The sequence below is a fragment of the Actinoplanes sp. NBC_00393 genome (genome assembly GCF_036053395.1).
In the GTDB taxonomy this organism is placed as follows: domain Bacteria; phylum Actinomycetota; class Actinomycetes; order Mycobacteriales; family Micromonosporaceae; genus Actinoplanes.
In genome coordinates this window covers 4,813,918-4,869,394 of record NZ_CP107942.1, presented here as the reverse complement: position 1 = coordinate 4,869,394, position 55,477 = coordinate 4,813,918, and the positions used below count along the sequence as shown (strand labels likewise).

Annotated in this window: 57 protein-coding genes and 1 pseudogene (2 of these 58 running past the window's edge); 34 read left to right on the top strand and 24 right to left on the bottom strand. The window is 71.2% G+C overall.

Going from position 1 to position 55,477, the window contains the following annotated elements; all coding sequences use genetic code 11:
* Positions 1–233: the 5' end (the start) of a sensor histidine kinase gene (locus tag OHA21_RS22910; protein ID WP_328476823.1), read on the bottom strand. Its footprint begins 904 nt before the window's first position; 233 of the gene's 1,137 nt are visible here — the first part of the coding sequence; its start codon is at positions 231–233; the stop codon falls past the left edge of the window.
* A 187-nt stretch (positions 234–420) separates the two neighbouring features.
* Positions 421–1,212: a GntR family transcriptional regulator gene (locus OHA21_RS22905; RefSeq protein ID WP_328476821.1), complete on the bottom strand. Its 792-nt coding sequence runs from the start codon at positions 1,210–1,212 to the stop codon at positions 421–423.
* Positions 1,213–1,523: 311 nt separating this feature from the next.
* Here OHA21_RS22905 and OHA21_RS22900 point away from each other — a divergent pair, with 311 nt between their 5' ends.
* From OHA21_RS22900 to OHA21_RS22890, 3 genes are all read left to right on the top strand, one after another.
* Complete coding sequence (locus OHA21_RS22900) at positions 1,524–1,940, top strand: DUF6232 family protein (RefSeq protein WP_328476819.1); 417 nt, start codon at positions 1,524–1,526, stop codon at positions 1,938–1,940.
* 130 nt (positions 1,941–2,070) lie between these two features.
* A complete protein-coding gene (locus tag OHA21_RS22895; protein ID WP_328476817.1) occupies positions 2,071–3,006 on the top strand; it encodes a helix-turn-helix domain-containing protein in 936 nt (311 codons plus the stop codon).
* 31 nt (positions 3,007–3,037) lie between these two features.
* Complete coding sequence (locus OHA21_RS22890) at positions 3,038–3,235, top strand: DUF397 domain-containing protein (protein WP_328476815.1); 198 nt, start codon at positions 3,038–3,040, stop codon at positions 3,233–3,235.
* 65 nt (positions 3,236–3,300) lie between these two features.
* Here the strand turns inward: OHA21_RS22890 and OHA21_RS22885 are convergent, their stop codons facing one another.
* Positions 3,301–4,170 (bottom strand): PAC2 family protein, encoded by an 870-nt coding sequence (locus tag OHA21_RS22885; protein WP_328476813.1) that lies wholly within the window; start codon positions 4,168–4,170, stop codon positions 3,301–3,303.
* A 109-nt stretch (positions 4,171–4,279) separates the two neighbouring features.
* On the opposite strand from OHA21_RS22885, the gene OHA21_RS22880 reads away from it, so the two are divergent.
* The 3 genes from OHA21_RS22880 to OHA21_RS22870 are packed head-to-tail and all read left to right on the top strand — an operon-like array spanning position 4,280 to position 5,653.
* Positions 4,280–4,834, top strand: coding sequence for a hypothetical protein (locus OHA21_RS22880; protein WP_328476811.1), 555 nt, complete (start codon positions 4,280–4,282; stop codon positions 4,832–4,834).
* A gap of 50 nt (positions 4,835–4,884) precedes the next feature.
* Entirely contained in the window at positions 4,885–5,220 is a 336-nt protein-coding gene (locus OHA21_RS22875; protein ID WP_328476809.1) for an ArsR/SmtB family transcription factor, read from the top strand.
* The gene (locus OHA21_RS22870) at positions 5,213–5,653 is read left to right on the top strand and encodes an SRPBCC family protein (protein WP_328476807.1); all 441 of its coding nucleotides are present in this window, start codon (positions 5,213–5,215) and stop codon (positions 5,651–5,653) included. Before OHA21_RS22875 ends, OHA21_RS22870 begins: the two co-directional genes overlap by 8 nt.
* A 57-nt stretch (positions 5,654–5,710) precedes the next feature.
* On the opposite strand, the gene OHA21_RS22865 is transcribed toward OHA21_RS22870, so the two are convergent.
* Both OHA21_RS22865 and OHA21_RS22860 read right to left on the bottom strand, forming a co-directional pair.
* Positions 5,711–8,245: an ABC transporter permease gene (locus OHA21_RS22865; protein WP_328476805.1), complete on the bottom strand. Its 2,535-nt coding sequence runs from the start codon at positions 8,243–8,245 to the stop codon at positions 5,711–5,713.
* On the bottom strand, positions 8,245–9,012 hold the full coding sequence (locus OHA21_RS22860) for an ABC transporter ATP-binding protein (RefSeq protein WP_328476803.1): 768 nt from the start codon (positions 9,010–9,012) through the stop codon (positions 8,245–8,247). Before OHA21_RS22860 ends, OHA21_RS22865 begins: the two co-directional genes overlap by 1 nt.
* A gap of 230 nt (positions 9,013–9,242) precedes the next feature.
* On the opposite strand from OHA21_RS22860, the gene OHA21_RS22855 reads away from it, so the two are divergent.
* From OHA21_RS22855 to OHA21_RS22845, 4 genes and pseudogenes are all read left to right on the top strand, one after another.
* The gene (locus OHA21_RS22855) at positions 9,243–9,941 is read left to right on the top strand and encodes a neutral zinc metallopeptidase (RefSeq protein ID WP_328476801.1); all 699 of its coding nucleotides are present in this window, start codon (positions 9,243–9,245) and stop codon (positions 9,939–9,941) included.
* Between the two features lie 80 nt (positions 9,942–10,021).
* Positions 10,022–10,666, top strand: coding sequence for an HAD family hydrolase (locus tag OHA21_RS22850; protein ID WP_328478502.1), 645 nt, complete (start codon positions 10,022–10,024; stop codon positions 10,664–10,666).
* Positions 10,667–10,709: 43 nt separating this feature from the next.
* A pseudogene (locus tag OHA21_RS52785) lies at positions 10,710–10,784 on the top strand (transposase); the annotation flags it as partial.
* A gap of 252 nt (positions 10,785–11,036) precedes the next feature.
* Positions 11,037–11,762, top strand: a complete 726-nt coding sequence (locus OHA21_RS22845) for a hypothetical protein (RefSeq protein ID WP_328476799.1) — start codon at positions 11,037–11,039, stop codon at positions 11,760–11,762.
* 75 nt (positions 11,763–11,837) lie between these two features.
* Here OHA21_RS22845 and OHA21_RS22840 read toward each other — a convergent pair whose 3' ends face one another.
* Both OHA21_RS22840 and OHA21_RS22835 read right to left on the bottom strand, forming a co-directional pair.
* The gene (locus OHA21_RS22840) at positions 11,838–12,557 is read right to left on the bottom strand and encodes a response regulator transcription factor (protein ID WP_328476797.1); all 720 of its coding nucleotides are present in this window, start codon (positions 12,555–12,557) and stop codon (positions 11,838–11,840) included.
* A 159-nt stretch (positions 12,558–12,716) separates the two neighbouring features.
* A complete protein-coding gene (locus OHA21_RS22835) occupies positions 12,717–13,937 on the bottom strand; it encodes a RecB family exonuclease (RefSeq protein ID WP_328476795.1) in 1,221 nt (406 codons plus the stop codon).
* Positions 13,938–14,129: 192 nt separating this feature from the next.
* Here OHA21_RS22835 and OHA21_RS22830 point away from each other — a divergent pair, with 192 nt between their 5' ends.
* The 3 genes from OHA21_RS22830 (at position 14,130) to OHA21_RS22820 (ending at position 16,806) form a co-directional block, all read left to right on the top strand.
* Positions 14,130–15,203, top strand: coding sequence for a site-2 protease family protein (locus tag OHA21_RS22830; protein ID WP_328478500.1), 1,074 nt, complete (start codon positions 14,130–14,132; stop codon positions 15,201–15,203).
* Between the two features lie 10 nt (positions 15,204–15,213).
* Complete coding sequence (locus OHA21_RS22825; protein ID WP_328476793.1) at positions 15,214–16,152, top strand: tRNA (adenine-N1)-methyltransferase; 939 nt, start codon at positions 15,214–15,216, stop codon at positions 16,150–16,152.
* Between the two features lie 63 nt (positions 16,153–16,215).
* A complete protein-coding gene (locus OHA21_RS22820) occupies positions 16,216–16,806 on the top strand; it encodes a hypothetical protein (RefSeq protein ID WP_328476791.1) in 591 nt (196 codons plus the stop codon).
* A gap of 11 nt (positions 16,807–16,817) precedes the next feature.
* Here the strand turns inward: OHA21_RS22820 and OHA21_RS22815 are convergent, their stop codons facing one another.
* The gene (locus OHA21_RS22815; RefSeq protein ID WP_328476789.1) at positions 16,818–17,060 is read right to left on the bottom strand and encodes a ferredoxin; all 243 of its coding nucleotides are present in this window, start codon (positions 17,058–17,060) and stop codon (positions 16,818–16,820) included.
* A gap of 177 nt (positions 17,061–17,237) precedes the next feature.
* Between OHA21_RS22815 and arc the strand changes: the two genes are divergently transcribed.
* The 9 genes from arc (at position 17,238) to OHA21_RS22770 (ending at position 26,559) form a co-directional block, all read left to right on the top strand.
* Positions 17,238–19,019, top strand: coding sequence for a proteasome ATPase (arc, locus tag OHA21_RS22810; protein WP_328476788.1), 1,782 nt, complete (start codon positions 17,238–17,240; stop codon positions 19,017–19,019).
* Positions 19,020–19,195: 176 nt separating this feature from the next.
* Positions 19,196–20,713, top strand: a complete 1,518-nt coding sequence (dop, locus tag OHA21_RS22805) for a depupylase/deamidase Dop (RefSeq protein WP_442875118.1) — start codon at positions 19,196–19,198, stop codon at positions 20,711–20,713.
* Between the two features lie 99 nt (positions 20,714–20,812).
* On the top strand, positions 20,813–21,028 hold the full coding sequence (locus tag OHA21_RS22800) for a ubiquitin-like protein Pup (protein ID WP_106320381.1): 216 nt from the start codon (positions 20,813–20,815) through the stop codon (positions 21,026–21,028).
* A gap of 191 nt (positions 21,029–21,219) precedes the next feature.
* Positions 21,220–21,705: an endonuclease VII domain-containing protein gene (locus OHA21_RS22795; RefSeq protein WP_328476782.1), complete on the top strand. Its 486-nt coding sequence runs from the start codon at positions 21,220–21,222 to the stop codon at positions 21,703–21,705.
* Complete coding sequence (prcB, locus tag OHA21_RS22790; RefSeq protein ID WP_328476780.1) at positions 21,624–22,463, top strand: proteasome subunit beta; 840 nt, start codon at positions 21,624–21,626, stop codon at positions 22,461–22,463. The genes OHA21_RS22795 and prcB overlap by 82 nt, the downstream gene beginning before the upstream one ends.
* A 34-nt stretch (positions 22,464–22,497) precedes the next feature.
* Positions 22,498–23,322 (top strand): proteasome subunit alpha, encoded by an 825-nt coding sequence (prcA, locus tag OHA21_RS22785; RefSeq protein WP_328476778.1) that lies wholly within the window; start codon positions 22,498–22,500, stop codon positions 23,320–23,322.
* Positions 23,323–23,844: 522 nt separating this feature from the next.
* The gene (pafA, locus tag OHA21_RS22780; protein WP_328476776.1) at positions 23,845–25,203 is read left to right on the top strand and encodes a Pup--protein ligase; all 1,359 of its coding nucleotides are present in this window, start codon (positions 23,845–23,847) and stop codon (positions 25,201–25,203) included.
* 130 nt (positions 25,204–25,333) lie between these two features.
* Positions 25,334–25,531, top strand: coding sequence for a hypothetical protein (locus tag OHA21_RS22775; protein ID WP_328476774.1), 198 nt, complete (start codon positions 25,334–25,336; stop codon positions 25,529–25,531).
* Positions 25,532–25,914: 383 nt separating this feature from the next.
* A complete protein-coding gene (locus OHA21_RS22770; protein ID WP_328476772.1) occupies positions 25,915–26,559 on the top strand; it encodes an O-methyltransferase in 645 nt (214 codons plus the stop codon).
* Here the strand turns inward: OHA21_RS22770 and OHA21_RS22765 are convergent.
* Together OHA21_RS22765 and OHA21_RS22760 are read right to left on the bottom strand one after the other, a co-directional pair.
* Complete coding sequence (locus OHA21_RS22765; RefSeq protein ID WP_328476770.1) at positions 26,546–27,634, bottom strand: DUF3866 family protein; 1,089 nt, start codon at positions 27,632–27,634, stop codon at positions 26,546–26,548. The two genes, OHA21_RS22770 and OHA21_RS22765, sit on opposite strands and share 14 nt — an antisense overlap.
* Before the next feature lie 9 nt (positions 27,635–27,643).
* Entirely contained in the window at positions 27,644–28,588 is a 945-nt protein-coding gene (locus OHA21_RS22760; protein WP_442875170.1) for a cation diffusion facilitator family transporter, read from the bottom strand.
* A 38-nt stretch (positions 28,589–28,626) separates the two neighbouring features.
* On the opposite strand from OHA21_RS22760, the gene OHA21_RS22755 reads away from it, so the two are divergent.
* The 7 genes from OHA21_RS22755 (at position 28,627) to OHA21_RS22725 (ending at position 33,721) form a co-directional block, all read left to right on the top strand.
* Positions 28,627–29,619, top strand: coding sequence for a helix-turn-helix transcriptional regulator (locus OHA21_RS22755; RefSeq protein ID WP_328476766.1), 993 nt, complete (start codon positions 28,627–28,629; stop codon positions 29,617–29,619).
* Complete coding sequence (locus tag OHA21_RS22750) at positions 29,616–30,617, top strand: helix-turn-helix transcriptional regulator (RefSeq protein ID WP_328476764.1); 1,002 nt, start codon at positions 29,616–29,618, stop codon at positions 30,615–30,617. Before OHA21_RS22755 ends, OHA21_RS22750 begins: the two co-directional genes overlap by 4 nt.
* A 15-nt stretch (positions 30,618–30,632) precedes the next feature.
* Positions 30,633–30,875 (top strand): hypothetical protein, encoded by a 243-nt coding sequence (locus OHA21_RS22745; RefSeq protein WP_328478496.1) that lies wholly within the window; start codon positions 30,633–30,635, stop codon positions 30,873–30,875.
* A gap of 134 nt (positions 30,876–31,009) precedes the next feature.
* Complete coding sequence (tatA, locus tag OHA21_RS22740) at positions 31,010–31,333, top strand: Sec-independent protein translocase subunit TatA (RefSeq protein ID WP_328476762.1); 324 nt, start codon at positions 31,010–31,012, stop codon at positions 31,331–31,333.
* A gap of 10 nt (positions 31,334–31,343) precedes the next feature.
* Positions 31,344–32,297: a twin-arginine translocase subunit TatC gene (gene tatC, locus OHA21_RS22735; RefSeq protein ID WP_328476760.1), complete on the top strand. Its 954-nt coding sequence runs from the start codon at positions 31,344–31,346 to the stop codon at positions 32,295–32,297.
* A 293-nt stretch (positions 32,298–32,590) separates the two neighbouring features.
* On the top strand, positions 32,591–33,490 hold the full coding sequence (locus OHA21_RS22730; RefSeq protein WP_328476758.1) for a diacylglycerol kinase family protein: 900 nt from the start codon (positions 32,591–32,593) through the stop codon (positions 33,488–33,490).
* Between the two features lie 42 nt (positions 33,491–33,532).
* Entirely contained in the window at positions 33,533–33,721 is a 189-nt protein-coding gene (locus OHA21_RS22725; protein WP_328476756.1) for a hypothetical protein, read from the top strand.
* A 33-nt stretch (positions 33,722–33,754) separates the two neighbouring features.
* On the opposite strand, the gene OHA21_RS22720 is transcribed toward OHA21_RS22725, so the two are convergent.
* The gene (locus OHA21_RS22720; RefSeq protein ID WP_328476754.1) at positions 33,755–34,507 is read right to left on the bottom strand and encodes an HAD family hydrolase; all 753 of its coding nucleotides are present in this window, start codon (positions 34,505–34,507) and stop codon (positions 33,755–33,757) included.
* A 75-nt stretch (positions 34,508–34,582) separates the two neighbouring features.
* Here OHA21_RS22720 and OHA21_RS22715 point away from each other — a divergent pair, with 75 nt between their 5' ends.
* Positions 34,583–37,336 carry a DEAD/DEAH box helicase gene (locus OHA21_RS22715; protein ID WP_328476752.1) on the top strand — a complete coding sequence of 918 codons (2,754 nt, stop codon included), beginning with the start codon at positions 34,583–34,585 and terminating at the stop codon, positions 37,334–37,336.
* 80 nt (positions 37,337–37,416) lie between these two features.
* Here the strand turns inward: OHA21_RS22715 and OHA21_RS22710 are convergent, their stop codons facing one another.
* On the bottom strand, positions 37,417–37,698 hold the full coding sequence (locus tag OHA21_RS22710; protein WP_328476749.1) for a hypothetical protein: 282 nt from the start codon (positions 37,696–37,698) through the stop codon (positions 37,417–37,419).
* 123 nt (positions 37,699–37,821) lie between these two features.
* Between OHA21_RS22710 and OHA21_RS22705 the strand changes: the two genes are divergently transcribed.
* Together OHA21_RS22705 and OHA21_RS22700 are read left to right on the top strand one after the other, a co-directional pair.
* Positions 37,822–38,646 carry an ATP-binding protein gene (locus tag OHA21_RS22705; protein WP_328476747.1) on the top strand — a complete coding sequence of 275 codons (825 nt, stop codon included), beginning with the start codon at positions 37,822–37,824 and terminating at the stop codon, positions 38,644–38,646.
* Complete coding sequence (locus OHA21_RS22700; RefSeq protein ID WP_328476745.1) at positions 38,643–38,996, top strand: STAS domain-containing protein; 354 nt, start codon at positions 38,643–38,645, stop codon at positions 38,994–38,996. Before OHA21_RS22705 ends, OHA21_RS22700 begins: the two co-directional genes overlap by 4 nt.
* A gap of 69 nt (positions 38,997–39,065) precedes the next feature.
* On the opposite strand, the gene OHA21_RS22695 is transcribed toward OHA21_RS22700, so the two are convergent.
* Positions 39,066–39,446 (bottom strand): VOC family protein, encoded by a 381-nt coding sequence (locus OHA21_RS22695; protein WP_328476743.1) that lies wholly within the window; start codon positions 39,444–39,446, stop codon positions 39,066–39,068.
* Between the two features lie 117 nt (positions 39,447–39,563).
* Here OHA21_RS22695 and OHA21_RS22690 point away from each other — a divergent pair, with 117 nt between their 5' ends.
* Positions 39,564–40,445 (top strand): inositol monophosphatase family protein, encoded by an 882-nt coding sequence (locus OHA21_RS22690; RefSeq protein ID WP_328476741.1) that lies wholly within the window; start codon positions 39,564–39,566, stop codon positions 40,443–40,445.
* Between the two features lie 381 nt (positions 40,446–40,826).
* On the opposite strand, the gene OHA21_RS22685 is transcribed toward OHA21_RS22690, so the two are convergent.
* From OHA21_RS22685 to OHA21_RS22675, 3 genes are all read right to left on the bottom strand, one after another.
* On the bottom strand, positions 40,827–42,068 hold the full coding sequence (locus OHA21_RS22685; protein ID WP_328476739.1) for an MFS transporter: 1,242 nt from the start codon (positions 42,066–42,068) through the stop codon (positions 40,827–40,829).
* Positions 42,069–42,266: 198 nt separating this feature from the next.
* Positions 42,267–43,100: an alpha/beta fold hydrolase gene (locus OHA21_RS22680; RefSeq protein WP_328476737.1), complete on the bottom strand. Its 834-nt coding sequence runs from the start codon at positions 43,098–43,100 to the stop codon at positions 42,267–42,269.
* Positions 43,101–43,145: 45 nt separating this feature from the next.
* On the bottom strand, positions 43,146–45,380 hold the full coding sequence (locus tag OHA21_RS22675; protein ID WP_328476735.1) for an ATP-binding protein: 2,235 nt from the start codon (positions 45,378–45,380) through the stop codon (positions 43,146–43,148).
* A 139-nt stretch (positions 45,381–45,519) separates the two neighbouring features.
* Here OHA21_RS22675 and OHA21_RS22670 point away from each other — a divergent pair, with 139 nt between their 5' ends.
* A complete protein-coding gene (locus OHA21_RS22670) occupies positions 45,520–46,050 on the top strand; it encodes a snapalysin family zinc-dependent metalloprotease (RefSeq protein ID WP_328476733.1) in 531 nt (176 codons plus the stop codon).
* On the opposite strand, the gene OHA21_RS22665 is transcribed toward OHA21_RS22670, so the two are convergent.
* The 8 genes from OHA21_RS22665 to OHA21_RS22630 all read right to left on the bottom strand — a co-directional run.
* Positions 46,032–46,682, bottom strand: coding sequence for an FHA domain-containing protein (locus OHA21_RS22665; RefSeq protein WP_328476731.1), 651 nt, complete (start codon positions 46,680–46,682; stop codon positions 46,032–46,034). The two genes, OHA21_RS22670 and OHA21_RS22665, sit on opposite strands and share 19 nt — an antisense overlap.
* On the bottom strand, positions 46,679–47,944 hold the full coding sequence (locus tag OHA21_RS22660; RefSeq protein ID WP_328476729.1) for a vWA domain-containing protein: 1,266 nt from the start codon (positions 47,942–47,944) through the stop codon (positions 46,679–46,681). Before OHA21_RS22660 ends, OHA21_RS22665 begins: the two co-directional genes overlap by 4 nt.
* 9 nt (positions 47,945–47,953) lie before the next feature.
* Positions 47,954–49,453, bottom strand: coding sequence for a PP2C family protein-serine/threonine phosphatase (locus OHA21_RS22655; RefSeq protein WP_328476727.1), 1,500 nt, complete (start codon positions 49,451–49,453; stop codon positions 47,954–47,956).
* Entirely contained in the window at positions 49,450–51,771 is a 2,322-nt protein-coding gene (locus tag OHA21_RS22650) for a serine/threonine-protein kinase (protein WP_328476725.1), read from the bottom strand. Before OHA21_RS22650 ends, OHA21_RS22655 begins: the two co-directional genes overlap by 4 nt.
* A 73-nt stretch (positions 51,772–51,844) precedes the next feature.
* Positions 51,845–53,023 (bottom strand): hypothetical protein, encoded by a 1,179-nt coding sequence (locus OHA21_RS22645; protein WP_328476723.1) that lies wholly within the window; start codon positions 53,021–53,023, stop codon positions 51,845–51,847.
* The gene (locus tag OHA21_RS22640) at positions 53,020–53,967 is read right to left on the bottom strand and encodes a glutamate ABC transporter substrate-binding protein (RefSeq protein WP_328476721.1); all 948 of its coding nucleotides are present in this window, start codon (positions 53,965–53,967) and stop codon (positions 53,020–53,022) included. Before OHA21_RS22640 ends, OHA21_RS22645 begins: the two co-directional genes overlap by 4 nt.
* Complete coding sequence (locus OHA21_RS22635) at positions 53,964–55,265, bottom strand: hypothetical protein (protein WP_328476719.1); 1,302 nt, start codon at positions 55,263–55,265, stop codon at positions 53,964–53,966. Before OHA21_RS22635 ends, OHA21_RS22640 begins: the two co-directional genes overlap by 4 nt.
* Before the next feature lie 101 nt (positions 55,266–55,366).
* Positions 55,367–55,477: the final stretch of a long-chain-fatty-acid--CoA ligase gene (locus OHA21_RS22630; RefSeq protein WP_328478494.1), read on the bottom strand. It continues 1,437 nt past the right edge of the window; 111 of the gene's 1,548 nt are visible here — the last part of the coding sequence; the start codon falls outside the window, past its right edge — the gene reads right to left on this strand; the stop codon is at positions 55,367–55,369.

The window sequence follows — 55,477 nt, the reverse complement described above, 5'->3', positions numbered from 1 at the left end:
ACGGCCACGCCCAGCGGGTGCCGCCGGCGCAGCAGCAACGCGGCCGCGCACGCCAGCCCGACCGCGAGGTCGGCCTGCCAGGGCAGCAACGCGCCGGGCGTGGTCGCGTCACCGAGCACCAGCATGATCGATCCGTAGGTGATGGCGAGCACGATCGCGATGCCATCGGCCAGGCGGTCGCGTGCCGCGGCCCGCGCGCTGCCGGGGTCGGGCACCAACAGGGCGAAGAGCATGACAGGAGCCTATGGGGTACGCGTGAAGCCCGGCACCTACCAAAGTAGGGGCGGCCCCGATTCCGGTGGCAGGTGCGCGGCGCTGCCGTCCGCGGCGATCGTCGTCGTCATGTCAACGGGCCGGCGACGGGATCTTCCATGCCGACATCCTGTCCTGGCCCGGCCGCGACGACGTGGCCCTGCGCGGTCAGGCGAGGGCGAATCCCGGCTCCGGGCCGGGTTCCGGGGCCGGCGCCGGGATCCGGTACTCCTCGGTGAGCGTGGTCATCGGCCCCGGCCAGGTCGCCTGGGCCACCTCGATCGGCTTGCGGGTCTCGTCGAACGCGACATGCAGCAGGTGCAGCACCGGCGTGTCCGGGCGGATCTGCAGGATCTCCGCCTCCTCGCGGCTGGGCTGCCGGGCGCTGATCGTGTCGGTCGCCGAGGCGTACCGGCGGCCGAGCACCTCCTCGGCCTCCTGGTAGAGCGGCCGTCCGAACGCCTCCATCCGCTCCAGCGAGGTGCCGGTCGCGTCGGTCACCCGGAACCACGACGCGCCCACCTCGACGGTCGCCTCGTCGGTGCGCACCACATGCCTGCGGACCAGCAGTTCCGTGCCGTCGCGGACCCCGAAGGCGTCGGCCACCTCGGGCGGCGCGGGCTCCCGGCCGACGCCGACGAGCTGCTGCCGGTAGCGGGCGGCCAGATCCGCGTGGTAGCCGCGGTGTGCGCCGTAGCGGCCGCGGGCCAGGCGGTTCAGGCGGCGCCGGGTGCCGCGGACGTACGTACCGGATCCGGGTTTGGTGATCAGGATGCCTTCGACCCGCAGCTGGTCCACTGTGCGCTGCACGGTCTGTTTGGCGACGCCGAACATCTCGGCCATGGCGGGGATGGACGGGAGGCGCTCGCCGGGCTGCCAGTCGCCGCGGCGGATGCGTTCGCGCAGCTGGGTCGCGATCTGCCGGTGCGGGAACTCGGCGTTGCCAGGGTTGATCGTCATGCTCGCCCTCCAGCATCAACTAGGTTCCTAGGATGACTCACGCCGCGTGTCCGGGCGTGCAATGACACGCGTGAGTTCGTGAGTGAATTGGGACCTATCAGCTACAAGGCTGTCAGGAGTCTGGCGGATAGATGACAGCGCCCGCCATACTGAGAACACGTTAAGGGCGCGTTCAGGTCACGAAAAGGGGGCGGTGACCAGTAGCCGCTGGCCGCCGCCCCGGGCCTGCCGTCCGACGTGCGGAGGAGGGCCCCTTGTCGAGTGCCATCTTTGCCCAGCCTCCTCCGGCTCGCAAGTACCGGGAGGAGGGGATGGAGTTGCCCGTTTTCTATCGCGGTCCGCGTGCGGTGATCACCCACAGTGTCGTGGAGGTCTCGCAGACCGCTCAGTATCGCTTCGCGGTGGCCGACCTGCTCGATGTCCACATCGTCCGCCACGACCCCGAGCCGGACGCGTCGGGCCGGCAGGTGCTCGGGGTGTCCGCGCTGGCCGCGGCGGTGGTGACGGTCCCGGTGGTGGGGCCGGTCTCGATTCTGCTGGCTGCTCTGCTGATCGGGATCCTCGTGGTCAACGGGGCGATCTGCCTGCGGCCGCGCAGGCGCCGGTGGTGGCAGGTGCGCGCCGAGTACCGCGGCGAGCTGGTGGAGGTCTTCTCGTCGCGTGACGAGCGGGAGTTCGCCGAGTTCTGCCGCGGTCTGGTGCGATCACTGGAGTTCTGTGGCAGATGATCCGGTCACCCGGTCGGGTGTCCAGATTATCCCCTAGAGTATTCTGCGGCAGGCCATGGGCGACACGGCAACCTGCGACATCGCAACCATGGTCGGTTTGCGGGATTTGGACGGTTTCTGAGAGGTCCGCATGGCGGCTGCGCCCGACGAGCTGCCCGCCGTCGCGAGGCGGCGGGTGCGGCTCGCGCTGCGTTCCGCCCGGGAGGAGACCGGCAAGAGCCAGCACGAGGTGGCCGACACCCTGGGCTGGTCGCTCTCGAAGTTGCAGCGGGTCGAGCTCGGTGAGGTGACGATCACCCCGACCGACCTGCGTGCCCTGCTGACGGAGTACGGCGTCGTCGACGAGGAGCGCATCGGCGCCCTCGCCGAGGACGCCCGGGTGTCGCGCCGCGAGCGGTACTGGACGGCGCAGGAACACCGTGAGTATCTGCCGCCCGGCCTGCTGCAACTGGTGCAGTTCGAGCTGGCCGCCACCGCCATCCGGGAGTACCAGTCGACTCTCGTGCCCGGCCACCTGCAGACCCGTGCCCTGGCCGAGGCGACGCTCAGCTGGTTCGACAAGAGCCTCACGGTCGAGGAGCGCCGGGTCCGCCGGGACGTGCGACTCGCCCGGCGCCGGGATGTGATCGAACGCGACGGCGCGCCGGACTTCCTGCTGATGCTCGACGAGTCGGTGCTGTGGCGCACCGTCGGCGGGCTGGAGACGGCGGCTGAGCAGTTCGAGGACCTCGCCGAGACGGCGAAGCGGCCCAACGTACACGTCCGGGTGCTGCCCCGCGACACCGGTGCGCTGCTCGGCACCTTCGGCGCCTTCACCGTCCTGGACCTGAGCGCGGCGGAGGGAGACGCCGTGCTCTACCGGGAGAGTTACACCCGCGACGATCTGGTGCAGGATCCGGTCGAGGTGGGATATCACCGGGAAGTGTTCGAGCGCTTCTGGCGCCGGTCACTCGATGAGGAAGCGAGCGTGGCGCTGATCCTGGCGCGCGCCTATGACCTGCGCGCGCGGATCGCCCGAGCGGCCTGCGACGTGAAGGACGACGAGTCACTGCCGGACGAGTCGTAAGGGCGGTTTCAATACATCATGAGAGGCTGAAATGAACGACACCACAATGAAGTGGGAGCGCAGCTCGTTCTGCGCGACAGGTGCATGCGTGGAGGTGGCCGCGGTCGGCGACGACCGGATCGCCATGCGCGACAGTAAGAACCTTGGTCAGCCTGCTCTGCAATTCTCGCGCGCCGACTGGGACGTCTTCCTCGACCAGATCGCCGCGCAGGCCCGGCTCGCCATGTGAGCCGGTCGTGCTCCGGGTGCGGCCCGCACCCGGAGCACGACGGTGTAACCAGAGCCTGCGGTGACCTACCAGGAACCTGCGGTGGGACCCGCCGAACCGCCCCGGCGCCGCAGGTACTTCTCGAACTCGCTGGCGATCTCGTCGCCGGTCAGCGGCTGGATGCCGGCGTCGCCGACCCGTTCCTCCAGCTCCCGCACGTATTCGCCGAGCTCGGAGTCCTGCTCGGCGGCGGCGCGGACCTTCTTCTCCCACTCGTCGGCCTGCTCGGCCAGGTCCGCCATCGGCACCGGCAGGTCGAGCACGTCCTCGATCCGGCTGAGCAGGGCGAGCGTCGCCTTCGGGCAGGGCGGGTTGTTGGCGTAGTGCGGCACGTGCACCCAGAACGACAGCGCGTCCAGCTCGGCCCGGCTCGACGCCTCCTGGAGCACGCCGACGATGCCGGTGGGGCCGTCGTAGCGGGTCGGAACCACCTTGTACTTCTCGGCGATCTCGCGGTCCGACGCGGTGCCGCTGATCGGCAGGGGCCGGGTGTAGGGCACGTCGGCGAGCAGCGCGCCGAGCAGCACGATGCGGTTCACCTCGAGGCTGTGGCAGATCTCCAGCACCGACTCGCAGAAGGTGCGCCACCGCATGCTCGGCTCGATGCCGCGGATCAGCACCACGTCGCGCTCGGCGCCGGGCGGGCTGGCCACCGTGAACCGGGTGGTCGGCCACTCGATCTTGCGGGTCTCACCCTCGGCCATGGTGATGGTGGGCCGGCTGACCTGGAAGTCGTAGAAGTCCTCGGGGTCGATGCTGGTGACCTCACGGGCCTCCCAGACCTGCTCGAGGTGTTCCACGGCCGCGGTCGAAGCATCCGCAGCGTCGTTCCAGCCCTCGAAGGCAGCGATCGCCACGGGGGAGCGGAGCAGCGGGAGGCCGTCGAACTCAGTCATGGCACACAGCCTACGTGCGGGTTCCGACACGCACCCGTCGGCCGTACTCGGCGTGCCGGATTAACGCTCCGCGCCAAAATCACCTGATTTATCCGAGCATAATCCGCTTATGGCTGATCACGTTGACCAGGTACTCGGGCCCACCGACGACACCGTGAGCTTCATCCAGGCGCGCGGCATGTTCTACGTGACGGCGCTCTGGGTGCTAGCCGCCTGCTGGGTGCCGATGCTCGCCATCACCCTGCTGATCAAGATGGCGGCCGGCTACCGGCCGGGCGGTGGCGACATCGTGCTCTACGCCGAGGCCACGCTGATCGTGCCGGCGGTCGTCGCGGCCATGGTCCTGCTGCTGTTCTGGCGCCGGCTCGGCTGGCTGCACACCTCGGTGCACGGCATCGACTTCGCCGCGACCGGGCGCCGGCCGATCCATCTGCCCTGGTCCGGGATCGGATCGGTGGCGCTGCACGGGTGGGGGCCGTTCACCGAACTGGTGGTCACGCCGGTGGCCGAGGACTACGCGACGGTGCAGCCCGGCAAGGGTGGGCCACCGCGGATCCGGCGTCGTGGCGCCGAGGTGGCGTACGTCATCGACGTCGGCCTGATGTCGCCCGGCCCGGAGGTCCTGCTCGCCGAGCTGCACCGCCGGATCCCCAGCAAGGTTTGACAGCGGCGCGGTCACCTCTTAACCTCTTCGTTAATTAACGGGGAGGTTAAATGACCGACCGGCTCAGTGTGATCTTCGCGGCCCTCGCCGACCCCACGCGGCGCGCCATCCTCGCGCGCCTCGCCGAGGGGGAGGCGACCGTGACGGAGCTCGCCGAGCCGTTCGACATCAGCCTCCCGGCGATCTCCCGGCATCTGAAGGTGCTGGAGAACGCCGGTCTCATCTCGCGCAGCCGCTCGGCCCAGTGGCGATCCAGCCGGCTCGAGGCGGCGCCGCTGCGCGAGGCGACGGCCTGGATGGAGCGGTACCGCCGGTTCTGGGACGACAACTTCGCGCGTCTCGACGCCCACCTCAAGCGCCTGCAGGAGGAGAAAACCAATGACTGAGCTCGTCATCACCCGCATCTTCGACGCCCCCCGCGAGCTGGTGTACCGGGCCTTCACCGACCCGGAGCAGCTGGCCGCCTGGTTCGGCCCGGTCGGCTGGTCGGTGCCCCGCGACAGCGTCGACCTCGACGTGCGGGCCGGCGGCCACCAGCGCTTCTCCATGGTCAACGACGAGGACCCGGGCGTCGTCTCGCCGGTCAACGCCACCTTCGTCGAGGTCGTGGAGAACGAGCTGCTGGTCGGCGAGGAGAACGTCGCGCACATCCCGGACTTCGGCGCCGAGGTGCTGCGCATGCGCATCGAGTTCCACGACGAGGAGGGCGGCCGCACCCGCCTGGTCCTCACCCAGAGCCCGTTCCCCGAGGTCATGCACGAGGGCGCGCGCGAGGGCTGGGGCTCCAGCTTCACCAAGCTCGACAAGATCCTGGCCTGATCGACGCGAACAGGGCGGCCCCGGCATCGTGCCGGGGCCGCCCCTGCGCTGAGTCGCTCAGTCGTGGGCGATGGCGCCCAGGACGTTGAGCCGGGCGGCGCGGATCGCCGGCGCCACCGCCGCGATCACCCCGACCAGGGCGGCCAGGCCCAGGTAGGTGCCCATCCGGCCCCACGGCAGCACGATCTCGGTGATGCCGTCGTTCTCCAGCGCGCGGGCCACCGCGCTGCCCATGCCGGCGCCGACCGCGACGCCGAGCAGCGCGCCGAAGACCGAGATCACCACGGCCTCCACGGTCACCATCCGCATGGTCTGGGCCCGGCCCAGCCCGACGGCCCGCAGCAGGCCGAGCTCGCGGGTACGTTCCAGCACCGACAGGGCAAGGGTGTTCACCACGCCCAGTACGGCGATCAGGATGGCCAGCCCCAGCAGGATCTGGATCATCATGATGATCTGGTCGAACTGCGCCGCCTGAGCGTCGACGAACGTCTGCTGGTCGGTCGCCGACACCTCGGGACTGTCCGCCAGCAGCGCCTTGACCTGCGGCAGCACGGCCGAGACCGGGACGCCGTCGTCGAGCCGGACGAAACCGAGCACCGGCTGGGTGATCCCGAAGCCCTTGATCGCGGCGGCCGGCATCAGGATGCTGCCGGGCAGTTCGTTCTCGGCGAACAGCATGGCGACCGTGTACGTGTGCTCCGCGCCGCGCGACGTCTGGATCGGGACGGTCGAGCCGATCTGCCAGCCCCGTTCCGCGGCCTCCGGCGAGCTGACCGCGATCTGGTCGTCGCGCAGGGTCTGCGCTGTCGTCCCGTACGCCTGCCCCATCACGGCCAGGTCCTCGGTGGCGGCCACGTACGTCCGGTCGCCGCCGATCTGCACCAGGTCGTTGTAGAGGCCGGCTGCCGCGCGTACGCCCGGGATCTGCTCGGTCTTGTCCAGGACCGCCGGATCGTACGTGGGTGGCCGCGGCCCGCCCTGATCCCCGCTGATCATGATCTGGGCCTTGAGGATCCGGGCGGCCTCGCTCTTGAGGCTGCTCTTGGCCGAGTCCATGATCACGGTGACGCCGGTGACCAGCGCGATGCCCACCATCAGCGCGGCGGCGGTGATCGCCGTGCGCCGCGGGTTGCGGCCGGAGTTGAGCCGGCCCAGGCGGCCGGGCACCGACCAGGAGAAGAGCCGGCCGAGCAGTGAGACCACCGGCTTGCTGATCAGCGGAGTGAGCAGCGCGATGCCGATGAAGGTGACCAGCACTCCGCCGAGGATCAGCCACAGGGTGGCGTCGCCGGCGTCGGCGAACAGGCCGAGGCCCAGCCCGGCCGCGCCGAGTGCGGTGACCACCGTCCCGGCCACTGTGATCTTGGTGAGCGGCCGGTCCGGGGTGGCGACGTCCTGCATCGCCGCGATCGGCGCGATCCGGGAGGCGCGCAGCGCCGGCAGCACCGCCGCCACCACGGTCACCAGGATCCCGACCACGAACGCGCTGATCACCGCAGACAGCGGCACCCCGATCGAGGCCAGTTCCATGCCGCCGCCCATGCTGCCGAACAACTGGGCGAGCCCGGCGCCCGCGCCGACCCCGGCGGCCAGGCCGAGGACCGCGGCGATCAGGCCGACCACGACGGCCTCCACCAGCACCGAGTTGATCACCTGACGGCGGCTGGCGCCCATCGCCCGCAGCAGCGCCAGCTCCTTGGTGCGCTGGGCCACCACGATCGAGAACGTGTTCAGGATCAGGAAGATGCCGACGAACAGCGCGATGCCGGCGAAGCCGAGCAGGATCTGGTTGAAGAAGCCGAGACCCTGCTTGATGCTCGCCGAACTCTCCTCGGCCAGCTGCTCGCCGGTCTTCACCTGGTAGTCGGCGCCGAGCACCGGGGCGAGCCGGTCACGCAGCTCGTCCGGGGTCACCCCGTCGGCGGTGCGCACCAGCACCGAGGTGAAGACACCCTTCTCACCCAGCATCAGCTCCTGGGCCACCGGCGTGGTGAAGGCGACCTCCTGGACGCCGCTGATGCTGTCCCGGCCGCCGGTGTAACCCCAGACCCCGACCAGGGTGAACTCGCGTTTCGGCTGCTGCGTGAGGACGGCCACCCGGTCGCCGACCCGGTAACCGGACAGCTCCGCGGTGGTCGCGTTCATGGCGATCTCGCCGGCCGACTCCGGTCCGCGGCCGTCGCGCATCTCCATCGTCTCGTCGGTGCCGGTCCAGTTCGAGCCGATCCGCGGCGGGCCGAACGACGTGAGCACCTTGCCGTCGGACCCGATCACCCGTGCCCCGTCGGTGTCGACGCGGCCGGTCGCGGAGCGTACGCCCGCCTGGCTCTTGATGGTCTCCACGATCGAGGCCGGCAGCGGCGCTGCCACCTCCTCGCCCTCCATCTCGGAGACCTCGACCTTGGGTTTCGCCGAAACCGAGACGTCGGTCGCCGCGTAGGCGTCCGCGAAGATCGAGTCGAAGGTCCGGTTGAGCGTGTCGGTGAGCACCAGCGCACCCGACACGAACATCACCCCGAGGATCACCGCCAGCCCGGACAGGATCAGCCGCAGCTTGCGGGCCAGCAGGCTCTTCAGCGTGGCACGCAGCATCAGAGCATCACCGGGTCGGCGTGCGTGTCCAGGCGTTTCATGGTGTCCAGAACCGACTCGGCGGTCGGGTTCGCCAGCTCGTCGACGATCGCGCCGTCGGCCAGGAAGACCACCCGGTCGGCGTAGCTCGCCGCCACCGGATCGTGCGTGACCATCACGATGGTCTGGCCGTGCTCGCGCACGCTGGCCTGCAGGAACGCCAGAACCTCGGCGCCCGACCGGGAGTCCAGGTTGCCGGTCGGCTCGTCGGCGAAGATCACGTCCGGGCGGCCGACCAGCGCCCGCGCGCACGCCACCCGCTGCTGCTGGCCGCCGGAGAGCTGGCTGGGCCGGTGCCCGAGCCGGTCCCGCAGGCCGACCGTGTCGATCACGATGTCCCACCACTGCGGATCCGGCTTGCGGCCGGCGATGTCCAGCGGCAGCCGGATGTTCTCCGCCGCGCTCAGCGTCGGCAACAGGTTGAACTGCTGGAAGATGAAACCGATCCGGTCCCGGCGCAGCCGGGTCAGTGCCTTGTCGCTGAGCTTGGTGACCTCGGTGCCACCCACGTGCACCGTGCCACGGTCGACCGTGTCCAGTCCGGCCAGGCAGTGCATGAGCGTCGACTTGCCGCTGCCGGACGGCCCCATGATCGCCGTGAAGCGACCCCGTCCGAAGTCGGCGCTGACCCCCCGCAGCGCGACGACGCGGGCCTCGCCCGTGCCGTAGACCTTCCAGATCTCGTCCGCCCGCGCCGCCACCGGTCCGCCGGTATCCGTCGCTGTCACGTCTCCCCCTCGTTGTCGTGGTCCGGCCGGGGCGTCGTTCGCCCCGGCCGGCCAGCTCAGTGTTTCGGTGCGCGGGCGGGGAAACGTCCGTCCCGCGGGGGAGTGCGCGCGGAGATTTCGGTGGGGGTCACCACCCACGCCGGCTCAGGGACACCCCGGAGCCCGGGGTTTGGCCCGCGGCCCGGATTGGTATCCATGGCTACCGTGGAACACCCGTCCTGGAGGACCGCATGCGTGCTCGCCCGGTAGTCCTGCTGGCCCTTCTGTCGACTCTGTTCACCGCGGGCTGCTTGCCTCCGGTCGAGGATCCCGCTCCCGCTCCCGCACCGGCCCGGTCCGGCGCTGTCGACCCGGACGGCACCGACACCCCGGAGGAGTTCGCCCGCGACATCCGGGCTTCGCAGGACGTCGCCGAGCGGTACTGGACCGGTGTCTTCCAGCGCACCGGCGCCGGGTTCCAGCCGATCCGGCAGGTGGTGCCGTACGAGCGGGACGGCGAGCTGGACTGCGCCGGCGAACCGCTGCCCCGCAACAACGCCGTGTACTGCTCCGCCGGGGACTTCATCGCATACGACGTGAACTGGGCCTTCGCAGCGTTCCGGCAGATCGGCGACGCGTTCGTCTACTACCTGCTCGGCCACGAGTACGCGCACGGCATCCAGGCCCGGCTCGGCATCCGCAAGCAGTTCACCATCGAGCAGGAGCTGCAGGCCGACTGCATGGCCGGGGCGTTCATCGGCGACAAGGTACGCGACGGCGACCTCGAGATGCAGGACGACGACACCCGCGAACTGGCCGACGGCCTCGCCGCGGTCGGCGACGAACCGGGCCAGCCGTGGTTCGCCGAGGGCGCGCACGGCACGGCCGAGCAGCGGATGGACGCGTTCGTCAACGGGTACGAGAACTCGCTGCAGAACTGCGGGCTCTGACACGTCGGTCACATTCGGTCGGCTCCCGGCCTGCCCGCCCAGCAGAATGGGCCCGGTCGGTCGACGTTGGGGGAGCTTTGCTGGACGCCGTACTTTTCGACATGGACGGCACGCTGGTCGACAGCGAACGGGTGTGGGGCATCGCGCTCGCCGAACTGGCGGTCCACGCCGGCGGGACGCTCTCCGAAACCGCCCGGCTCGCCATGGTCGGCACCAGCATGGCGCTGAGCATGCAGATCTTCCGCGACGACCTGGGCCAGCCGGACCGGCCCGAGGCGCCGGACGTGACCTGGCTGACCGACCGCGTCCACGAACTCTTCGCCGGCGGCCTGGTCTGGCGTCCCGGCGCGGCCGAACTGCTCCTGGCGGTCCGTGCGGCCGGCATCCCGACCGCCCTGGTCACCTCGACGAGCCGGCGGCTGGTCGAGGTCGCCCTCAAGACGCTGGGCGCCGAGAACTTCGACGTCGTGGTCTGCGGCGACGAGGTGGAGAAGCCGAAACCGGACCCCGAGCCGTACCGGCGGGCCGCGGCCCTGCTCGGCGTCTCGATCGAACGCTGCGTCGCGATCGAGGACTCCCCGAGCGGCACCACCAGCGCCCTGGCCGCCGGCGCTGCGGTGCTCGCGGTCCCGGCCGAGCTGGAGCTGCCGCCCACGGACGGCATCCACCTGCGCGAGTCCCTGGTCGGCGTGGACCCGGCCTTCCTCGCGACCCTGTTCCGCTGACCGCCGACGTTCTCCGGATGATTGAGCAGCGACCGCAGCGGTCATGGGTGATCGAAAGCCGTACCCGAGCGACGTGACCGACAAGCAGTGGGCGCTGATCGGGCCGTTCCTGCACGCGTGACGGGCCGGCCGCGTCTCGGTCGCCGGCCGCCGGTCTTCAACCGCGACCGCGGTCACCCATGCCTCCACCCCGCCGACCGTATTCCGCATGGCTCGCCGAGGTCCTTCGACACCCGGTGCCGGCTCGGGTGAACGGGCCGGTTACTCCTCCGCAGTTGCCGTCGGCCCATGTCAGCCAACCGTGACGTGTCGTGTGCGTCGTTAGGGCGTTTGCTGCGGTGGAAGATGAACCAGCGGCCCGGGAGCAGCGATGGCAATACGTAAGGACGAGTCGGCAGCGCGGCCCGTGACGGCGGCCGCCGCGGGTGTAGCGGTCACGACGTGTGCAGTCGTCGCCGGAGCCGCCGCTGTGGTACCGGGCCGGGTTTCCACCGGTGACGGCACGTGGGAGTACCTCTGGGAGTACTTCTGGGTGCTGTGGCTGCTATTGCCGGGCTTGGCAGCGGCCGGACTCGCGTTAGCGGCCCGGCCGCAGTGGAGGCGGTCGGCGGCGGTGGTCGCGATGGTACTGGCGGCGCAGGTATGTGGGCACGGGCTCGTGGCGGTGCGGGACTGGTTCAACACCTCCGGGGCCAGCGGCGGGATGCGACAGACCGATCTCGCCTGGGTGGTGGTTCTCGCCGCAGTGGTAGCGATGTGCGGGGCGGTGGCCGGCTCGGTGAGCATGGCGCTGCTGTGGCGTGAGCCGGCCACCGGATGGCGCGCCCTCCGGCCGAAGAAGCCGGCCTACATGGTGGCGGCGCTGGTCGTAGCGATCGGCCTGCCCGTAGCAGTGGCGTCGTTCACGATGGCGTTCCGGACGGTGACCATGCTCGGCCAGTTCGGACTCATGTACGGGTTGCCGTGGGGCGGGGGCATCGCCGTTGCGGCGTGGCTGGGCCGTCGCGGAAGAACCGTCGCCCTAGCCGCAGTCACGTTCTCGGCGCTGCTCGTGGGAGCCGAATTCGGGGCACGCACCCTGATCAGCTCCTGGTAGGACCGGAAGCTTGACGCAACCGTCAGGAACACGTCTGCTGGGGTGCTTGCGGCATCGGGCGGCCCTGCGGCGGGCTCAGGCGCCGGGTTTCACGAGGCCGGTCTCGTAGGCCAGGACGACGGCCTGCGTGCGGTCGCGCAGGCGCAGCTTGGTGAGCACGTGGCCGACGTGCGTCTTCACCGTCGTCTCGCTCACCTGCAGGAGATCGGCGATCTCGGCGTTGGTGCGGCCGCGGGCGACGTGCACCAGGACTTCACGCTCGCGGCCGGTGAGGGCGTCCAGCCGGGCGGCGCCGTTGTCGGTGGTGACCGGGACGGCCTCGGCGACCCGGCCCAGGATGCGTGCCAGCAGCGGGGGAGCGATCACCGCCCCGCCGGCGGCGACGGCCCGGACGGCGGCGACGAGCTCCTCGCGGGGCGCGTCTTTGCACAGGTAGCCGGTGACGCCGGCGGAGACCGCGGCGAGCACCTCGTCGTCGCTGTCCCGGGCGGTGAGCACCAGGACGTGCACCGGCAGGTTGGCCTGGGCGACGGCCCGGGTCACTGCAAAGCCGTCCGCTCGCGGCAGCGTCAGATCGGTGATCAGCACATCGGGCAGCAGGCGGCGGGCGAGCTCGACCGCTTCGACGCCGTCCCCGGCCTCGCCGGCGACCACGATCTCGGCCGGGGCGGTCCCGTCGCTCGCCCACTCCGGTGCGGACGGCTCCCCGGCCGTCGCCGGGGTGGTCAGCATCGCGCGCAGCCCCGAACGTTGCAGCGGCGCGGCATCCGCGACCAGGACACGCAGCGGTCTCATCACCGCATTGTCCGATGTGCGGGCCGTCCCGCGCGGCCCGCAACCAGGTGACCGCCATCCCAGTCGCATGACCGCGCCCGAACAAGCCCCGACGGCGGGCCGGAGCGGCCGAACACCCCCCGGCGAGCCGAGCCGGCCGGCCCGCGGTGAGGGAGCTGGTCAGCCAAGTGGGCCGTCCTGGAGCATCGCGGCCAGGCGGCCGGGCTCGGACTCGGCGGCTGGGCCGGTGGCGACGGCGATCTCCGGGAAAGTGGGCGGCGTGCCGCCGAACTCGGGGCAGAGGGCCTGGTGGCTGCACCAGCCGCAGAGGCGGCTGGGCTTGGGGCGGAAGTCGCGGTCACGCTTGGCCCGCTCGATCGCGTCGGAGAGGGCGATCAGGGTGCGCTCGAAACGCTCCAGCTCGCCGGCCTCGGGGCTGTAGTCGCAGACCTCCGCGTCTTTCAGGTAGAGCAGGCGCAGAACACGAGGCACCACGCCGCGGGTGCGCCAGAGCACCAGGGCGTAGAACTTGAGTTGGAACAGCGCCCGGCCCTCGAAGGCCTCGCGTGGGGCGCCGCCGGTCTTGTAGTCGACCACCCGCAGATCGCCGGCGGGGGAGACGTCCAGCCGGTCGATGTAGCCGCGCAGCAGCAACTCGTCGCCGATCACAGTGGAGATCAGCGTCTCCCGCTCGGCCGGCTGCAGGCGCTGCGGGTCCTCCACCGCGAAGTAGCCGGTCAGCAGCTTGCCGGCGCCGGACAGGAAGGCGGCGATGCGGGCGGCCTCGGCGCCGCCGGGCACGTCGACGAGGGCCTCCTGGACAGCCGAGCCGGCCCCATTGCTGAGCCCGCCGGCCGCATTGCCGACCTGGCCGGCCTCAGCATCGGTGAGGGGGCCGGCCGCATTGCTGAGCGGGTCGGCCTCCGCGTCGAGGGCACCGGCCGGGCTCCCGGTGGTGGCGTCGGCCTCGGCGGCGAGGGCGGCGGGGTCGCGGACCAGGCCGGCGGCCGGGTCGGTGGAATCGGCGAAGAGGCCGGCCAGGGTGGGCTCCTGCTCGAGCAGCCGCTCCCACTCGGGGGCCACGAGGGCGACCGCGGCATCCGGGGTGCGCTCGGCGGCCGGCAGGTCGAAGAGACGCTCCAGCACGGCGTGCACGAGCGTGCCGCGGACCTGGTCGGCCGACGGCGTCTCGGGCAGCTTGTCGATGGTGCGGAAGCGGAACAGCAGCGGGCAGGTCTTGAAGTCGGCGGCCCGGGACGGCGAGAGCGACGGGCCGGCCGGCGCCTCCGGCCGGCGCCGGGCACCCGGCACGATCGCCTCGGCGCCGGAATCGCCCGCGGGGGCGCCGCCGGATGGGGACGCGGGAGCCGGTTGCGCGGTCATCGGAGTGGGGGCCGTCATGTCAGAGAGGCTAGGCCAGGGGTACGACGAAAACGCCGGGGTGGGTCCCGTGGCGCAGGTGTCCGTAGCATCAAGCGCGTGGAGGAGAGCCGGGCGCCGCAGGGCAGGACACCGCGGGACCGCCCACCGGATCGCGGCCGGGGCCGGCCGGTGGGACACGTGCTCGGCATCCCGGTGTACGCGAACGCGTCGATGCTGCTCCTCGCGGTGCTGGTGACCGTCGTCTACGCCAACTACGCGCGTACCGGGCTGGGGTTGGCCGGGCCCTGGGCGTACCTGGTCGGCCTTGGTTTCGTGGTGTGCCTGCTGGCCTCGGTGCTGCTGCACGAGCTCGGCCATGCGCTGACCGCGCGCCGCTACGGCATCGGCGTGCGCCGGATCACTCTCGAACTGCTCAGCGGCTGGACCGAGATGGACCGGGACGCGCCCACCCCACGGATCGACGCGCTGGTCTCGCTGGCCGGCCCGGGCGTGTCGCTGGTGCTCGGCGGGCTGGCCACCGGCGCGGCGCTGCTGCTGCCGGAGACGACCGTGCCCGGTCAGATCGCGTTCCAGTTGGCGGTGAGCAACGTACTGGTGGCGGTCTTCAACGTGCTGCCGGGCCTGCCGCTGGACGGCGGCCGGGCGTTGCGCGCCGCGGTCTGGGCGCTGCTGAAGGACCGGAATCGGGCAACCGTGGTGGCCGGCTGGGCCGGCCGGGTGCTCGCGCTGCTCACCGCCGCCGCCGTGGTCCTGCTTTACCAGCTGGAGCTGCTGACCGTGTTCGGGCTGGTCTTCGTGCTGCTGGTGGTGCTGACCCTGTGGCAGGGCGCGGGGCAGTCGATCCGGCTGGGCCGGATGACCCGCCGGTTTCCGCTGATCGATCTCGGCCGGCTGGCCCGGCCGGTGCTGACGGTGCCGGCCGGCACCCCGCTGGGTGAGGCGCAGCGGCGCCGGGCCGAGGATCCCCGGCCGGACGTGGTGCTGGCGGTCACCGACTCGGCGGGTAGCCTCACGGCACTGGTCGACCCGGTCGCCGCCGAGCGGGTGCCGGTCGACCGGCGGCCCTGGGTGAGCGTGGAGAGCGTGGCCCGCTCGCGGGACGCGCTGACCACCCTGCCGCTCGGGCTGACCGGCGAGCAGGTGGTCCGGGCGTTGCAGGCCCACCCGGGTGCGCACTACCTGGTGACCGCAGGCGAGGATGTCGTGGGCGTCCTGCGGGTCGCCGACGTGGCCGCCGTGCTCGAACCACGGCGGGCAGCACCGAGCCCGAGAAAAGACACCTGAGAGAAGATCAGTGACCACAACCCCCGCCACCGCCGTCGACGAGCAGGTCCCCGCGCACCGTGGGCCGTTCCGGGTGGGCGACCGCGTCCAGCTCACCGACCCGAAAGGGCGGATGCACACGATCGTGCTGGAGGCGGGCAAGGCCTTCCACACGCACCGCGGCGCCCTGGAGCACGACGAGCTGATCGGGCTGCCGGACGGCAGTGTGATCACGGCAGCGAGCGGTACGGCGTACCTCGCTCTGCGCCCCTTGCTGGCCGATTATGTGCTCTCCATGCCGCGCGGCGCCCAGGTCATCTATCCGAAGGACGCCGCGCAGATCGTCGCCATGGGCGACGTCTTCCCGGGCGCCAGGGTGCTCGAGGCCGGCGCCGGCTCCGGCGCCCTGACCTGTTCGCTGCTGCGTGCCGTGGGCAGCACCGGCGAGGTGCACAGCTACGAGTTGCGCGACGACTTCGCGGCGATCGCCCGCAAGAACGTGGAGGCGTTCTTCGGCGGCCCGCACCCGGCCTGGCACCTGCACAACGGTGACGTCGCGGGCAACGAGATCGGCGGATTCGACCGGATCATCCTGGACATGCTGACCCCGTGGGAGGCGCTCGACATGGTCGAGCGCTCGCTGATCCCGGGCGGTGTCTTCATCGGCTACGTGGCGACCACCCCGCAGCTGTCCGAGCTGGTCGAGGCGCTGCGCGAGCGTGGCGGCTGGACCGAGCCGCGGGCCTGGGAGTCGCTGGTGCGTGACTGGCACGCCGAGGGCCTGGCGGTCCGCCCGGACCACCGGATGATCGCGCACACCGCGTTCCTGGTCTCGGCGCGCAAGCTGGCGCCGGGCGTGACCGCGCCGCCGCGGCGCCGCAAACCGAGCAAGGGCGCCGAGGCGTACGCGTTGCGCAAGGCCACCCAGGCCGCGCTCGCCGCACAGCGGGAGGACACCACCGGGGAGTGACCGTCGCCGCTGAAGTCCGGTAGGTTCCGGTAGGGCGTGAATGGGAGGGCAGGGGTGGGCGCGATGAGTTCTCCGCCGTTCGGCGGTGGCAACGAGATGCCGGCGGTCTTCCCCGACTGGTCGCCCTACCCGGACCTGGACTCGGCGGCGCGTGCCTACCTGCGTGACCCGGACGTCGCTCTCGAGGCGCTGTTCGGGGTGCTGCGCGGCGCGTCTGTGCTGTGTTTCACCCTGGAGCGCTTCGTCAACGAGGTGAACGGGGTCTGGCAGGAGGTCGTGGTCTGCGACGGCAGCCGCCTGGTCCTGTGGCACGGCGAGGACGTGGCGCCCGGGGACGGGCCGGTCGGGGCGATGACCTCGTCGCTGCGGGTCGTGCCCTTGTCCACGGTCACCGAGGTGGGCTGCCGGCGGCGGCTCACGCGTACGCCGAACGGGCAGGCCAGAGTCGACAGCATCGATGTGTACCTGCTGCTCAGCTCGGTCGACGACGCGGTGCCCCCGCCCGGAGTGGGCGAGGAGGAGGGCCGGGCCCCGCTGCGCCACGACGCGCTGCGCTTCGGCAAGACCCTGGACGATGGCGGGCCGGGTCAGATCGCCCGGTTGGAGGAGTTCTCCCGGGTGGTCGCTTCCCTCGTCGGGCGCCCCACCCTGTAATTCACTCCGATTCACTCACCCACGAGGTGGATGCACTCGCCCGGGCACTCCTTCGCCGAGTCGATGACCTCGAGTTTCAGGTGCAGTGGCACCCTCGTGCGCACCCCCGGGGCCTGCAACAGGTCGCCGGAGTCGCCCTTCACGTACGCCAGGCCGTCGATGTCCAGCTCGAAGACCTCCGGCGCGTACTGCGCGCAGAGGCCGTCACCGGTGCACAAGTCCTGATCGATCCAGACCTGAAGCTCTTCCGACACGCACTTACCTCCCCGAACCGGCCAGGTCCGAAGGTACCTGAAGGTGTGTCCGACTCGCCGGTCCGAGTCTTGATCAATCGATCAAGACTCGGTGACGAGGGTGTTGCAAGGGTCGAAAACCGCCTCGCAACAGCTAGTGTTAGTTCAAGACGTTCGAGCCCCCCGGGGAGGTGGGACGTGGCACGTAGCGACGAAGCGGACTCCCGCGCCGCACGATGGGAGAAGGAAGCCAACGATCTCTCCAGCCAGGTCGCGTTTCTGCAAGAGGAACTCGCGCTGGTGCGGAGGAAGTTGACGGAAAGCCCCCGACACGTCCGGCAGCTTGAGGAACGGCTCGCGGCAACGCAGGCGCAGCTGGCCCGAGTGACCGAGAACAACGAGCGGCTCGTGGCGACCCTCAAGGAAGCCCGGGCCCAGATCGTCACTCTCAAGGAAGAGATTGACCGGCTCGCCCAGCCGCCCAGCGGCTACGGCGTTTTCCTGTCAGCACACGAGGACGGCACGGTGGACGTGTTCACCGGCGGCCGCAAGCTGCGGGTGGCGGTCTCACCGTCGCTCGAGGTGGAGGAGTTGCAGCGGGGCCAGGAAGTCCTGCTCAACGACGCGCTCAACGTGGTCGACGCGTTCGGCTTCGAGCGCACCGGTGAGGTCGTCCTGCTCAAGGAGGTCCTGGAGAACCCCGCCGGGGGCCTCTCCGACCGGGCTCTGGTGGTCTCGCACGCCGACGAGGAGCGCATCGTCTTCCTCGCCGACTCGCTCGAGATCAGCAAGCTGCGGGCCGGCGACTCGCTCATGATCGAGCCCCGCTCGGCGTACGCGTACGAGCGGATCCCGAAGAGCGAGGTCGAGGAGCTCGTCCTCGAGGAGGTCCCCGACGTCGACTACGGCGACATCGGTGGCCTGCACTCGCAGATCGAGCAGATCCGCGACGCGGTGGAGCTGCCCTTCCTGCACGCCGACCTGTTCCGGGAGCACCAGCTGCGCCCGCCGAAGGGCATCCTGCTCTACGGCCCGCCCGGCTGTGGCAAGACCCTGATCGCCAAGGCGGTGGCCAACTCGCTGGCCAAGAAGATCGCCGAGCGCCGTGGCGAGGAGAAGCACACCAGCTACTTCCTCAACATCAAGGGTCCGGAGCTGCTGAACAAGTACGTGGGTGAGACCGAGCGGCACATCCGCCTGGTCTTCCAGCGGGCACGGGAGAAGGCCGGCGAGGGCACGCCGGTGATCGTGTTCTTCGACGAGATGGACTCGATCTTCCGGACCCGTGGCTCCGGTGTCTCCAGCGACGTGGAGAACACCATCGTTCCCCAGCTCCTCAGCGAGATTGACGGCGTCGAGGGCCTGGAGAACGTGATCGTCATCGGCGCCTCCAACCGGGAAGACATGATCGACCCGGCCATCCTGCGCCCCGGCCGGCTCGACGTGAAGATCAAGATCGAGCGCCCGGACGCCGAGGCGGCGAAGGACATCTTCGCCAAGTACATCCTGGCCGACCTGCCGCTGTCCGGCGACGACCTGAACGAGCACGGTGGCAACCGTGACGCGACGGTCGCCGCGATGATCGAGGCGGTCGTCCTGCGGATGTACACGGAGACCGAGGAGAACCGCTTCCTCGAGGTCACCTACGCCAACGGTGACAAGGAGGTTCTGTACTTCAAGGACTTCAACTCCGGCGCGATGATCCAGAACATCGTGGACCGCGGCAAGAAGATGGCGATCAAGGAGTTCCTCACCTCCGGCAAGAAGGGCCTGCGACTGCAGCACCTGCTCGACAGCTGCGTCGACGAGTTCCGGGAGAACGAGGACCTGCCGAACACCACCAACCCCGACGACTGGGCCCGCATCTCCGGCAAGAAGGGCGAGCGGATCGTCTACATCCGCACGCTCGTCTCCGGCGGCAAGGGCGCCGAGGCCGGCCGGTCCATCGAGACCGCCACCAACACCGGTCAGTACCTGTAAGGCACGCAGCACGAGGGCGGCGGGGGAGTTTCCCCGTCGCCCTCGTTCTCATCAGGGGCCTGATATGCATCCACGGAAGGTGGCACGCCGCGCACGGGCGGCTTCGGAAAGCAACGTGAGAGCGTCTAGGCTCGATACATGAGCACGCTTGGCTTCGTGGCGGACAGGGTGGTCGCATGAGCGTTCGACGGATTATGGGTACCGAGGTCGAGTACGGCATTTCGGTGCCCGGCCAGCCCGGCGCCAACCCGATGGTCACCTCGTCCCAGGTGGTCAACGCCTACGGCGCTCGCCCCGAGCTCAACCGGGGTGGCCGGGCCCGGTGGGACTACGAAGAGGAGTCACCGCTGCGCGACGCGCGCGGCTTCACGTACTCCGGCGCGGCCTACGACCCGGCGGAGGCTCTCGCTGACGAGGACCTCGGCCTGGCCAACGTGATACTGACCAACGGAGCCCGGCTCTACGTCGACCACGCCCACCCGGAGTACAGCACTCCCGAGTGCACCAATCCGCTCGATGTCGTCAAGTGGGACAAAGCTGGCGAACGGGTCATGGCCGAAGCGTCGCGGCGGGCCGCGACCATCCCCGGCACGCATCGCATTCAGCTCTACAAGAACAACACCGACAACAAGGGCGCATCGTACGGGTCACACGAGAATTACCTGATGCGCCGGCAGACCGCCTTCGCCGACATCGTCGCGCACCTCACCCCGTTCTTCGTCACCCGGCAGATCTTCACCGGCGTCGGCCGCGTCGGCATCGGGCAGGACGGCACCGGCTCCGGCTTCCAGATCTCCTCGCGCGCCGACTTCTTCGAGGTCGAGGTGGGACTGGAGACCACCCTGAAGCGGCCGATCATCAACACCCGCGACGAGCCGCACGCCGACGCCGACAAGTACCGCCGGCTGCACGTGATCATCGGCGACGCGAACCTCTCCGAGATCGCGTCGTACCTGAAGATGGGCACCACCGCGCTGGTGCTCAACATGATCGAGGAGAAGGTGTTCACCGGCGAGCTCGGCATCGCCGACCCGGTCTCCGAGCTCAAGGCGGTCAGCCACGACCCGTCGCTCAAACACCTGATGCGGCTGCGCGACGGCCGCCGGCTCACCGCGCTCGACCTGCAGTGGGCCTACTTCGAGCGGGCCAAGGAGTTCGTCGACGACCGCTACGGCGCCGACGCCGACGAGCAGACCACCGACGTGCTCAACCGCTGGGAGGACGCGCTCGACAAGCTCGGCCGCGACCCGATGCTCTGCTCCGACACCCTCGACTGGGTCGCGAAACTGCGGCTGCTCGAGGGCTACCGGGAACGCGAGAACCTCAACTGGTCCTCGCCGAAGCTCCAGCTCGTCGACCTTCAGTACAGCGACGTACGTCCGGAGAAGGGCCTCTACCACCGCCTGGTCGCGCGGGGCTCGATGAAGACCCTGCTCGACCCCGACGACACCGAACGCGCCATGTACGAGCCGCCGGAGGACACCCGTGCCTACTTCCGCGGCCGCTGCCTGGCGCAGTACGCCTCCGAAGTGGTCGCCGCCAGCTGGGACTCGGTGATCTTCGATGTCGGCCGGGAGTCGCTCGTCCGGGTGCCGATGATGGAACCCGAACGCGGCACGAAGAAGCACGTGGGTGCGCTGTTCGACACCTGCGAGAGTGCGAAGGACCTGCTGGAGGTCATCACAAGCCGGTGAGAAACAGCCGGACCGGCGGACTGTTTTGTCACAGGCGCGAGGTAGGTTTTTCCCAACCCGATGTTGCAGGACTTCGGGTGGCTGAGAAGGGGGACATCCATGGCAACCCGAGACACAGGTGGTCAGTCGCAGAGCGGCAAGGGCCGCAGCGACCAGGAGATCGAGGACGTCACCGTCGAGGCCAATCCTGAGGTAGCCGAGCGGCACGCGGAGATCACCGAGGACGTGGACGATCTGCTCGACGAGATCGACTCCGTCCTCGAAGAAAACGCCGAAGAATTCGTGAGAGGGTACGTCCAAAAAGGGGGTCAGTGAGGTAAATGTCCGTTTCGGGGGGATCGGGCAGGAAGGCGTGTCCACAGTGTGGGCGCGCCCTTCCCTTCACTGAGTTCCACAAGAACAAGCGGCGCTCAGACGGCTTGGCGTACTACTGCAAGCAGTGTGCCGCCGAGCGTTCCGAGCAGAGCCGCAGGAAACGTGGCGTCGGGCCGGCGAGGAAGCCGCCTATGGACGTGCCCGAGGGTTCCAAATGGTGCCCTGATTGTGGTTCGGTCAAGTCGCTCGCGGAATTCGCGCGCACCAAGGCGCGAGCGGGCGGCTACCACAGCTATTGCCTGATCTGTCACAACGCTCGCGGCAAAGAGACCAAAGACAGGCTCTACGGCGGCTCTCGTGAGTACCACCTGCGGCGCCGCTACGGCATTGACGGTGCCGTGGTCGCGGAGCTGCTGGCGGAGCAAGGGGGCGTCTGCGCCATCTGTGGCGCGGACGACCCGCAACACGTAGATCACGATCATCGCACCGGGTGGGTGCGCGGGATATTGTGCTTCAACTGCAACGGCGGACTCGGGCAGTTCCGGGACGACCCGGATCTCCTTGCCGCTGCGATCACGTACCTGAAAGGAACCACGTGGCGACGGGCTTTGATTCATCCGGGCGTCTACCGGATTTCTTCACCAGCACGGGGACGTCTTCCTTCACGCAGTTCCTGAGTCAGGCCGCGCCGGAGCTGTTGCCGGGCCGGCGGCCGCTTCCGCCGGGGCTCTCCGCCGATGTCGCGCCGCACGGCACCACGATCGTCGCGATCGCGACGGCCGACGGTGTGGTGATGGCCGGTGACCGGCGCGCGACCATGGGCAACCTGATCGCCAGCCGGGACATCAAGAAGGTGCACCCCGCCGACTCGTACTCGTTGATCGGCATCGCTGGGACCGCGGGCATCGGCATCGAGCTGATCCGGCTGTTCCAGGTGGAGCTCGAGCACTACGAGAAGATCGAGGGAGCGATGCTCTCCCTCGACGGTAAGGCGAACCGTCTCGCGGCCATGGTCCGCGGCAATCTGGGCGCGGCGATGCAGGGTCTGGCGGTGGTCCCGCTCTTCGCGGGGTACGACCTGTCGCCCGCGGACCCGTCCAAGGCCGGCCGGATCTTCAGCTTCGACGTGGCCGGCGGCCTCTACGAGGAGACGGGTTACGAGGCAATCGGCTCCGGCTCGCTGTTCGCGAAGTCGGCGCTGAAGAAGCGGTACCGGGCGGGCGTGAGCACCGAGGACGCGATCCGTCTCGCCGTGGAGGCGCTGTACGACGCGGCCGACGACGACACCGCGACCGGCGGGCCGGACGTCACCCGCAAGATCTACCCGGTGGTGATGGCGGCGACGGCGGCCGGCACGCACCGGCTCAGCGACGAAGAGATCACCACGGTGGCCGAGCAGGTCGTCCAGGGACGCATGGAGAACCCGGGCGGTTGATCCGCTTCAACGGAAGAGTTAGGAGTAGCCACCCGTGGCCATGCAGTTCTACGCATCGCCTGAGCAGGTCCAGCGGGACCGCTCGGAGTACGCCCGTAAGGGCATCGCCCGCGGCCGGTCGGCCGTGGTGCTCACCTACGAGGGCGGCATCCTGCTGGTCGCCGAGAACATCACCACCCTTCGCAAGATCAGCGAGATCTACGACAAGATCGCGTTCGCCGCGGTGGGGCGGTACAACGAGTTCGAAGCCCTGCGGCGCGGCGGCGTGCGGATGGCCGACATGATCGGTCTGAGCTACGACCGGCGGGACGTGACGGCGCGGGCTCTGGCGAACACGTACACGCAGACGCTCGGTGCGATCTTCTCGGAGACGCAGAAGCCGTATGAGGTGGAGATCTGCGTCGCGCAGGTCGGCGCCTCGCCGGAGCAGGACGAGCTTTACCGGATCACCTACGACGGTTCGGTGATGGACGAGCCGGGCTTCATGGCGATGGGCGGCCAGTCCGAGGCGATCGCCAACGTGCTGCGCGAGCGGCACGACGCGACGGCGGCGCTGGAGGTGGCTCTGGCTTTGGCGGCCGAGGCACTGGGCAGCGTCGGCGGGGAGAACGGGCAGACCCGGACCCTGGAGGCCAAGCAGCTCGAGGTGGCCGTCCTGGACCGGCGCCGGCAGGGCCGGGCGTTCCGCCGGATCGCCGGGGCCGCGCTCACCACCCTGCTGGGCCACGAGTCCGTGCCGGAAGCCGACCTGGGCGACGTCGACTCGGCGCCCCCGGCCCCGGCCGAGGCCAAGCCGACGGTCTCCGCGGCCTCGGCCGACACCGAGGGCACGGAAACCGGCGAGGGCGACAAGTCCTGACGACATCGGGCGCGGCCTCCGGGCCGCGCCCGATGCGCCTTGTGCGGCCCGCGCGGTCTTGTGCGGCCCGCGCGGTCTTGTGCGGCCTGCGCGGCCTTGTACGGCCTGCGCGGCCTTGTACGGCCTTGTGCGGCATGCGCAGCCTTGTACGGCCTTGTGCGGCCCGCGCAGCCTTGTACGGCCTTGAGCGGCCCGCGCGGCCTCCGGCTTGCCGGTGGTTGCTCTGTGCGCGAGGGCTGGCCTGGCCGTTGGATAGTCTGAGCCGGTGGCGCGTGGTGCGGCGGTCGGGGCTGAGCCGGACGGGCTTCGGCCTGGACCGGTCGGTGGGGGCTGCCCGGCGTGCCCACCTGCATGGGCCCGGCGGCGGCGCTGGGGCCGTGAGTGGCACCCAGACCGCCCGGACGCGGCGGGACTGTTCGCTGCCCGTACCGAAAAGTGGTTGTAGTGATGAACACCGTTGGTGTTCGGGAAAGCGCGAGTGGTGACTGCCGCTGAACCGGTCCTTACCGCTAGTGTTTCGTCATGGAACGGCGAATTTTCGGCCTCGAGACCGAGTACGGAGTCACGTGCACCTATCGGGGACAGCGGCGGCTGTCGCCGGATGAGGTGGCCCGCTACCTGTTCCGCCGAGTGGTGTCGTGGGGACGCAGCAGCAACGTGTTCCTTCGTAACGGCGCCCGTCTCTACCTCGATGTCGGTTCCCACCCGGAGTACGCGACCCCCGAATGCGATTCCGTCACCGACCTGGTCGCTCACGACCGGGCCGGGGAGCGGATCCTGGAAGGCCTGCTCGTCGACGCGGAGAAGCGTCTGCACGACGAGGGGATCGCAGGCGAGATCTACCTGTTCAAGAACAACACCGACTCGGCCGGCAACTCCTACGGGTGCCACGAGAACTATCTGGTGAGCAGGCACGGCGAGTTCGGCCGGCTCGCTGATGTGCTCATCCCGTTCCTGGTGACCCGCCAGCTGATCTGCGGCGCGGGCAAGGTGCTGCAGACGCCGCGTGGCGCGGTGTTCTGCCTGTCGCAGCGCGCCGAGCACATCTGGGAGGGCGTCTCCAGCGCTACGACGCGGTCCCGTCCGATCATCAACACCCGCGACGAGCCGCACGCCGACGCCGAGCGCTATCGGCGGCTGCACGTCATCGTCGGCGACTCGAACATGAACGAGGTGACCACGCTGCTCAAGGTGGGCAGCGCGGACATCGTGCTCCGCATGATCGAGGCGGGCGTGGTGATGCGCGACCTGACCCTGGAGAACCCGATCCGGGCGATCCGCGAGGTCAGCCACGACATCACCGGCCGCCGCAAGATCCGCCTGGCGAACAACAAGGAGGTCTCCGCGCTGGAGATCCAGCAGGAGTACCTGGCGAAGGCCACCGAGTTCGTCGAGCGGCGCGGTGGCGACCCGGTGGCGAAGCGGGTCGTCGAGCTCTGGGGCCGGGTGCTCTCCGCGATCGAGAGCGGCGACCTGGACCCGGTGTCGCGCGAGATCGACTGGGTGTCGAAGTACAAGTTGATCGAGCGCTATCAGGCGAAGCACGAGATCCCGATGTCGCATCCGCGGATCGCGCAGCTCGACCTGGCCTATCACGACGTGCGCCGCGGCCGCGGGCTTTACGCGTTGATGGAGAAGCGCAACCAGGTCGACCGGATCGCGAACGACCTGCAGATCTTCGAGGCGAAGGAGACGCCGCCGCAGACCACGCGGGCCCGGCTGCGCGGCGAGTTCATCAAGCACGCGCAGGAGAAGCGGCGCGACTTCACGGTCGACTGGGTGCATCTGAAGCTGAACGATCAGGCGCAGCGGACTGTGCTGTGCAAGGACCCGTTCCGGGCGTATGACGAGCGGGTGGAGCGCCTGATCGCCTCGATGTGAGGCCGGTGAGCGCCGCCGGTGAGGTGGCACGCGATTTTCCGACGCGGAGAGTCGCCTGCCATCCCACCGGTCACGAGGCGATCGCCCGCGGAGCGAGTGAGCCGGCCGGCTCGGCTACGCTGGCCGGGTTATGACATCGCCACATCCCGGCCAGCCGGAACACCTCGACCCGGACCGCCGTTTCAACCGGCTCGAGCGCCGCCGTGAGCGGATCCGCAAGCAGGTGCACCAGGCCCGGCACGGCCGGCACCTGCTCCCGACCTGGCTGCTGGCCACGGTGCTGGGGTTGCTGCTGGCCGGCTGGCTCTATCTGATCATCACTTCGTAGCCGGCCCGAATCCGCTGCTCCCCGGCGCCAGCTCGCCTGGGTTGCGTGCGTGGGTGGCGGCTCGTGGGGCTCGGCCGTCGTCCAGCGATTGAATGGCGTCTGGGTTGCGTGCGTGGGTGGCGGCTCGTGGGGCTCGGCCGTCGTCCAGCGATTGAATGGCGTCTGGGTTGCGTGCGTGGGTGGCGGCTCGTGGGGCTCGGCCGTCGTCCAGCGATTGAATGGCGCCTGGGTTGCGTGCGTGGGTGGCGGCTCGTGCGGCTCAGCCGTCGCTCAGCCATTGAATGGCCGGGTGTTGGGTGCGTGGGTGGCGGCTCGTGCCGGGTGTGGGCGCCCGGGAGCGGCCGTGGGAGCCGGCCCCGAAGGCTCGTGCGAGGCTGGCGGGTATGGACATCATCGATCCCGCGGTCAGTGACTACCTGCTCGAGCACTGCACGCCCGCCGACGAGATCCTGCGGGACCTCGCCGAGGAGACGTACGCGAAGTATCCGCCCGGCGACGCCGGCATGCAGATCTCGCACGACGAGGGCCAGCTGCTCACGATGCTCGTCCAGCTGACCGGGGTGCGCTACGCCGTCGAGGTCGGCACGTTCACCGGCTATTCGTCGATCTGCATCGCCCGCGGCCTGCAGCCCGGCGGCCGGCTGCTGGCCTGTGACGTTTCCGAGGAGTGGACCGGCATCGCGCGCGGCTACTGGGAGCGGGCCGGGCTGACCGATCGGATCGACCTGAGAATCGCACCCGCGATCGAGACGCTGCGGGCGCTCGATCCGGATCCGGTGATCGACTTCGGGTTCGTGGACGCTGACAAGACGGGTTATCCGGACTACTACGACGAGCTGGTGCCGCGGCTGCGCTCCGGCGGGCTGCTCGTTTTCGACAACGTGCTGCGTGGCGGCGGTGTGCTGAACCCGGCCGGCGCCTCCGACCGCGCGGTCGCCGGTCTCAACGACCGGATCGTCACGGACGAGCGCGTCGAGTCGGTCATGCTGCCCGTGCGCGACGGCGTAACGCTGGTCAGGAAGCGCTGAGCAGAGCCGCGGCGTGCCGGCCCGCAGCGGCGGCCGCCAGGAAGTAGGCGTGATCCTGGTCCAGCTTGCGGCCCATCGTGGAGAGCGGGACCGGGCACGCCCGCAACGCCGCGTCCAGGCCGCCGGTTGCGACGCGGACCAGACGGTGCCGTCCGCTGAGCGGCGCGAGCGCGGTGTCGACCGCCGCGGCCAGGGCGGGCTCCAGGCCGTCCGGCACCGGCAGGTCGGCAGGGGCAAGTGCGACTTTTCCGTACGCGGTGAGGCTGTGATGCGACACCCCGCGGTGCCGTTCCCGGCCGTCCCCGTCGGAGATCCGCAGTGAGCCGACCGGCCGCCCACCGAGCACCGCGATCGCGTTGATCGCCTCGCCGAGCGCCACCCCCGAGAACCCCCAGGTGGTGCCGGTCCCCAGGTTGCCCGGCCCCTGCGCGACGATCGTGATGTCGGCGTGCAGGATGTGCCGCGCCGCGAGCAGGCCGGTGTGCACGGTGCTCGCCTCCAGGTCGCCGCCGAACGCCTGCCCGGTCGTGACGGTGCCGGCCAGATGGTTGCGCAGGCCGTCGAGGGCGCGGGAGAACCAGGCCGGCAGCGCTCCGCCGTCGGTCATCAGGTACGCGACGCGGGCGCCCGGCCGGTCGGCGTGGATGCCGGCCAGGATCGCCGGCAGCGCGGAGTGCAGGTCGGCGGTCACCACCGGCATGCCGTCGATCGAGGTCGCGTCGGCCATCACCGTACGGTGCGGCGAGGCTTCCTCGTCGACACCGAGCAGGATCGGCTGCAACGGGGTGTAGCGGGCCTTCACCAGGTGGCCGCTGTCGCGGGTGCTGCCGTCGGCGGGTGGGTCGGGCGGCAGCCGGTCGGGGAGGGCGACGACCAGCGCGTACCCCCCGGTGCCCAGGCCCATGACCAGCGCGCCCACGTTGAGCAGCACCCGGTCGCCCGGCTCGGGCGTGCCGACCAGGCCGGGGTACGCCAGCGCCCGCAACGGCCCGTCCGCGGTCTCCACGTCCAGCTCGATGGCGCCCCGCCAGGTCCGCCGCACCGACAGGACCGTCCCGGACCGCCATCGCACCATGCCGGGACCCTATCGGGGCGGTCCGGCGCCGTCCCTGGTCGGGTCGAGGAACACGTAGCGGATGTTCGGATAGCGCTCGCGCAGGCGGCGTTCGGCCAGGTCGGAGGCGGCCTCGATCTCCGCGCCGGTCACCTCGTCGGCGAAGTCGACCTTGGCGGCGACCAGGATGTCGCCGGGGCCGACCTGCATCGTGAACAGCGTCGGCACCGCGGTGACCACCGGGATGGCGCGCAGGTCGGCAGCGATCTGCTCGCGGACCCGCGGCGGCACCGACCGGCCGACCAGCAGCGTGATGTTGCTCCGGGCCAGGATGGTGGCGACGACCAGCAGGAGCAGGCCGATCAGGATCGAGCTGATCCCGTCCCACACGGCCGAGCCGGTGATCTCGGTCAGGGCCAGGCCGCCCGCGGCGATGAGCAGGCCGATCAGTGCGGCCGCGTCCTCGAAGTAGACCGCCTTGACCGTGGTGTCCGGGGTGACCTCGAGGAAGCGGCGGCGGGTGACGTTCCAGCGTCGGGACTCGTTGCTGACCTGCCGGCGGGCCTTCAGGAACGAGATGCCCTCGGCCACGAAGGCGACGGCCAGCACGATGTACGACAGCAGGTAGTCGCCCGCTTCCTCGCCCTCGACGATGGTCTGGACGCCGTGGTAGATCGAGAAGCCGGCGCCGCCGACGAAGGTGAACAGCGCGGCGATGAAGGCCCAGATCCAGCTCTCCTTGCCGTACCCGAACGGGTGGTCCTCGTCGGCCGGCTTGCCGCCACGGCGCAGCGCGACGTAGAGGAAGACCTCGGTCACCGTGTCGGCCAGCGAGTGCGCTGCCTCGGACAGCATCGCGGCGGAACCGGAGACCAGACCGGCCACCAGCTTGGCGGCGGCGATGGCGAGATTGGCGGTGCCGGCGACGATGACGGTGCCGACGCTTTCGGACTCTGCGGGTGCGGTCACGGGCATCATCCTTACCCAGTGGTGAGCTGCTAGCGTTGCCTCTCGTGTCGCGCACTCGTACCGAGCGCCTGGTAAATCTGGTGATCTGCCTTTTGTCCACGCGCCGGTTCCTCACCGCCGCCCAGATCGCCGCCACCGTGCCCGGATATGAGCACGATGCGACTGATCCGCGTGACCACGAGGCGTTCCAGCGCAAGTTCGAGCGGGACAAGGCCGAGCTGCGCGAGCTCGGGGTGCCGCTGGAGACCGGCACCGACAGCATCTTCGACCAGGAGCCCGGCTACCGGATCGCCGCCCGGGAGTACGCGCTGCCCGACATCCTGCTGGCGCCGGACGAGGCGGCCGCGGTCGGCATCGCGGCCCGGCTCTGGCAGCACGCCGGTCTGGCCGCCGCCGCCTCCTCCGGGCTGGCCAAGCTGCGCGCCGCCGGGGTGGAGGTGGACCCACAGGCCACGCTCGGTGTGGAGCCGGTGGTCACCGTCGACCCGGCGTTCGGCCCGCTCACCGCGGCGGCCCGGCAGCGCCGTGCGGTCACCTTCAAATACCGGGTGCCGGAGGTCGACGAGCCGAGCACCCGCCGGCTCGAACCGTGGGGTGTGGTCTGCTGGCGCGGCCGCTGGTACGTGGTCGGTCACGACAAGGACCGCGACGCGACCCGCTGCTTCCGGCTGTCGCGCATCGTGGGGGATGTGCGGGCGGTCGGGCGTACCGATGCCTTCGCTCCGCCCGCGGACGCCGACCTGATCAGCCACGTGGCGCGCTCGTCCGGGCCGATCGTGCGCAGTGGCCGGGCCACCGTGACGGTGCGCCCCGGCCGCGCCGCCGGTCTGCGGCGGCTGGCCAGTGAGACCGTGCCGGGCCCGGACGGGGATCGGCTGACCATCGCCTTCGGCGACGTCGAGTGGCTGGCCTCGCGGATCGCCGGCTACGGCCCGGATGTCCGCGCCGACGGCCCACCGGAGCTGCGGGAAGCGGTGATCCAGCACCTCAAGGAGCTGGTGGCCCGGCACGACGCACAGCCGGCGGTGACGCCGTGACGCCGCCGCAGCAGCGCGGCGCCGCACCGAGGGCCTCGGCCGACCGGCTCGGCCGGCTGCTCAACCTGGTGCCGTACCTGCTGGCCCGGCCCGGGATCCTGATCGCCGAGGCGGCCGCCGACCTGGGCGTCACCGACAAGCAGCTGCGTGAGGACCTGGAGCTGCTCTGGGTGTGCGGCCTGCCCGGGTACGGTCCGGGCGACCTGATCGACATGGCCTTCGACGGCGACCGGGTGACGATCAGTCACGACGCCGGCATCGACAAGCCGCTGCGGCTCAACCCGGACGAGGCGCTCGCCCTGGTGGTGGCGCTGCGGATGCTCGCCGAGACGCCCGGCATCGGCACCCGTGACGCCATCGAGCGGGCCCTGGCGAAGATCGAGAGCGCGGCCGGGGACCTGGCCGACGCGCCGGTCGCGGTCCGGCTGCCGGCCAACCAGAAAAGGCTCGAGGAGGTACGCGCGGCGGTCGACTCGGGCCACGCGCTGCGGTTGACGTACTACACGGCGGCCCGCGACGAGACCACCGAGCGGGTGGTCGACCCGATGCGGATGCTGATGGTGAGCGGCTTCGCGTACCTGGAGGCGTGGTGCCGCCGGGCCGAGGGCACCCGGCTGTTCCGGGTGGACCGCATCGACGCGTTCACCGAGCTCGCCGAGCCGTCCGCGCCGCCGGTCGGCGCGGTGCCGCACGACGTCAGCGCCGGTGTCTTCCGGCCCGGTCCGGAGCTGCCGCTGGTCACCCTGCGGGTCGGCCGGGGCGGCCGGTGGATCACCGAGTATTACCCGGTCGAACAGGTCCTGCGGGATTCGGCGGAGTGGCTGGTCACCATGCGGGTCACCGATCTGGGCTGGGCGCAGCGGTTCCTCGCCGGCCTGGGCCGCGACGTCACCGTGATCGGCCCGCCCGAGCTGGTCGAGCGGATCCGGGCGCAGGCCACCACCGCACTCGATCAGTACGCCGCGCCGCAACCGGCGGCGCCCGAGCCCGGCCGGTAGGGTGACCGCGTGGTGATGTGGGTCTGGATCGCTGTGGCGGCGATCGCGCTGGTCGTCCTGGTCTCGATCGCGGTGCGCCTGCTCGGGCGGTTGTCCGGGTTGCGGCGGGCGGCGGTGAAGCTGCAACGGCGTCAGGAGGAGGCACTTCGCCTGCAAGCCGGCGCCGAGGAACTGCAGGAGACGATTCTGGCGCTGCAGGAGAAGGCCGAGCTGACCCAGGGCAAGGTGGCCCGGATCCAGGCGGCACTCGGTCGCTGAGCCGAAGTTCGCGCTCAGTTGGCCAGGACTTCCCAAGATCATAAGAATCCCAGGGCATCCGGCGGGCAACTTCATCGGAAACCACACGTACGATGGACCCCGCAACCTGATCCGACCGTCTGGAGTCCAGCCCCATGAGCGTTCTCAAGCCATGGCACATCATCGTTCTCGTCGTCGTGCTCATCCTGCTCTTCGGTGCGAAGCGGCTCCCGGACGCGGCTCGTTCGCTCGGGCGCTCGCTGCGGATCATCAAGGCCGAGACCAAGGGCCTAGTCGACGACGACAACAACGTCGCGGAGAAGGCCGAGCCGCAGCACAGCCGCACGCCGCTGCAGGGTGAGGTCCACCAGCCCTACCAGCAGCAGCCGGGCTACCAGCAGGCGCCGCCGCCGGGCTACCAGCAGCAGCCCCCGGCCCAGCCGTACGTGGACCCGGTGCAGCGCACCAACGACCGCTGACCCAGCACCGATGGCACTGAGCCTGCGCCTCAAAAAGGGACCGAGCAAGTTCCAGCAGGCTTCCGACGGCTCGATGACACTGATCGAGCACGTCCGGGAGCTGCGCAACCGGCTCTTCATCGCGTCGCTCGGTCTGGTCGTCGGCCTGATCGTCGGCTTCATCCTCGCGGATGCGACGTTCCAGCTGCTCCGGGAGCCCTACTGCTCCCTGCCGGGCAACACGGTCGACGGCGTCTGCAAGTCGTTCGTGCAGCTCTCCCCGGCGACCGGCTTCATCATCAAGCTGAAGATCGCGCTGTGGGTCGGCATCGTGGTCAGCGCCCCGGTCTGGCTCTACCAGCTCTGGGCGTTCATCGCACCCGGCCTGCACCGGCACGAGCGCAAGTGGGCGTACATTTTCGTCGCCCTCGCCGCGCCGCTGTTCGCCGGCGGCGCCGCGCTCGCCTACGCGGTCGTCGACAAGGGCCTCTACTTCCTGCTCGACGCCGGTGTCACCGGCGCCGACACGACGCTCGAGGTCTCGGCCTACATCGACTTCGTGACCAGCATGATCCTGCTGTTCGGGGTCGCGTTCGAGTTCCCGCTGATCCTGCTGATGCTGAACTTCACCGGGGTGGCCAGCGCGAAACGGCTGCTCAGCTGGTGGCGGATCGTGGTCTTCCTGTCGTTCGCGTTCGCCGCGGTCGCCACACCGGACCCGGGCCCGTTCGGCATGACGCTGCTCGCCCTGTCGCTCACGGCGCTGTACCTCATCGCCGTCGGGGTGTCGTTCATCAACGACCGGCGCAAGGGCCGCGGCAAGGAGATCTACGCCGGTCTCGACGACGACGCGATCTCGCCGCTGGAGGAGGAACGGGTGCCGGTCGGCGCCTCCGACCCGATCGAGGCGCCCACCGCGATCGGCGGACCGACCCCGGTCGAGAAACCGGCGCCGCTGGAGCGCCGCTTCGACGACATGACCTGACGTCCGTCCGCAAAGTCTGTGACGACCGCCGTGCGCCGCACGGCGGTCGTTGCCGTTTCCGGCTCGGTCCGGCGCTGTTCGAGTGGCCGGGCCCGCGGCCGACCTCGCCAAGATCGTTGCGGGAGGGTCAGGGCCGGAGGGAGAAAGCCGGGCCCCCGGCCGACCTCGCCAAGATCGTTGCGGGAGGTCAGGGCCGGAGGGAGAAAGCCGGGGCCCAGAGAGAGCGGGCCGCGGTGGGAAAGAGGACCGGCGGCTGATGGCCAGCCGGAGTGGGAGCGGTACCGTGCTCGGCTGTGACGAGCGACTTCATCGCGGTGCTGGCAAACCCGTCGGCGGGACGGGGACGGCATCGTGGGCTGCTTCCGGGCGTGGTGCAGACGCTCGGCACCGGTGGGCGGACGGTGCGGATCCTGGAGGCGGACACCGGCGAGCAGGCGGAGACGGCCTGCCATCGGGCGGTCGAGGACGGCGCGGCGGCGGTGGTCGCGGTGGGCGGGGACGGCACGGTGCACCGGGCGTTGCAGGCCGTCGCCGGTCGGGCGGTCGGGTTCGGGGTCGTGCCGGCGGGCACCGGGAACGATTTCGCGAGCGCGGTGGGCGTACCCCACGATCCGATGCGTGCCGCGGAGGTGATCAGCGAGGCGCTTCGTGCCGGACGGGACCACCGTTTTGATCTGGCCCGGACCGAAAGTGCCCAGGGCGAGCGGCGCTGGTTCTGTGCGGTCCTGGCGGCGGGCTTCGACGCCCTGGTCAACGAGCGGGCCAACCGGATGCGGCGGCCCAAGGGGCCGCGCCGCTACGACCTGGCGATCATGCTGGAGCTGGCGCGGCTGCGGGCGCGAGGTTACGTGGTGCATGCGGACGGGGTGCGGCACAGCTTCCCCGCGGAGATCGTCGCCGTGGGTAATTGTCCCAGTTACGGCGGGGGGATGCGGATTCTGCCGGACGCTGATCCGACGGACGGGCTGCTCGACGTGATCTTCGCGGCGCCGCTCGGGCGGATGCATCTGACCCGGCTCAAGCCGCGGTTACGGCACGGCACGCACGTCACCGATCCGCGGGTCACGGTGCTGCGGGCACGGCAGGTGACGATCGAGGCCGAGGGGATCATCGGGTACGCGGACGGGGAGCGACTCGGCCCGCTGCCGCTCGAGGTGACCTGCGTTCCGGGTGCGGTCCGGTTGCTGCGCTGATTGCGGGGTCAGTTTTTCCGGAACGGGCCGAACGTGTCTGGCATGACCAACACGATCGGCAGCAACTCCTCGATGGCTTCCATGGCGTCGTCGGTCTTCGGCAGCGCGCGGCAGGCGTTCAAGGCGATGGCGGAGGCGGCTACCAACCCCGAGGCCGTGGACAAGCAGGCCGCCGGAGAGGCAGCGGCCAAGCGTGGCCGGCGCGGCACGGTCCTGGACTGCTACGCCTGACGGTTGGGCGCCTTGCCGTTGCTCGTCCTGCCGTTACGCGGCACAGCCGGCCAGGGCCAGCGTGGCGCCGAGGCCGTTGTTGCGGCCCGGCTCGGCGGCCGGCAGGACCAGGGCGGCGCAGCCGGCGCGGACCGCGCCGGCATCGGCCGGGGTGTCACCGACCATCAGGGTGCGCGCCGGGTCGACGGCCAGCATGCCGCAGGCCCGCAGGAAGATGGCCGGGTCCGGCTTGGTGCGGCCGATCTCGAAACTGAGCGCGTACGCGTCGACGAGCTCGTTCAGCCCCCATGAGGCGAAGAGCGGCCGGATGTCGAAGCCGATGTTGCTGACCACCGCCACCTTGATCCCCGCGTCGTGGAGTTTGCGCAGGGTGGGCTCGGTGTCGGGGTAGGGGAGCCAGCCGTCCGGGGTGAGCAGCCGGTCGTACAGGGCGTCGGCCAGGCCCTCGACGTCGGTGTGCACGGTCTGGGCCAGGCCGGTGTAGGCGGCCCGGTGGCTGTGGGCGTACAGATCACGGTCCGCCCAGTGCTCGGCCAGATGCGGCGGCACCCGGTGCGGCAGCGGGCCACCGGCCCGCCCGGCGGTCAGCAGCCGGTCCGCGAGGATCGTCGCCTTGCCCCGGTCGAGTTCCGCGCCGCAGGCCGCTGCTGCGGCGACCACCCAGGTCAGCGGGTCCTCCACCTGCGCGAGCGTGCCGTGGAAGTCGAACAGCACCGCCTCGACCGGACGCACGGGATGGGGAGGGTGTTCCGTCGGTTCGATCGCATCCGGCACGCGTTGCACCATACCTATCCGGCCCGACCCGCCCGACGGCCACCACCGTGTCGCAAACTGTCATATCCACGAACTAGCCTGGTGGTCATGACGAGTCCCGCCGAAAGGTATGCGGAATCCAAGCGGCGGGCGGCGCGGGTCGCGCAATTCCCGGCGCTCGAGGATTTCATGCTCGACGTCGGCTTCGACCTCGACGACTTCCAGCGCGAGGCCTGCCAGGTCGTGGAGCGGGGCAGTGGCGTGCTGGTCTGCGCGCCGACCGGCGCCGGCAAGACCGTGGTCGGCGAGTTCGCGGTGCACCTGGCGCTGCGCTCGGGCGAGCGCAAGTGCTTCTACACCACCCCGATCAAGGCGCTCTCCAACCAGAAGTATCACGACCTGGTGGAGCGCTACGGCGCCGACAAGGTCGGCCTGCTCACCGGCGACAACGCGATCAACGGCGATGCCCCGGTGGTGGTGATGACCACCGAGGTGCTGCGCAACATGCTCTACTCCGGCTCCGACCAGTTGCGCGGCCTGGCCTACGTGGTGATGGACGAGGTGCACTACCTCGCCGACCGGTTCCGCGGCGCGGTCTGGGAAGAGGTGATCATCCACCTGCCGGCGTCGGTGACCCTGGTGTCGCTGTCGGCCACCGTGAGCAACTACGAGGAGTTCGCCGACTGGCTGGTCACCGTCCGCGGTGAGACCGAGGTGGTGGTCAGCGAGCACCGGCCCGTGCCGCTCTGGCAGCACATGCTCGTCGGCAAGCGGATGTTCGACCTGTTCCACGACGCCGACGCGGCCAAGAAACACGACGTGCACCCCGAGCTGCTGCGCTACACGCGGGAGATGGAGCGCCGGCTCGAGTTCACCGACCGGGCCATCGGCCGCGGCGGCGGTGGGCGCGGCCGCCGGTGGACGCCACCACCCCGGGCCGAGGTGGTGGACCGGCTCGAGCGGGCCGGGCTGCTGCCGGCCATCCTGTTCATCTTCAGCCGGGCCGGCTGCGACGCCGCCGTGCAGCAGTGCCTGGCCGCCGGGCTGCGCCTGACCGGTCCCGACGAGCGCGCCGAGATCCGCCGCATCGTGTCGGCCAAGGTGGCGACGATCCCGTCCGAGGACCTGTCGGTGCTGGGCTACTGGGAGTGGCTCGACGGGCTGGAGCGCGGGGTCGCCGCGCACCACGCCGGCATGCTGCCCGCCTTCAAGGAGGCGGTCGAGGAGTGTTTCGTGCAGGGGCTGGTCAAGGCGGTCTTCGCCACCGAGACCCTGGCGCTGGGCATCAACATGCCGGCCCGCTGCGTGGTCCTCGAGCGGCTGGTCAAATACAACGGCGAGGCGCACGTCGACCTCACCCCGGGGGAGTACACGCAGCTCACCGGCCGGGCCGGGCGCCGCGGCATCGACGTCGAGGGACACGCCGTGGTGCTCTGGAGCCCCGACGTGGACCCACGGCACGTGGCCGGGCTGGCCAGCACGCGCACCTACCCGTTGCGCTCCTCGTTCCGGCCGTCCTACAACATGGCGGTCAACCTGGTCGGCAGCGTCGGCGCGGAGAAATCCCGCGAGCTGCTCGAGTCGTCGTTCGCCCAGTTCCAGGCGGACCGGTCGGTGGTCGGGCTGGCCCGGCAGGTGCAGCGCAACGTCGAAACCATGCAGACGTACGGGGAGGACGCCGCCTGCCACCACGGCGACTTCGATGAGTATTTCGGGATCCGCGTGGCCATCGCCGACCGGGAGAAGTCGCTGGCCCGGCAGGGCGTGGCGCAGCGCCGCTCGGCCGCCGTCGACTCCCTGGAGAAACTGCGCGTCGGTGACGTGATCCGGGTGCCGCAGGGCCGCCGGGCCGGGCTGGCCGTGGTCATCGAGCCGTCCGCCCACGGGTTCGGCGAGCCCCGGCCGCTCGTCCTCACCCAGGACCGCTGGGCCGGGCGGGTCGGCCCCGGCGAGTTCAGCAGCGAGGTCGAGGTGCTGGCCCGCGTGCGCGTCCCGAAGAACTTCAACCACCGCTCGCCGGGCGCCCGCCGCGACCTGGCCGCCCAGGTCAGCGCGACCGGGCTGGACCGCCACCCCGACCGGCGGCGCAGCCGTGGCCGGGTCGCGCCGGGGGAGGACGCCCAGGTCGCGCTGCTCAAGGTGCAGCTGCGGCAGCACCCCTGCCACGCCTGCCCGGACCGGGAGGAGCACGCCCGCTGGGCCGAGCGGCGGCACCGGCTGCAGCGCGACACCGATGCCCTGCGCGACAAGGTGGCCGGGCGGACCGGGTCGCTGGCGCGGACCTTCGACCAGGTCTGCGCGGTGCTGAGCGCCCGCGGCTATCTCTCCTCCGACGGCGAGGTCACCGAGGCCGGCCGGATGCTCGGCCGGATCTGGTCCGAGGCGGATCTGCTGGTCGCCGAGTGCCTGCGGCAGGGCGTCTGGGACGGTTTGGCGCCCGAGGAGCTGGCCGCCGCGGTGTCCATGGTGCTGTATGAGTCGCGCCGCGAGGGTGACGACCGCGCCTCGGTGCCGAAGGGCGCGATCACCGCAGCGGTGGACTCCTGCGCCAAGCTCTGGGGCGAGATCGCAGCCGACGAGAGCCAGCACGGGTTGTCGCTGACCCGCGAGCCGGACCCGGGCTTCGTCTGGCCGATGTACCGGTGGGCACGCGGGGAACCGCTTGCCCGGGTGCTGGCCAGCGGCAATCAGTATGACGCTGAGATGCCGGCGGGTGACTTCGTGCGGTGGGCCCGGCAGGTCCTCGACCTGCTCGGGCAGATCCGGGAGGCTTCGGCGGCTTCACCCAGTGTCAAGGAGACCGCTCGCAAGGCGGTCAAGGCTGTCAACCGGGGGGTGCTGGCACTGCAGGGTGGCGTGTGAGTCTCCGGCCTGCTCTCCTGGCGTGCTCTCCTGGCCTGCTCTCCTGGCCTGCTCTCCTGGCCTGCTCTCCTGGTCGTCTTTCAGGGCCGGGGTGACGTGCGGGTCCAGCGGCGTTCGCCGCGGCGTGTGGTGGCGGCGACGCATCGCGGGCAGATGTGGCCGATCTGGTCCGCGGCGGTGAGCACGTCGCTGGCCCGGAAGTCGAACGGCACGTGCGGGAAGCGCCGCAGCCTGGTCCGGCTCAGGGCCAGGCCACACACGGTCTGGTTGGTGCCGGGATGCCAGGCGTGCACCTCGCCGCCCGGCTGCCGGATGCCGGTCTCATCGGTCCATTCGCTCGAGGCGGCCACCTTTGATGCCATGGGAGACGGCTTTCCCGCGTCGCGGATGGTGAATCTCCGTTGACGAGATCTTCCGGACAAATCAAGAATTGCGGGCGGCAGCTATAGATGTCGCTCATTGCGACTTGCCGGGAGAAGAGGATCATGGCCGCGGGCTCACCGCATCTGATCGGTTGCTCCGGCGACGCACTGGCCGACTCGGTCCTGGCCGTCATCGACGCCGACACAGCGGTGATCGAGTTCTCCGTCTGGGGCCGGTGGGACCGGGCGTTGTCCGCGCAAGCGCGTACCGTGCTGGACAAATGCCTGGCCGAGCACCCCACCGGCCTGATCGTCGACCTGCACGACCTCGGCGATCCGCAGGCGGTCAGCGCGCCGCTGTGGCTGACCGCCTGCGCGCAGGCGGCCGCCATGCAGCCGCCGGTGTCGATCGCGCTCTGCGCCCGGGCGAACACACCGCTGGCCCGGCGCCTGAGCCGGCTCGGCGCCCGTGACTGGCTGGTCCTGTACGCGACGATCGCCCAGGCCCGCTCCGCCCTGGCCGGCCGCCGGGCCCCGCACGACCGGATGCACCTGGCGCTCCCGCCGGACCCGGCCGGCGCGATCTCGGCCCGCTTGCTGATCAACGACGCCTGCGACGGCTGGGACCTGCCGCACCTGTGCCAGCGGGGCCGGCTCGTCGTTTCCGAACTGGTGGTCAACGCCGCCGAGCACGCCGGCACCGACATCGAGGTGATCGTGTCGACGCGCGGCTCGGGCACCGCCCTGCACCTGGCCGTCTACGACGGTGACCTGATGCTGCCCCGGCTGCGCGACCCGGTCCCCGGCCCGCTCGGCCCGTCCCTCACCGGCCGCGGCCTGGGCCTGCGCATCGTCGGCGCGGCGGCGTCGGCGTGGGGTGCGCTCCCGGCCCGCAACGGCAAACTGGTGTGGGCGATCATCCGAGACCGGCCGGAGGTACCGATATGAGCGGCGCCCGCCCCCTCGGCACCCGGATAGCCGGCTCCCGCGACGGCGACCGGCTGCTGATCACGCTGCAGGGCAGCCTCGACGCCATGTCGGTCAGCGCGCTGCAGAGCCAGCTCTACGACCTGGCCCAGGTGCACGATTTGATCGGGCTCGGCATACCGGTCCGGCAGATCCACATCGATTTGGCCGGCGTGGACTTCTGCGACGCGGCCGGCCTGCGCATGCTGGTCGCGGCCCGGCGGGTGGCCGAGGCCCGGCAGGCCACCTGCCACCTGCACGGCCCGCAGCCGCATCTGCGCTGGTTGCTGCGCGCGACCCGGGCCGCCGACCTGTTCCACCTCGACAGCTGACCAGCCGGCTTCATGTGCTGATCCCCGCGGCTCAGAACGAGCGGTGTGCGCCGGCCGGGCCTGGTCGCCTCAGGGCCAGGTGCGGTGATCGGCGTCGAAGAGGGCCTGGTCGCTCTGCACCGGCACCACGCAGACCAGGTGGCCGCCGGGGGCGCGCAACGTCGTGAAGCCGTCGTGCTCCACCTCCACCACCGCGCCCAGGCTGACCAGGCGGGCCAGTTCGGCCTGCACGTCGTCGGTCTCGATGTCCAGGTGGAAGCGGGCGGCGCCGTCGATCGCCTGCACGTCCACGCTGAAACCGGGCACGGCGTCGTGTAGCTTGACGAACTCCTCCTCGCCCGGAACCGCCTCAGCAGGCGCACCGAGCGCCGCCGACCAGAACTTCGCGGCGGCGTCCGCCTCAGCGACCGGCGTGTCGATGAACAGTCCGAAAACGCGGCTGCGATGCATGATCGCACCCTACGCGTGCGGAATGTCCGAAGGCGACCTCGCTGTCCCGCAATCTTGGTACGACGTTTTTCCGACACCCGTCCGTGCCGGCAAGGACCGCCCGGCAGGATGGAGATCATGAACGCTGATCCGTCGCCGGCCACTCAAGCAGCGTCCGCGGAAGAAGCGACGCCGCCTAGGAACGAGGCAGACCCCAGCGACCCAGCGCAGGCCCGGGACTTGGAGTTGGCCCGGGATGCGGCGCTCGCTGGTGCGGCGGAGGCGATGCGGCACTTCGCTGCCCTCGCGGACCTGCCCCGCGAGGTCAAGGCGGACGGCTCGGTCGTGACGCGGGCGGACCGTGCGGTCGAGGCGACCATCCGGGAAGTGCTGACGGCGGCCCGGCCGGCGGACGCCATCCTCGGTGAAGAGGAAGGCCAGACCGCGGGGACGGGCGAGCGGCGCTGGATCATCGATCCGATCGACGGGACGGCGCTGTTCGTGGCGGGCGACACGCGCTGGCTGGTGCTGGTGGCTCTGGAGGAACAGGGCGAGATCACGGTGGGCGTCGCGGTGGTGCCGGCGCTCGGTCGTCTGTGGTGGGCGTCGCGGGGCGCCGGGGCCTACGAGGCGCGCTTCCAGGACGGGAACATCTACGACGAGACCCGGATCCACGTGGCGGCCGATGCCCGGCGGGAGCTGGCAGGCAGTCGCCTCGGCGTGGTACCGGACTGGGCCCGCGAAGTCGCCGAACCACTGATCGCCGCCGCCGACGAACAGCCCTGGCCGCTGCACCCACCGTTGATGATCGCCCGCGGTGACCTGGACGTGGCCGTGCAGACCTGTGGCCATGTCTGGGACTTCGCCGCCACGTCGCTGATCATCGGCGAGGCCGGCGGCCACTACCGCGGTCTCGACGGCCGCACCCGGCCCGGCGCCGGTCCTTCGCTCTTCGCCGCCAACGCCGAACTCCGCGACGCCGCGCTCGACCTTTTCCGCACCGCGCCCGCCAGCAGGTAAGGGCTCCTTCACGAAGCCCAGCCCGGTCGTGCCCTGCACCCCAACGCCGTGGGAGGCAGCGGTGAGTGTCAGCTCGGGCGGGGTGGCTGACCGGGAGGGTTGTCTAGCAGCGCGGGAGGCAGCGCTGAGCGTCAGCTCGGGTGGGGTGGCTGACCGGGAGGGTTGTCTAGCAGCGCGGGAGGCAGCGGTGAGCGTCAGCTCGGGCGGGGTGGCTGACCGGGAGGGTTGTCTAGCAGCGCGGGAAGCAGCGGTGAGTGTCAGCTGGGATGGGGTGAAGGGGTAGGCCGGCCACGTGCTTGAGCCCGGCGGGCGCTTTGGGGGCCGGGACCAGGCACGTGGCCGCGTCGTAGAGCGGGGACGGGACGATTCGGCGGGACTGCGTTACGCGTACCGTGAGTGGTTTGTCAGGGTTGTGGCGTGCCGGAGCGGGCGCCAAGCTCCGACGGCGATCGCCGCCATGGCGGCGGAGGCCAGCCAGAAAGGTGTGGTCAAGCCCCAGACGCCGGCCAGCAGACCGCCGATCAGCGAACCGATGGCCGCGGCGCCGCCGGATTCCAGTAGGGCGTAGACACTGCCCACCCGGCCCAGCAGGTGGGGTGGGACGACGCGTTGCCGCAGGGTGGCCACGGTGATGCCCCACATCATGCCGTGGGTGCTGAACAGGACCAGTGCGCCGGCCGCGATCCATGGGGAGGTGGTCCAGGCCAGGGTGGCGTGGACCGCGGATTCGACGATCAGGTCGGCGCGGAGGATCGCGGTGGCGCCGAACCGTCTGGTGAGCGGGACGGCGACCAGGGAGCCGATCAGGCCGCCCGCCGCGAAAGCGGTCAGCAGGAAGCCGTAGCCGACGGCGGAGAGGCCGAGCCGGTCGCGCGCATAGAGGACGAAGATCGCGAAGGCGGCGCAGAAGACGATGTTGCTGAGGCCCATCGCTACGGCCGTGGCGCGCAACACGGGATGCCTCCACAGCCATTGCAGGCCCTCGCTGATCTCGGCGCGCAGGCTGCGCCGGGGTGCCGGCGTTTCAGATGTGACTGCCGGCCTAGACAAAGGCAGGGTTGCCACCAAGGCCGCGGCTATCACGAAGGTCAGCGCGTCCAGGCCGAACGGTACGGCTGCGGCTATGCCGTAGAGCCAGGCGCCGAACGGCTTCGCCGCGAACTGGTTGATCACGGTGAAGGTGGCGCCGAGGCGGGCGTTCGCCCGGTCCAGGTGTTGTGGGGCCACCACCGCCGGGAGCAGGGCGCCGGCGGCGGTGTCGGCGGCCGTCTCGGCGCAGCCCAGGACGAAGATCACCGCGTAGATCAGTGGGACCGTGGCGTGCCCGGTGGCGATCGCGGCGGTGAGGACGGTCAGCACGACCGCGCGGATCAGGTTGACCACGATGATCAGGCGGCGGCGGTCCAGGCGGTCCACGTAGGCGCCGCTGATCAGGCCGAACAGCAGCCAGGGGAGTTGGCCGGCGATGGCGCCGCCGGCGATCAGGGCGGGGCTGCTGGTGACCGAGACGAGCAGCAGCGGGCCGGCCACCATGGTGACCCCGTCGCCCAGGTTGGAGACCGCCGACGCGGTCCACAGACGGTTGAAGCCCACGCCGAGGCGCGGGCCGAGAAGGGTACGCAAAAGAGCTCCTCGAGCCAGGAACGGAAACGGTCGTCGTGGACCGCTCCGCGGCGAGAAGCATCAGTACGCGCTGTGCTCCCGCCGCCGCGAAGCGGAGACCATGTCCATGTCGAGGCGCATGTGCACTCCCTGCGTCGAAGGGCTCGAAGGTGCGGCGAGTGTAACCCCGGGGCGCCCCCCGACGCCCCGGGGTTTCTCTCACGCGGCGTAGCTGTTCAGGAACGCCAGCAGGTCGCTGTTGAGCTGATCCTTGTGGGTGTCGGTGATGCCGTGCGGCGCACCCGGGTAGACGATCAGCTCGGCGCCCTTGACCAGCGCGGCGGACGCCTTGCCGCCGACCTCGAACGGCACGACCTGGTCATCGTCGCCGTGCACGACCAGGGTCGGGATGTCGAACTTCGCGAGGTCGTCGCGGAAGTCGGTGGCCGAGAAGGCGGCGATGCATTCGTACGTGTTGCGGTGCCCGGCGGCCATGCCCTGCAGCCAGAACGCGTCCCGCATGCCCTGCGAGACGTTCGCGCCGGGCCGGTTGTTGCCGAAGAACGGGCCGTCGGCGAAGTCCCGGTACAGCTGGGAGCGGTCCTTCAGCGAGCCCTCACGGATGCCGTCGAACACGGACAGCGGCAGGCCGCCCGGGTTGTCGTCGGTCTGCAGCATCAGCGGCGGTACGGCGGAGACCAGCACGGCCTGAGCGACGCGCGCGGTGCCGTAGTTGCCGATGTAGCGGCTGATCTCGCCGCCACCGGTGGAGAACCCGATCAGCGTGGCGTCCCGCAGGTCCAGGCTGTCGATCAGGAAGGCCAGGTCGGCGGCGTACGTGTCCATCTCGTTGCCGTGCCAGGTTTGGGTGGACCGGCCGTGCCCGCGCCGGTCGTGCGCGATGACCCGGTAGCCGTGGGAGGCCAGGAACAGCTGCTGCGACTCCCAGCTGTCGGAGTTGAGCGGCCACCCGTGGCTGAGCACGACCGGTCGGCCGGTGCCCCAGTCCTTGTAGAAGATGTCGGTGCCGTCAGGGGTCTTGATGTAACTCATGAAGATCATCCAAGCAACGCGGGCGGGCCCGGACCACGCAGGAAATTACGCAGAACTGCCGAGTGCGGCCAGCTCCCGGCGGGCCAGCGCGACGCCCTTGGCGAAGACTCCGTCCTCGAGCAGGTGAAGTGCCTGTTCCAGGTCGGTGCGGGCCTCGGCGGGGTCGCCCAGGGCGGCCCGGGCACGGCCCAGGGTCAGGTGCACCTGGCCCAGCATGCTGGTGTCGGTGAACTCTCGGGCGAGCGGGAGCGCCAGCTGGGCCTCCCGGTACGCCTCCGGCCAGCGCCCCAGGTCGGCCAGGACCTCCGCGGCGAAGGTGTGCGCACCGGTACGGGCCGACATCGCGGGACTCCGGTCGACCGGCCGCCGGTCCAGCTCCACCAGTGTCCGCCGGTACATCGCCAGCGCCTCCTCCCGGCGTCCCATGCTCGCCAGCAGCAGCCCGATGCCCTGGAAGTGCTGCACGTAGTGGTTGTGGTCGCCGATCTCGTCGGACAGGCTCTGCGCCCGCAGATAGGCGTCGAGCGCCTGCTCGTAGCGTTCCGCGAACCGCCAGGACGTCCCGGCGTAGGTGAGCGCCCACGCCTGTTCCTTGCGGTCGCCGATCTCGACGGCGAGCCGGTACGCGCTCATGGCGATCTCGGCGCCCTCCTCGGGCCGGCGAGCGCCGTGCGTGGCCGCCCACGCGAGGTAGTTGAGGTGGGTGACCTCCTGACCGCGGTCGGGCAGCCGGGCCGCGGCGGCCCGGGACAGGCCGTACACCTCGTACCAGCCGGACCAGAAGACCAGCTTGTCGGAGAACCAGTGCATGGCTTCGGCGACGTCGACGACGAGCTGGTCGTCGGTCGCGGAGCGCAGGGCGCCGAGCCAGTTGTCCGTCTCGGCGCGCAGCCAGGCCTCCGCCTCGTCCGCGGTGGCCAGCGGCACCAGCCCGGTCCAGCCCTGCGGCGCGCCGTATCCGGGTTCGAACCACCGGCCGGCCACGATCGCCGTCTCCAGCAGCCAGACGCTCAACCGGCGGGCCGTCACGGTACGGGTGCCGGCCGGCTCCTCGATCCGCAGGCGTTCGGCGGCGAACAGCCGGATCAGGTCGTGGAACCGGTAGCGGTCGGCGCCCTCCGGCTCCAGCAGTCCCAGCTCGACCAGGTCATCCAGGCCGGCGCCGGCGTCCGCCGGGTCGATCTCGGCGAGCACCGCCGCGATCTCCGCGGAGAACGAGACGCCGGGCACGTGCGCCAGCCGCCGGAACAGGGCGCGGGCCGGTTCGGCGAGTTGCGCGTGGGACAGCGCGAAGGCGGCGGCCACCCCGGTGTCGCCGACGGTGAGGGCGGCGAGCCTGCGGTCGGCGTCGGCCAGCCGGGTCAGCAGGTGGGCGACCGTCCAGGCCGGGCGGGTGGCCAGCCGGGTCCCGGCGATCCGCAGGGCGAGCGGCAGGTGCCCGCAGAGCCGGGACACCGCGCCGACCTCGCCGGCCGCGACCGGGTCGGCTGCCTGCACCGCGATCGATCGCAGCAGCGTGGCCGACTCGTCCGCGCTCAGCGGTTCCAGCCCGATGCGCAGCACGCCCTCCAGGCCGCCCAGCACGCGCCGGCTCGTCACGATCGTGACTCCGGGGCCGTCCGCGGGCAGCAGCGGGCGCAGCTGGGCCTCGCTGCCCGCATTGTCGAGCACCAGCAGGCAGCGCCGGTCGCGCAGCACCGCTCGTAGCTGGCTGGAGCGTTCCTCGTTCGACTCGGCGATCCGGCGCGGGCTCACCTCCAGGGCCCGCAGCAGGCGGACCAGGGCCTCGCCGGTGTCCAGCGGTTCGGCGTCGGTGCCGCGCAGATCCAGGTAGAACCGGCCGTCGGGAAACCGGTCCGGCAGGCGGCCGGCCAGGTGTACGGCGAACGCGGTCTTGCCCAGCCCGGCCTGGCCGTGCACGACGATCACCGGCGCCGGCCCGGTCCCGCCCGCCGCGTGGCGCATCGCCACGTCGATCTCGTCCGAGCGGCCCACGAAGTCGTTGACCGGGCGGGGCAGGTCGCACAGGCGGGGACGGCCGGCCGAGCCGCGGGCGCGGTGTTCGGCGGCCAGCCGCTCCAGGTCGGCGGCCTGCTCCGGGTCCAGGCCGAGGGCGGCGGCGAGGGCGGTGAGCGTACGCGTCTCAGGCGCCCGGCTGTGCCCGCGTTCCATGTCGCTGATCGCCCGGTCGCTGACGCCCGAGGCCTCGGCGAGCTGTTCCAGGGTCAGCCCGGCGGCCTGCCGCAGCGCCCGGACGCGGGACCCGAATCCGGTGATCACCGCGCCATGAAAGCACATCGACGGCGGCCATCACCCGCGATGGAGGCGGCAAACGGTATGGCCTTAACCATCGATAAGGATCATTGCATTTCCTAGGGTCTGGTGCAGGTTCCCCGTCTTCCCCCAAGGAGAAGGATCGATGATTCTGCGTAGAGTCCTGGCCGCCCTCTGTGCCGTCGCGGCCCTCGCCGGCGTCCAGGTGATCAGCGCCACCCCGGCCGCCGCGGCGCCCCGCATCCTCTACTACGACGCCAGCCAGGCCCAGGAATTCGTCTCGGTCGTGCACCAGGGCGCCCAGATCTGGAACAGCCGGGTCACCAACGTCCGGCTCGAGCCGGTCCCGGCCGGGCGGACCCCGAACATCCGGGTGTACGCCGACAACGGCTGGCCCCGCGCGCAGACCACCTCGCTCGGCAACGGCCGCTGGTGGATGGGCCGGACCGCCGTCAACCAGGGCTACTACCAGCCGCGGATCGCCGCGCACGAGTTCGGCCACCTGCTCGGGCTGCCGGACCGGCGCACCGGCCTCTGCACCGACCTGATGTCCGGCAGCAGCGCGCCGGTGAGCTGCCGGAACCCGAACCCGAGCAGCCGTGAGGCGGCGACCGTGAACGCGAACTTCGCCACCACGGTCACGGTCGCGCCGCAGACCTACGCCTGGGTCGGCTGACCCGGCGGCGCGTGGAGGGTGATGGTGGTCCAGACGCCGACGTGCACCTGATCACCATCCTTCAACGTACGGGACTGGCCGGCACCCAGCGGCCGGTCCTCGTCGTTGATGTAAGTCCCGTTCGTCGAACCCAGGTCGGAGACCAGCCATGCCCCGTCGATGTTCAGCGTGAGCAGGGCGTGGTTGTGCGACACCCCCGGATCGGCCGGGGGAGCGGACAGGTCGAGTTCCGGCACCGTGCCCTTCGACGAGCTCTTGCGGCCGATCCGCACCTGCGGCGGCGGCAGGACGATCGTGCGCGTCGGCGGGTCTGCCGGGAACTCGACCCCGTCGGCATCGTTCAGCTCGAAGTAGGCGCGGTCGGCGAACACCGTCGCCGTCCAGTCGCCCGGTGGCGGCCCCGGCAGAGGAACGGTGAGCTGCGGGATCTGGCCGGTGTGGTGGTCGAAGCCGCAGTCCTCGCAGAACCGGGCGCTGCCGCTGCGGGGCGCGCCACAGTGCGGGCAGGCCGGCCCACTCTTCTCCACCGGGGCGGGCTCCGGCGAAGAAAAAGAGGAGATCCGCGCCCCGCACGTGTCGCAGAAGTCGCTCTCCGTCGAGGTGTGGCCCTTCGGGCAGACGTACGCGCTCACTGCGCCCGCCCCACCCGCACCGTCTTGGTCGACCGGGTGTCCAGGGCCATCTCGTCCTCCGCGCTGACCTTGCGCCGCATCCGGACCGTGCCGGTCGCCGCGTCCTCGATCTCGACCACCTTGGCGAGCAGCTCCTCGGTGGCCGCGTTGCCGCTGTCATGGGCGATCTGCGCGGCCCGGCCGAACTTCAGCGTCGCGGTCCGGTCGTCGCCGGCCTCCCGCGCCGCCAGCCCGGCCTGGATCACCTCGGCCAGCTCCGCCTGCCCGGTGTAGTGCGCGACCTGCCGGTTGATCCGGGTGGACAGCGCGGTGTCGTCGGTCCACACCGCCCGGACCAGGGACTGCGCGTGCACGGTGTCACCCTCCACCACCGACACCCGCGCGGCCAGCATCTCGTCGCCGGACGAGCCCGGGGTGACGTCCACACAGATGTGGTAGTCGCGGCTCTCCTGACCCCAGGCGCCGAGCGGGTAGCGGCCGGCCCTCGCCCCGTCCGCGACCCGCTTGCCGGTCAGGTCCACCACCTGCGGTTCGACCTGCTTGACGAACCGGACCGTGCTGTTGACCGGGGTCCAGACCTTCAGCTGCACGTCGGCGCTGGTCTTGCCCATCGCGGCGGTCATCATCTGCTCGAACGCCGCGGTCAGGTCCAGCGGCTTGGCCACGATGTCGACGGTGCCCAGCAACGCCGTGGCGATCTTCCGCAGCTCGGCGACCTTCCAGTTGGTGCCGACACCCCGGCAGTCACAGGTGAACTTGCCGGTGATCGTCTCCAGGACGCTCTCCAGGTAGCCGTACCGCTCGCCGTTGTCACCGTCGGTGAGCAGGATGGCGTGCGCGATGTCGCCCGGCCGCAGCGCGAACAGCTGCGCGGCGAGCAGCAGCCAGGCGCCCATCGCGGTGCCGCCGCCGGGCTGCAGCCGGTCGATCGCCCGGGACGCGTCCGCCCGGGTCTGCGGGGATGCCACGGCGAGCTGCCCCGGGTCCGGGTAGAGCTGCTGCGCGGTGCTCACCCCGGCGATGATCGCGAAGTGCACGCCGTCGTCGATGCACTCCACGGCGGCCTTGGCGGCCTGCCGGGCAGCGCCGATCCGGCCCTCGGCCTGCATCGACCCGGAGGCGTCCACGATGATGATCTCGGTCGCGCCGGAGGTGCGGCGGCCACCCGCGGCGCCGGTCGACGTGACGGTCACGATCGCGTTGACCTCGCTGGCGCCCAGCGCGAGGTACTCGTTCTGGAAAGCCTCGGCGGTGTAGGACACACGGACTCCTTACTCGTCGGCGGGGCGGACCGGTACCAGCGCGACCGTGATGTTGTCGGCGCCTCCGGCTTCGTTCGCGTAGGTGACCAGCGCCCGGGCGGCCGTCAGCAACGGCGACGTTCCACTCGAGGCGTTCAGGGCGGCCCGGACCACGTCGGCGAAGGCCGCCGGGTCGGGCAGGTAGTTCCACAGGCCGTCACTGCAGAGCACCAGCCAGCCCGGTTCGGTGACGGTGAAAGCGCCGACCCGCGGCGTCACCGGGCCGAAGTCCGCGCCGAGCCAGGCGGTGATCGCGTGCGCTTTCGGGTCGTTCATGGCGACCTTCGGGTCGACGCCCATCGCGATCACGTGCCGGGCCCAGGAGTCGTCCTCGGTGAGCTGCTCGGCCGGTCCCTCGGCGGTCAGCCAGTAGGCGCGGCTGTCGCCCACCCAGCCGAAGCCGACGTGCGGTCCGCGGACGGCGGCGGCCACGATGGTGCAGGCGGGGTTCGACGTGGCGCGGCGCGGATCGCCGGTGTGCGCGAGCGAGGCGACGGCCGCTGCGGCGCCGGCGATCGCTGCCGCGACCACCCCGGCGATGGCGATGGCCGGGGTCGGTTCTTCGATCAGGCCATTTCGGGGTACGCCCGGAGCACCGCTTCCCGATTCCGCCGGTGCCGGGCCGTCCGGCGTCTCGTCGTCGTCCGCGGCGGCAGTCGTCAGCTCGACCGTCTCGTCCCCGGAGCCGGAGCCGGTTTCCGGCAGCACAGCGGTCCGGTCCGGATCGGCGCTGACCACGGTCGTCTTGTCCGGATCGGTGACCACGGTCGTCTCGTCCGGATCGGTGACCACGGTCGTCTTGTCCGGGTCGGCCACCACGGTGGTCTCGGCGGCCGCCAGTTCGTCGGCGACGGCGCTGAGGTCCGTGGTGACTTCGCCGTTCCCGTCGCCGGTCACCGGGTGCTGCGCCGCTGCAAGCAACTCGCCCGCCGTGCGGGCCGCGATGTCCGAGGCGGCGTCCGGGTCGAAGGACGCGGACACCCCGTCGCAGACCACCACGTCCGCGGCGGCCGCGCCGACGGCCAGCCACATCGCGTCCTCGTTGCGGTGATGCCGCCGCCCGCGGTCACTCACCGCGGCCGCCACGGCGCCGCCGTCGGCCTCCAGGTGATCACGGGGCCGGCCGGCCAGCATGCCGCACTCCTCGCAGTATCCGTCCGCGCCGACGGCCCGTTCGGCCTGGCAGTGCGGACAATCCATCCAGTCCTTCGCCGACCGTTCCACCGCCGCGCCGCTGCCGGCCGCGCTGTCGGAGGCCGCCGTGCTGGTGGAGGCCGGCAGCTCGGTCGTGGCGTCCGCATCGGCGGCGTCACCCGGCGCCGCGCCCGGCGACGCCGGAAGCGTGACCGCCAGTTCGCCCTCGCCCAGCTCCCGCCCGCACACCTCGCAGAACGCCGCCCCGGCCGCGCGCTCGTCGGCGCATGCGGTGCACTCGGTCAGGATCATCGGCGCGGTTCCCGCCTCTCTCACGTCCGCGTCCGCGGCCGCGCCGCGTTCGCCAAATCGACCAGGCGGATCTTCTCCGGCCCGGGTACCGCCCGGGCCATCTCCCGGTACGCGGCCTCGAGCGCGAACCGAACGTCCCGCTCCTCGGCGTGCCCGGTACGTGTGCCGCCGAGCACCGCCGCCGGAATCTTCGTCCCCCCGCCGAGTGTGCGCAATGCCTGTTCGAGCAGTTCCGCACGCAGTGCCGCGAGTTGTGCCGCCTCCACCTCGAGACGCTCGATCAACTCGGCCGCGGAGGTGAGCGAATCGACATCCACGGCGGCCGTGTCGTGCGCCCGGACCAGCGCCCGGACCGCGCCGACCTGGGACACCCGGTACGCCGACGACGTACCCGGCACCCGGTTGTAGGCCTCCACCGCCCCGGCCCGGTCGCCGGTCGCGAGCCGGCAGCGCGCCAGCCCCGCCGCGGCCGTGGTGTACGCCGGGTCGGTGCGGCTCACCACGTCGTAGTAGCCGGCCGCCGTCTTCGCGTCGCCGGCCAGCTCGGCGGTGAACGCGAGGGCGAGCTGCGGCGCCAGTTCGCCCGGCAGCGCCGCGTAGACCGCGTCGAACCGGCTGCGGGCCTGGGCGGTGTCACCGGCCGCGAGGGCGAGCAGCCCGTCGTACCAGGCGACCCGCCAGTCCGCCCCGGCCGACTGGGCGAGCAGGGCACGGGCCGCCTTGGCGTCTTCGTACTGCCCGGTGCGGGCGCCCAGATCGATGTGCGCGCGCAGCTCCCGCAGGCGTACCTCGAGGGTGTACTGCGGGGCCTTGCCGAGCAGCACGAGGACCTCGGCCGGGTCGGTGACCGTGACCGAGGCCAGGAACGCGGCGGCCGGGTCGGTCAGGTCGATCAGCGGGGTCGGCAGGTCCTGCCAGCGCAGACCCTCGTCGCGCAGGTCGGTGCGCAGCTCGCCGGTGAACAGCCGGGACGGCGCGGGCCGCGGCTCGCCACCGGCGGCGAGCACCTGGCGCAGCACCCCGAGCATCTGCTCGGTCATCTCGGCGGCGTCGACGAAGCGGTCCGCCGGGTCGATGCGGGTGGCCCGCAGCAGCAGCCGGTAGAACGACTCGTGCCGCTGGTAGACGTCGAACTCGCCGCGGTCCGGCAGGCTGTCCTTGAAGGTGCTCTGGTAGCCGCGGAAGTCGGTGGTGAGCACGGCCAGGGTCCGGCCGATGGTGTACAGGTCGGAGGCGACCGAGGGCCCGTCGGTGGCCATCTCCGGCGCCTGGTAGCCGACCGTGCCGTAGAGCGCGGCCTCCTGGTCGTCGATGTGCACCACGCCACCGAGGTCGATCAGCCGCATCTGGTCGCCGGCCTGGATCACGTTGTCCGGCTTGAAGTCGCAGAAGATCAGGTCCCGGTCGTGCAGGTAGCCGAAGGCCGGCATGATCTCCATGACGTAGGCCAGGGCCTGCTCCACCGGCAGCGGCCCGGACGACTCCTTCAGCAGGTCTTTGAGGGACTTGCCGCCGACGTACTCCATCACGATGTAGCCGGCGCTCTCGTCCGGGCCGGAGGAGTGCTCGACGAAGTTGTAGATCTTGACGATGTTCGGGTGTTCCACCTCGGCCAGGAACCGGCGTTCGGCGACCGCGGCCGCGAGGGCGTCCTCGTCGCCGGAGTTGAGCAGGCCCTTGAGCACCACCCAGCGGTCCGAGACGTTCTTGTCGACGGCCAGGTAGATCCAGCCCAGGCCGCCGTGGGCGAGCGGGCCGACCACTTCGTACTGCCCGGCGACCAGGTCGCCCTTGCCGAGTTTGGGGGTGAAGTTGAACGGTTCGCCGCAGGCGGCGCAGAAGCCGGAGGTGCGGCCGGGCCGGTCACCGCGGGTCCGGCCGACCGGTTTGTCGCACTTGGCGCAGTACCGCTTCGACTCGGGCACCTCGGCCACCGCCATCACCGCGGTGGCCGGGTCGGCCTGGGTGATCGGCGCGATCTCGACCAGGCCGCCGCCGAAGCGGCGGCGCGACGCGCTGCGGGAGCTGCCGGTGCGGGCACTTCCCCCGGTACGCGTGGACAGCGCCCCACTGCGCGAGGAAGCCGACCGGGACACGGCCGAGGCCGCCGCCCGCGGCCGGGGCACGACCCCGGCGGCCGGCGCGAGCCCGCAGGTGTCGCAGTACCCGTCCTCGATCATCCCCGGGCAGTCACCCCGGGCACAGGAGAGCGGCCCGCGAGCACTCGCAGCCGCCGCCGCGGGTACGACAGGCGCGGGCACGACGATCGCGGCCGGCGCGAGCCCGCAGGTGTCGCTGTACCCGTCCTCGATGGCGCCGGGACAGTCGCGCAGGCATCTCATGGCGCCACCTCCGCTGCGCTCCGGCGTCGCGATGAGCCAACGACTGAGCCTATGGATTCACTCGCAAGCTCGCTCATCGGGCCTCCCTGGCGGCGATCCGTTCCGAGAGCGCGTCCTGGTACGCGTTGACCGCCGCCCGGCCCCGGTCCAGGTCGCACGGCGCCTCGAACAGCGCGGCGCGGGCGGTCTCGGCGAGCGGGGTGAGCCCGGGGTCCTCGCCCAGGCCCCGGCGCAGGGCCTTCGCCCGGTACGCGTCGAGCCGTCCCCGCAGCTCGTTGCGCTCGGCGAGCAGCCCGCTGTTGCGCGCGGCCGCCTGGCGCAACGCGGCCAGCAGGTCACGTGACTGCCGGGTCCACACCGACAACCGCGGGCTGATCAGGTGCCACTGTCCGGCGGCGGCGAGCGCCTCGATCGCGGTGAGATCGGTGTGCGGGTCGTCTGCGCGTACCCCCGCGATCCGGTGCTCGGGGAACCGCCCGGCCGCCGCCCGCGCTGCGGCCTCCGCGGACTGCCGGGCCGCGTCGATCTCCGCCGTGAGCGTCCGTGCGTCGCGCAACCGCTGCTCCAGCCAGGCCCGCAGCTCGGTGGCCGAGGTGCGCTCGGCGTCGGCCCGGTCGATCAGCGCGCGCACCCGGTCGACGACGGCCGGATCGGCGCCGAGCGGATCGCTGGACAGACTGCCGGTGAACCCGTCGAGCAGCCGGTCCGCCTCGTCGAGCAGCGGGCCACCGGCGCCGGCGCGACGGGCGTGGGCGAGCGCGGCCGCGGCGTCGGCGGCGGCCGGGAGCAGACGGCGCCACCGGTCGCCGGCACGGGTCACCACATCCACGGCGGTCCCGAAGGACGCCTCCATCGCGGCCAGCAGCTCGGCCGGTGAGCAGGTGGTGCTGACCTGGCCGGCGCCGAGCAGGCCGCGCTGGGCGAGCGGGACGGTGCTGGTGGAGAGCGTGATCGAGGAACCGAGGACCTGATGTGCGTACTCCGCACGGTCGTTGTCGCTGAGCCGCCACCGGTCGCGCAGCGCCCGGGCCTGCGCGATCACCTCGCTGAGCTGCCGGTGTCCCTGCCAGAGCCGGCCGAGGGCGTCGCTGGCGTTGGCCCAGGCGGTGGCGGTCACGCCGGTGAGAGCGGCGGCGCCGAGCTCCTTGCGGTCCGGGTTCTCGTCGAGTTCGACCAGGTTTGTCGCCATCGCGGCGACCGCGCCTTCCAGACGGGCGAGTTCCGCGTCCGCAGACGTCAGGGGAGCGGTCATCGGTACTGGGCCGCCGGTGGCTTCGGGGCGGTGCCGAGCCACTTCGTGTAGATGGCCGCCCAGGTGCCGTCGGCGCGGGCCCGGTCGAGCACCTGGTTGACGAAGCGGGTGAACTCGGGGTGGTCCTTCGAGATCGCGACCGCGTACGGCTCCTGGGTGAAGCGGGGACCGACGATCTTCGCGTACGGATCCTGGGCCTTGAGGCCGGCCAGGATCGTCTCGTCGGTGGAGATGGCGACCACCTCGTTCTGCTGAAAGGCGACCAGGCACTCGCCGAAGCTGGCCTTGGCGACCGGGATGGGCTTGCCCGGCTCCTTGGCGATGTTCTCCAGCGAGGTCGAGCCGGCCGCCGCGCACACCTTCTGCCGGTCCAGGTCGTCGATGCTCTTGACCAGGGAGTTCTCGGCGACCAGCACCTTCTGGCCGGTCTCCAGATAGACGGTGGAGAAGTCGACGTCCTTCCACCGGGCGCAGGTCGCGCTCATCGTGCTGATCACCAGGTCGACCTTGCCGTCGCGGACCCAGTTGGTGCGCTCCGGCCGGGGCACGACCCGGATCTGCAGCTTGTTCGGGTCCCCGAAGATGGCCTCGGCGATCTGCCGGCCCAGATCCACGTCGAAACCCTCGATCTGGCCGCTGAACGGGTTGCGCGAGCTGAACAGCAGGGTGTCCTGGCTGGTGCCGAGGACGAGCTTGCCGTTCTGGCGGATCTTCGCCATCTGGCTGCCGGCGGGCAGCCTGGCCGGCGCCGGCAGAGCGCCGACCGGGCGCAGGCTGGCCCGCGGGTTGCACGCGGTGTCGGGGGCCGCCGCGGGCGGCGGAGCGGCGGTGGCCTCGGCGATCGCCGGGGGCGGGGGCGCCGGGTCGGCCACCCCGTCGCAGGCGGCGGTGACCAGCAGTGCCGTGACGGCCAGCAGGGCGAGGGCAGGACGGGTACGCCTCATCGGTACTCCTCCAGCCGGGGGCGCAGACCGAACACCGCGAGCACGCCGACCGCCAGGGCGAGCAGCGGGCCCAGGATGATCAGCGTGCCGAAGCCCCACCCGGCTGCCTGGATGTGGGTCTCGAAGACTCCTTTGCGATCCGCCATGGCGTCGTCGATCGTCGCGGTCAGCACCTGGAACGCGCTCGAGGTGGTCTGGCCGACCGCCAGCTCCACCGCGCCGTCGTAGTCGCCGCCGTCGTCCTTCGCACGAATCTCCTCGTGCAGCTGCACATAACGTTCGTGCTGGTCGCGGGCCTGGTCCATCAGCTCGCCCACGTCGTCGAGCGCCGGGTCGTCGAAGGTGAGCATCTGCCGGGCGGCCTGGAAGTCCTCCTCGTGCGGGCCGGCGCCGGAACGGGCGGCCAGGGTGAGGGCCTCGTCGGCGCGCTCCCGCAGCACCAGGATCCGCACGTCGGTGAGGGCCGCGATCGGGGCGGAGCCGTCCGACTCGGCATAGCCCAGGTTGTCGCGCTGGTTGGAGAAGACCGCCCAGCAGGTGAGCACCAGCATCGCGGTCAGCGCGGTCGCGGCGACCAGCGGGATGTTGAAGGTGCGCCGGGTGGTGGCGCTCAGATAGGTCTGGGTGCGCAGCAGCGCGATCACCAGGGCCACGATCAGCACCAGCAGCAGGATCAGCCACCAGGAGCTGCGGGCCTCCTCGTAACCCGTCCGCACCTCGCGCTCGGCGAACTGGAGTAGCGCCTTGGCCTGCGGTTGCAGCGTCTCCCGGTTGAGCTCGGAGGCGGTGGCCAGGTAGGAGGCGCCGACCGGCAGGCCCTGCCGGTTGACCGCGCGGGCGGTGGCGACCAGCGCCGCATACCGCGCGGTGCCGGCGGCCAGCGCCTGGACGGCCGAGGCGGCCTCGCTGCCCTCCGGGGTGCGCTGGGCGGCCGAGGTGAGGGCGGTGGTGGCCCGGGCGAGATCCGCCTCATACCGCTCGGTGAGCCGGACCGGCTCCAGGCCGCCGGCGAGGAACGCCTGCGCGGCCGTGGTGTCCGCGTCGGCGAGCGCCGAATAGACGGTCTCCGCCTCGACCAGCAGCGGCTGGGCCCGGTCGCGCAGGTCGGCGGTGCCGGTGGCGGCGGAGGTGGCGGTCAGGCCGGCGACCAGGCCGGTCAGGACCGAGAGGACGAGCAGGGTGACCAGGAGGAGCTGGAGACGGCCGGGCGAGGTCTGGCGCAGCTGCCCGAATCGGCGCAACACGGACACCCGCGGTGGCGGGTCGGTCGCGGGCCGCTGAGCCAGGGCAATGGTCAAACTTCGCCTCCGTTCGGCCGGCACCGTGCTGGGTTCCACTGTGCGCTACGGACGCAAGCGATCTCGCCCGGCGGGACCCGCCGGGCGAGAATCCGCACGGGTCAGCTGAGTTCGCGTTTGAGCAGCTTGCCGGTGGCGGTCATGGGCAGCGACTCGACGATGCTCACGACGCGCGGGTATTTGTACGCCGCCATCTGCTCCTTGCTCCAGGC

Bases quoted from the DNA above. Each gene is read 5' to 3' on its own strand.
- OHA21_RS22885 (WP_328476813.1), bottom strand. From the start codon at position 4,170: ATGACTGAGTTCGACGGCCTCCCGCTGCTCCGCTCCCCCGTGGCGATC.
- OHA21_RS22890 (WP_328476815.1), top strand. From the start codon at position 3,038: ATGAACGACACCACAATGAAGTGGGAGCGCAGCTCGTTCTGCGCGACA.
- OHA21_RS22905 (WP_328476821.1), bottom strand. From the start codon at position 1,212: ATGACGATCAACCCTGGCAACGCCGAGTTCCCGCACCGGCAGATCGCG.
- OHA21_RS22650 (WP_328476725.1), bottom strand. From the start codon at position 51,771: ATGAGATGCCTGCGCGACTGTCCCGGCGCCATCGAGGACGGGTACAGC.
- OHA21_RS22770 (WP_328476772.1), top strand. From the start codon at position 25,915: ATGGACATCATCGATCCCGCGGTCAGTGACTACCTGCTCGAGCACTGC.
- OHA21_RS22835 (WP_328476795.1), bottom strand. From the start codon at position 13,937: ATGACGGCCCCCACTCCGATGACCGCGCAACCGGCTCCCGCGTCCCCA.
- OHA21_RS22640 (WP_328476721.1), bottom strand. From the start codon at position 53,967: ATGAGGCGTACCCGTCCTGCCCTCGCCCTGCTGGCCGTCACGGCACTG.
- OHA21_RS22725 (WP_328476756.1), top strand. From the start codon at position 33,533: ATGACCAACACGATCGGCAGCAACTCCTCGATGGCTTCCATGGCGTCG.
- OHA21_RS22845 (WP_328476799.1), top strand. From the start codon at position 11,037: ATGGCAATACGTAAGGACGAGTCGGCAGCGCGGCCCGTGACGGCGGCC.
- OHA21_RS22695 (WP_328476743.1), bottom strand. From the start codon at position 39,446: ATGCATCGCAGCCGCGTTTTCGGACTGTTCATCGACACGCCGGTCGCT.
- dop (WP_442875118.1), top strand. From the start codon at position 19,196: ATGAGCGTTCGACGGATTATGGGTACCGAGGTCGAGTACGGCATTTCG.
- OHA21_RS22870 (WP_328476807.1), top strand. From the start codon at position 5,213: ATGACTGAGCTCGTCATCACCCGCATCTTCGACGCCCCCCGCGAGCTG.
- OHA21_RS22775 (WP_328476774.1), top strand. From the start codon at position 25,334: ATGACATCGCCACATCCCGGCCAGCCGGAACACCTCGACCCGGACCGC.
- OHA21_RS22680 (WP_328476737.1), bottom strand. From the start codon at position 43,100: ATGAGTTACATCAAGACCCCTGACGGCACCGACATCTTCTACAAGGAC.
- OHA21_RS22820 (WP_328476791.1), top strand. From the start codon at position 16,216: ATGAGTTCTCCGCCGTTCGGCGGTGGCAACGAGATGCCGGCGGTCTTC.
- OHA21_RS22880 (WP_328476811.1), top strand. From the start codon at position 4,280: ATGGCTGATCACGTTGACCAGGTACTCGGGCCCACCGACGACACCGTG.
- tatC (WP_328476760.1), top strand. From the start codon at position 31,344: ATGGCACTGAGCCTGCGCCTCAAAAAGGGACCGAGCAAGTTCCAGCAG.
- OHA21_RS22690 (WP_328476741.1), top strand. From the start codon at position 39,564: ATGAACGCTGATCCGTCGCCGGCCACTCAAGCAGCGTCCGCGGAAGAA.
- OHA21_RS22760 (WP_442875170.1), bottom strand. From the start codon at position 28,588: ATGCCCGTGACCGCACCCGCAGAGTCCGAAAGCGTCGGCACCGTCATC.
- OHA21_RS22765 (WP_328476770.1), bottom strand. From the start codon at position 27,634: ATGGTGCGATGGCGGTCCGGGACGGTCCTGTCGGTGCGGCGGACCTGG.
- OHA21_RS22900 (WP_328476819.1), top strand. From the start codon at position 1,524: ATGGAGTTGCCCGTTTTCTATCGCGGTCCGCGTGCGGTGATCACCCAC.
- OHA21_RS22745 (WP_328478496.1), top strand. From the start codon at position 30,633: ATGTGGGTCTGGATCGCTGTGGCGGCGATCGCGCTGGTCGTCCTGGTC.
- OHA21_RS22700 (WP_328476745.1), top strand. From the start codon at position 38,643: ATGAGCGGCGCCCGCCCCCTCGGCACCCGGATAGCCGGCTCCCGCGAC.
- OHA21_RS22800 (WP_106320381.1), top strand. From the start codon at position 20,813: ATGGCAACCCGAGACACAGGTGGTCAGTCGCAGAGCGGCAAGGGCCGC.
- OHA21_RS22840 (WP_328476797.1), bottom strand. From the start codon at position 12,557: ATGAGACCGCTGCGTGTCCTGGTCGCGGATGCCGCGCCGCTGCAACGT.
- OHA21_RS22875 (WP_328476809.1), top strand. From the start codon at position 4,885: ATGACCGACCGGCTCAGTGTGATCTTCGCGGCCCTCGCCGACCCCACG.
- OHA21_RS22865 (WP_328476805.1), bottom strand. From the start codon at position 8,245: ATGCTGCGTGCCACGCTGAAGAGCCTGCTGGCCCGCAAGCTGCGGCTG.
- OHA21_RS22720 (WP_328476754.1), bottom strand. From the start codon at position 34,507: ATGGTGCAACGCGTGCCGGATGCGATCGAACCGACGGAACACCCTCCC.
- OHA21_RS22710 (WP_328476749.1), bottom strand. From the start codon at position 37,698: ATGGCATCAAAGGTGGCCGCCTCGAGCGAATGGACCGATGAGACCGGC.
- OHA21_RS22705 (WP_328476747.1), top strand. From the start codon at position 37,822: ATGGCCGCGGGCTCACCGCATCTGATCGGTTGCTCCGGCGACGCACTG.
- tatA (WP_328476762.1), top strand. From the start codon at position 31,010: ATGAGCGTTCTCAAGCCATGGCACATCATCGTTCTCGTCGTCGTGCTC.
- OHA21_RS22715 (WP_328476752.1), top strand. From the start codon at position 34,583: ATGACGAGTCCCGCCGAAAGGTATGCGGAATCCAAGCGGCGGGCGGCG.
- OHA21_RS22795 (WP_328476782.1), top strand. From the start codon at position 21,220: ATGGACGTGCCCGAGGGTTCCAAATGGTGCCCTGATTGTGGTTCGGTC.
- OHA21_RS22855 (WP_328476801.1), top strand. From the start codon at position 9,243: ATGCGTGCTCGCCCGGTAGTCCTGCTGGCCCTTCTGTCGACTCTGTTC.
- OHA21_RS22670 (WP_328476733.1), top strand. From the start codon at position 45,520: ATGATTCTGCGTAGAGTCCTGGCCGCCCTCTGTGCCGTCGCGGCCCTC.
- OHA21_RS22645 (WP_328476723.1), bottom strand. From the start codon at position 53,023: ATGACCGCTCCCCTGACGTCTGCGGACGCGGAACTCGCCCGTCTGGAA.
- OHA21_RS22895 (WP_328476817.1), top strand. From the start codon at position 2,071: ATGGCGGCTGCGCCCGACGAGCTGCCCGCCGTCGCGAGGCGGCGGGTG.
- OHA21_RS22830 (WP_328478500.1), top strand. From the start codon at position 14,130: ATGCTGCTCCTCGCGGTGCTGGTGACCGTCGTCTACGCCAACTACGCG.
- pafA (WP_328476776.1), top strand. From the start codon at position 23,845: ATGGAACGGCGAATTTTCGGCCTCGAGACCGAGTACGGAGTCACGTGC.